This window comes from Azospirillum mesophilum, assembly GCF_053470405.2.
Window position 1 is genome coordinate 57,672 of record NZ_JBPXMQ020000017.1, and the last position, 56,240, is coordinate 113,911.

Genomic DNA, 56,240 nt, shown 5'->3' on the forward strand with positions numbered 1-56,240 from the left:
CCGCACATGCTCTCCTTGCCGCCGTCGGCGAGCAAAGCGGACCACAGGCGGTCGGTCTCGGCCTGATCCTTCGTGAGCACGCTGATCGAGGCGGCGGGCGAATGCTCGAACAGGTCGCCGCCCGTCAGGATCATCATCGGCGCACCGGCCAGGGTGAACTCGACGACCATGGGATCGTCGGGCCGGCCGTGATCGTACACGGCGTCGATCCGGCTGTCCGGCAGAAGGCCCACGTAGAACCGCGCCGCGTCGATTCCACGGCGCGTGAACCAAAAGCAGGTGCGGACTTTCCGATGCCCGGTCACCGGGACACGTCCGCGGTTGCGGCCTTCGCGCCGGCGTGGTTCAGCATCCAGGGCGTGCCGAACCGGTCGGTGAACATGGCGAAGCGCTCGGCCCAGAACGTCTCGCCGGGCGGCATCGCCACGAACCGGGCGTCCTTCGCGAGCGCTTCGAAAATCCGGTCGAACTCGGCGCGCGACGGCGGAGCGATCGTCACCGCGAACCCTTGCGGCGTGCTGTACATGCTGTCCGGCGTGTCGGAGGCCATGACGGTGGTTGCGCCCAGTTTCACCGTCATGTGCATCACGCGATCATCGCCGCCGGGCATGCGGCAGTCCGCGTCCGGCACATCGGCGTTCCGGAGCACATCGACGACCTCACCGCCGAGGGTCTCGGCGTAATGGGTCATGGCTTCGAGGCAATCGCCCTTGAAGAACAGGTAGATGGTCGGTTCCATAGATTTCCCTCCATGCGTTCAGGGCGTTGTGTTCAGAGCGTTTTGGCAAGAGCTTCGAGCTGATCGGTGGCCTTGCCCCACCCCTCGTGAAAGCCCATCCGCTCATGCTCCTCGCGCGCCTCGGCGCTCCAGTGCATGGCGCGCGCGGTGTAGCGGGTCGTGCCGGCGCCCGCGTCGTCAAACAGCACCTCCGCAGCCATGAAGGCGCGACCCGAAGGCCGCCAGCCGGGGCGAAACGCGTCGGTGAACATCAGGCGCTCCTTCTCCACCACGTCGAGGAAGACGCCGGGTTCGCCGAACCGTTCGCCATTCGGGCCGTTCATCAGCGTAAAGAACTCGCCACCGGGACGCAGGTCGATCCGCGCCTCGGAAACAAACCAGGGCTTGGGGCAGAACCACTGCTTCAGGAGCTCGGGTTCGACCCAGCAGCGCCACAGCGTGTCGCGCGGCGCATCGAGGGTGCGGGTCAGAACGAGATCGTTCTCAGCGTCCGTCATGGGAGCTCCCTTTCGGTTGGGGCTGCGAGAAGAGCAGCGTGAGATAGCGCTTCAGGTGATCGACGCTTTCCAGCGCGACGGCGCGCTCGCCCGTTGCCTTCGCGAGGATGAAGGCGCCCTGGAGGACGGCCTGGGTGTGTCTTGCGAGACTCGCCGGGGTCCAGTCGGCCTCGACCCGGCGCGCCTTCATGGCCGCCGCGATGTCCGGTTCGAGAGTCGCGGCGTGGCCGAAGATGCTGGCGGCGCAGGCCTCGCGGATCGCGGGATGCGAGCCGTAGACCTCTTGCGTCATCGTCCCGACGAGGCAAGTGAACTCGGCGGGATCGCCGTCAATGATCGCCTTGCGGAACTCGACATAGCCGAGCAGGCGGTCGAGCGGGTCCTCGAACCGGTGATAGGGCGCCTGCTCGAAAAACGCCGAGGTCGTTTCCGCCCAGTGGGCGGCGGCGGCGACACCGAGCGCTTCCTTGCTCTCGAAATGATGGAAGAACGCCCCCTTCGTGACACCCGCCGCCTTGCAGAGGTCATCGACCGAGGTTGCCGCGAAGCCCTTGGCACGGATGACGTCCCGCGCCGCCTCCAGAAGCCGGGTGCGCGCGTCGCCACGCTCGGGATGATGTTTCGTGGGTCTCGGCATGACGCATCGCATACCATTCAGTCGGTATGTATGTCAACGGTCAGGAGGCCGTGGTCACGGCAGCAGTCGGAGCGCAACCGGCCGCTGGCGCGCCGTGCCGCGACATGGCGGCGGTGGTCAGCGTCCGGAGCGGTTCGTTTTACGCCCACCATGACCGAGAGCGCCGGGGTTCTGCCCGGCTCGTCACCGTGGTCCTCGCGTTTCTCCGACAAGCCAGTCGACGAAGCCGGCAACCAGGTTTCCGGCATCGGCCTGACGTGGAATAAGCGCGACGTAACCCGTCCTCGGAACCCGGATCTCCGGCAGTGGCGTCATCAGCCTTCCGCTGGCAACGTCGATCTCGAGCATCGGCAACGGGCCGATCCCAATGCCAAGCCCATCTTCCACCGCCTGACGCGTCACGTAAAAGTGGTCGAATATCTGGCGGGGACGCCCGGCGAGGTGTTGGAGCCCTGCCGCCTCAAGCCAGTTCGCCCAATCGCCGGCACGGGTTTCGCTTGCCAGCAGCGTATGTCCCTCAATGTCGGCGGGCTTCAGGATCGGCCGCTGCGCGAACAGCGCCGGGCTCATGATCAGCGTGTCCACATCATCCAGCACCGGGACGACGCGATGCTGAGGCCACACATGCTCCCGAGCGACGCCGCGCCGGATCGCCACGTCGACGCCGCCGCGCAACTCCTCAAGCACGGTCGAAACCGTCGTAACCGCGACTTCGACGTGCGGATGGTCGGCGTGGTACCGGTTGAGGCGCGGGATCAGCCAGCGCATCGCGAAGCTGGTCGGGGCGCTGACACGCAAGATGCGGCGCGCGTCGGGCCGGCCGCACGCTTCCGCCGCAACAGCCAGGCGATCGAAGGAAAGACCGACCTCGGCGGCGAAGATTCTCGCCATCGGCGTCGCGACCATGCGGCGCCCGTCCTTCATGAAGAGCCTCTGCCCGAGCCAGCTTTCAAGCGCAGCGATCTGGCGGCTTACCGCGCCATGGGTGAGACCGAGTTCGGCTCCGGCTTCGGCATAGCTGCCGGTCCGAGCCGCGACCTCGAAGATGCGCAGGGCGTTCAAGGGGGGAAGGCGGCGCATGGGAGATCCGTGAGAAAAACGAACGGTATCCGTGATGAAAAGCATACTAGTCGATGAAATATCACACGTATAGCATGCCGTTGGGATCGACCCAGCCGAACAATGCCCGTTGCGTCTCCAAGAAATCCATCGAAGATGAAAACAAGACATTGGCGGGATCAACAAAAGAGAAGCCTGGTGGGTGCGTGCCTCGCCCACGCGCTGCACGACGGGTATACCGACGCTCTGTACGCCTTCCTGCCGGTATGGCAGGCGCAATTCGGCCTTTCCTATGCAGCGCTTGCCATCGTCCGCGCTCTCTACTACGGGACGATGGGAGGACTGCAAATTCCGGCGGACCGGGCGCTGCGCGGCTTGTCGCCGCGAGCGGCGCTGATCCTGTCGACCGTCCTCGCGTCGGCGGGCTTGCTGATCATGGCCTCGCCGTTCGGCTTTGCGGGTCTTTGCGTCGGCCTCGTGGTGGCCGGCATCGGATCGAGCATCCAGCACCCCTGTGGCTCGTTGCTCGTCACCGCCAGTTATGGCTCGGCATCGCGGCATCCACTCGGCATCTACAACTTTTCGGGCGATCTCGGGAAAGCCGCGTTGCCGGCACTGGTCGCGGTGCTGTTGCCGGTTCTCGCCTGGCAGCCGGTGCTGGGCCTGATGGCGGTGCTTGGAATCGCCCTGTCGGTCGCCCTGGTGCCGCTGGCGCCGGCGGCCCCCATCACCAGGACCGCCACGACGGGGGCGGCTTCGGGCCAAGGCCGCGGCGGCTTCGGCATTCTGACGACGATCGGCGCGCTCGATACGGCGACCCGCATGGGCTATCTGCTGTTTCTGCCCTTCCTCATCCATGGACAGGGCGGGGACTCGGCGACGGTCGGACTCGCCCTCGCCCTGCTGTTCATCGGCGGCGCGTTCGGAAAGGCGACGTGCAGCCGGCTTGGGGAGCGGCTGGGTGTCGTCGGCAGCGTCATGGTGACCGAAGCCGCCACGGCCTTGCTGATCGCGGCGACGCTGTTCACGTCACTGACACCGACGCTCATCCTGCTGCCACTGCTCGGCATCGTGCTCAACGGTACCTCTTCGGTGCTCTACGGCACCGTGCCGGAGCTTTCCGACGGCGATACGGGCCGGGCCTTCGCGGTCTTTTACACGAGTGTGATCGGTTCCGGAGGCTTGGCACCGATCCTCTACGGCGCGATTGCCGATCACAGCACCCAGACGATCGGCGTGCTGGCCTCGGCGGCGACCGCCGCCCTGATCGTTCCGCTTGTCCTGACGCTGAGGCCCCATCTGAGCGCCTCCGCTGCGGGACCGCATGGGAAGCCCGGCCTGACGCGCTCCGCATGAAACTCTCGCCACCACAGGAAGGATCGTCCAATGAACACCGTCCCTCAAGCGCCGCTGATTCTGATAACGGGTGGAGGGCGTGGCGTGGGCGCGGCGACCGCAAGGCTTGCCGCCGCACAGGGCTACGATGTCGCGATCAGCTTCGTCGCCAACGAGCCCGCCGCCCGTGCGGTGGCGGCGGATGTGGAAGCTCTGGGGCGCCGGGCTTTGCCCGTGCGCGCCGACAGCGCGGATCCGGCGCAGGTCGCCCAGCTGTTCGCCGCGATCGACCGGGAGTTCGGCCGGATCGACGTCCTGGTCAACAACGCTGCGGTGCTTGCGCGGCAGTCCCGGACCGAGGATCTCGACTTCGAGCGGATGCAGCGCATCTTCGCGGTCAACGCGATCGGCCCGATCCTCTGCGCGCAGCAGGCGGCGAAGCGCATGTCCTATCGCCACAACGGGCGGGGCGGCGTGGTGATCAACATCTCGTCGGCGTCGGCCCGGCTCGGCAGTCCAAACGAATATGTCGACTACGCCGCCTCCAAGGGCGCCCTTGAGACGTTCACCACGGGCTTCGCCAAGGAGGTCGCGCGGGATGGCATCCGCGTCAACTGCATCCGCCCCGGGCACATCTACACGGACATGCATGCGAGCGGTGGAGAGCCGGGACGGGTGGATCGCGTCAAGGACTCGATCCCCATGGGCAGAGGCGGTCAGCCCGAGGAGGTCGCGCGGGCGATCCTATGGCTGGCAAGCGCCGAGGCGTCCTTCATCACCGGCACCTTCCTCGATGTCACTGGCGGCAAGTGAGCAACGGGATCGGCGCCAGCCCCTTCCCTCGATATTGAGATGGTCCCCGTTTCCCGGACAGTCGGATAAGCTTGGTTCGCCCAGGATGAAGGACGGACCCGATGACGGGGAATCGGAAGCGCTATTCGGCGGAGTTCAAGGCGAAGGTGGCGCTGGAGGCACTCAGGGGCGAGCTGACGGTGTCGCAACTGGTCGCCAAGCACGGCGTTCATCAGACACGCCTCGGGCTACAAAGAGAGGGCCGGGGCCGAGGGGGCAATGAGTCGCTGCAAGCGCATCATCGGCGACACCTTGCGCTCGCACAAGAAGCTGGCGCAGCAGGCCGAGACCCGGATCGCCGTCACGGTCCTCAACCGAATGCTCGACCTCGGACGCCCAGAGTCCGTCCGCGCCGCCTGAAGACCAGCAAACCGGAGCAGCGCACCGCCCTTCCGCCGCCTCCATGCACCAGAGCAGCCGGTGCGCCTCGGCCGAGTTGGGCGCAGGGTTTATGAAGTGGGTGGCGCCTCCCGATCCTCTCAAACAACAAGCGAAATCGCGCCGGGACCTTGTTGCATCGAGACGGCTGGTTGCTCGACTTGAGGCGTGACAGTAGAAGGCCAGCCCTTCGCTGCCGTCTCGGTTTGATCATGCCGTTCAAAGCCAACGCGTCCCGCCGCCATCGCATCCCGAAGCGGCGCCATCGGATTCGCAACTGGGCGGAGTATGACGCGGGGCTTCGGGCGCGCGGCAGTCTGACGGTCTGGTTCACGCCGGAGGCCGTCGAGCGCTGGCGGGCGGAAACGCGGGCCACGCCGGGTGGCCAGCGCACCTACTCGGATTTGGCGATCACCGCCGCCCTGACCTTACGCGCCGTGTTCCGGCTGCCGCTGCGCCAAACCGAATGGCTGGTCGGCTCCATCCTTCACCTGCTCGGTGTTGGAACTGGCCGGTCCCGATCATTCGACCCTCAACCGGCGCGCCAAGATTGTGCGATTGCCGGTCGTGCCGGCCGCCTCGGCCGGAGCCATCGACCTTCTGGTCGACAGCACGGGCGTCAAGCTGTGCGGGCCGGGCGAGTGGCTGGTCGAAAAAGCACGGAACCCAGCGCCGACGCGCCTGGAAGAAGCTGCACGTCGGCATGGATGCGGCCGTGGCGGAGCACACACCGGACGCCGCGGTGATCGTACCCCCCCGCTCCACGGCGGTGCCGAGTGCGACCGCTGAAACCAATCCAACACAGCGCGATCAGCACCTGCAGTCCATTGCCGAGCACGGACGCATGGCGTGGCAGAAGTTTCCGCACCGGCGATCGGCGGACCACCGAGATCACCATCGCGGTCCGGATCCTGAACCGCATGCTCGACCTCGGACGTCCGGACTCCGTCCGCGTCGCTTAATCAGGACGCCGGAAAAGGGCTTCTTGCGGCTGAATCCACCTCGCTGCAACAAGGTCGGTGCCCGCCTCGCTGCAACACGCCGTCACCCGCCCCCGAGCAGGCGGTCGGCGTTGGCATTGAGGTCGCGCGTCAGGCCCGCGAGCCCTTCGTTGCGCAGCGACGTCTGGAACTCCGACCGTTGCGCGGCCAACTGGCTGACCGTCCCCTTCGCCAGCACGTCGAGGATTTTCCAACGCCCACCCTCCGGGCGCAGCACATAGGTCAGCCGCACCGGTGCCTTTTCCGGCCTGGCCAGGGTGGTGTCCACCAGCGTGGTGCCGCGTGGGCCTGGCCGCTCGCCGTCGATGGTGATGGTTTGGCCGTCGTAGCGATCGAAGCGGTCCACATATTGCGCGGCGCCCCGCCGGGCGAAGGCGTCGAGCGCCCGGCGCTGCTCGTCCCCGTCGGCGCGCTCGAAATAGGGGGCGGAGGCGATGCGGAGCGCGGCGTCCAGGTCGAAGACGTCCTGCATCACGGGCAGGAATCGCTCAAGCCGCGCGCGCTTCGACTCCCGCGCCCCGCGCTTCATCAGGTCCAGCAGGGCCTCGTTCAGCCGGGCGACCGGCGCCGACGCGCCGGCTTGCACCGCCTCCGGCGCCGATGGGCCGGGTTGAGCCAGCGCCAAGGGTGGGCCGCCGATGGGCAGCGCCGTCATGACGAGGAGGAGCAGGATGGAAAGGCACGGCGTGTTTCGGGTGGATGCGGCCATGGCCTTCTCCGTTGGGACTCCATCGACCATCCGACACAACGGTGCCGCCGGGAGCAGACGGGTTCAACCGTCCGTGCGGGATGCGGCGCGAGGGCATCGTGGTCTATTCTGAAGGAAGCGTGCAGACAAAGGGGAGACTCCGTATGGAGCGCCAATTGACACGCGAAGGGCCGACACGCGAAGAGCCGACACGAAAGGCTCGCTGGAGCCCCGCCGCCGACCATCCGCTCTACGGCTGCGACGCCCTGACCCTGCTGACGGTGGTGCGGCGGAACGGGTTGCCGGGCGCTCGCCACGCGGCGACCCTGGCCGCGGCCGTCGCTTCCGCTCTGCTGCGCGCGCCCTTCTCCCTGGCGGAGCGGGCGTGGGTGTCCTGGAAACGGCGGGGCGGCGAGCCGCTGCCGGCGCCGGTCTTCATCGTCGGCCACTGGCGCAGCGGGACCACGCACCTCTACAACCTGCTGAGCCGCGATCCGCAGTTCGGCTTCATCGCACCCATCGCGGTGGGCCTGCCGTGGGACATGCTGGGGCTCGGCGCGGTCCTGCGTCCGCTGCTGGAACGCGCCCTGCCGGAACGCCGCTACATCGACAACGTGGCGGTCCGCCCGGACTCCCCGCAGGAGGACGAGATCGCGCTGGCCAACATGTCGCCGCTGTCCTTCTATCATGGGCTCTACTTCCCCCGGCACCTGGACGGGAACCTGCGCCGCGGACTCTATTTCGAGGGCTGCAGCCCGGGCGAAATCCGGCGCTGGCAGGACCGCTTCGTCCATTTCCTGGAGAAGGTCGCGCTGTCGCAGGGCGGACGGCGCCTGTTGATCAAGAATCCGGTCTACAGCGCCCGCATCGCCATGCTGAGGGAGATGTGGCCGGACGCGCGCTTCATCCACATCCACCGCGACCCGATGGCGGTGTATGTCTCCACCATCGGCTTTTACCGCACGCTCCTCGACCAGTTGGCGCTGCAGCCGCACGGCGCCATCGACGTGGAGCAGGTCGTGCTCGACCACTACCCGCGGATCATGCAGGCGCTGCTGGACGACACGGCCGGCCTGCCGCCGAACCGCTTCGTCGAACTGGCCTTCGAGGATTTCGAGCGGGCCCCACTGGCCGAGGCCGAACGCATTTACCGGACCATCGAGCTTCCGGGGTTCGAAGCCGCGAAGTCCGGGTTCGAGGCCTATCTGGCCGAGGTGCGCGGCTATTCCAAGAACCGGCACCAGCTGTCCGACGCCGGACGCCGACGGGTGGAACGCCACTGGGCGCCCTTCCTTGCCCGCTGGGGGCAGCCGGCTGCCGCCCCGTGATCCGCACGGCGCTGGTGGCCGGCATCCTGCTGCCGGGCTGGCTGCTGGGTTTGACGGTGCCCGCGCTCGCCCAGTGCCGGACGGTGGACATCACGGCCAACGGGCGCCCGGTGGTCGGGATCGAGGAATTGGCCGTGGATGGCGAATCCGGGCGCGTGCTGCTCTCCGCCTACGACCGGCGGACGGAGCCGGACAAGGCCGGGGGCGGGCTGTTCGCGGTGCCGGTCGACGCCCTTGACGCGGACCATGCGGACGCGGTCGAGCTGACCGCCGCCTTCCGCCCCGCCGGCGGCTTCCGGCCGCACGGCATCGACCTGCGCGTGGAGCCGGACGGCACGCGGTCGGTCCTGGCGGTCAACCGTCGCCTCGACGGAACCACCGCCGTCGAGCGCTTCACGCTGGACGGGGCGGCGCTGCACCACCGGGGATCGGTCGAGGCTCCCCTGCTCTGCCGCGCCAACGATGTGGCCTTCCTGGATGGGGACCGTTTCCTGTTCACCAGCGACCACGGTGGCTGCGGCCGGTGGGCGGTGGCGCTGGAAAACGCGCTGAGCCTCCGCCGCGGCTTCGTCGGACTGGTCGAGAACGGCGCGGCGCGGGTGCTGGCCGACGGCATCGGCTTTGCCAACGGCCTGCTGGCGGAGCCGGACGCCGACCGCCTGTACGTCGCCGCGACGCGGGAGCGGGCGGTGCTGGCCTACCGCCTGTCGGCGCTGCTCGGCGCCGCCGGAACGGCCCCGGTCGCCCGGATCCCCGTGCCGGGCGGCCCCGACAACCTGAGCCGGGGTGCCGGTGGAGGATCTCTGGACGGCCGGGTGCTGGCGGCGGTGCACCCGTCGCTGCCGGCGCTGGCGCTGCACCGCTACGGACTGCCGGGTGGCACCACCGCGCCGGCCCGCGTCGTTGCGCTTGGCCCGGAGGGCTTGGACACGCTGTTCGATGACGACGGAAGCTTCTTTTCGGCCGGGACCGTGGCGGCGGCCTGGGGCGGCCGGCTCATCGCCGGATCGGTGATGTCGGCGCGCCTGCTGCTGTGCGGCGCCGCGACCAGCGGTGCCAGCCGATCATCAGGCTGGGCAGCACGATCAGCGCCGACACGACCGTGAAGGTGATGGCAATGGCCAGAAGCATTCCCATGCTGGCGAGCCCGCGGTGGGAGGAGATGGCCAGCGTCGCGAAGGCCGTGCTGGTGGTCAGCGTGCTGACCAGCACGGCGAGCGGCGTGCTGGTGATCAGCAGGTCCATGCCGTAGTCGGCACCGCCATCATCCGCACCGCTGCTGCCCGCGCGTTCCAGCTCCTGCCCGCGGGCGACCATGTGGATGCTGCTCGACACGCCCAGCGCGAACAGCAGCGGAATGACGATCACGTTGGCGAAATTGAAGGGAATGTCCAGCAGCCCGGCCACCGCCATGGTCCACAGCGCCGCCACCGCGAGCGGCGCCAGGATCAGCACGATGCCCTTCAGGCTGCGCTGCACGGCCAGCAGCAGAAGGGCGATCAGCACCAGGGTCAGCGCCGTCGCCTCGGCAAAGGCGCGCAGCACGATCCGCCCGGCTTGCGTCACGGTCACCGGCGCCCCGGTCGCGTGCGGCGCCATGGCCAGCACCGCGTCCGCAAAGCGCGCCATGTCGCGGCCGTCGGAGATGTCGTGGGTCGGCAGCACCTCCACCCGTGCCCGCCCGTCCGGCGCGATCCAGCGGCGGCGGATGGAGTCCGGCACGTCCGCCACGGTCACCGGCCACTCCACCTCCAGGCCTTCGCGCAGCCGCTGCAGCAGGGGCGGGATGCCGCCGGTCAGCACCCGGTCGAGCGTCGCCAGCGCCGGCCCGTCCTGCAGGGGAATGCGCTCCAGCGCCCCGGCGAAGCGTTGCGCGGCGGCTCGGGCCTCCGGCGTGCCGCCGTCGCCCACGGCGAAGCGGGCCAGCGCCGTGCGCAGCGCGGCCACGGCCTTCGCCCGCTCCGCCGTGGACAGGGGCGCCGCATCGGCCGTGTTGGCGGCTGGGGCGGCGAGGCTCGGCCCCAGCAGCAGGGCCATGTCGCCGATGATCGGCAGCTTGGCTTCCTGGTCCTTGGGAATGAAGCCGGCGAAGGTCCTCACCCCGCCCACCGTCTCGTTCCCGCGAAGCCGGTCGGCCGTGGCCTGCGCCGCGGCGAGGTCCGGCTCCAGGATGTTGATCGAGTAGGGCGAGGTTTGCGGCACCGTCGCCAGCTCGCGGTAGGTGCGCACGGCCTCCGTCCGGCGGTCCTGGAGGTTCAGCGGGTTCACGTCCAGCCGCACCAGCGGCAGCGCCGCCAGCGAGCCCAGCACCGTCAGCGCCGTCAGCACCAGCAGCGCGCTGTTGTGGCGGGTCATCCAAGCGGCGAAGCCGCGGCTTTCCCGCTCCACCGTCACCACGCCGGGGCCGGGCGGCAGCAGGATAAACAGGGCGGGCAGCAGCGTCAGGCTGATGACCAGCGCCACCACCATGCCCAGGCCGGAGATCACGCCGAACTCCGCCAGCCCCAGATAGTCGGTCGGCACGAAGGACAGAAAGCCGATGATCGCGCAGACCGTGCTGAGCGCCAGCGGCGGCCCGACGCCGCGCGCGGCCTCCAGCACCGCGGCGCGCACCGGGCGGCCCCGGCGCCGCTCTTCCTGGTAGCGCAGGCCGAGATGGCTGCCGAAGTCGTCCCCCAGCCCGAAGAATATGACGGCGCAGGTGACGGAGATCAGGTTCAGCCGCCCCACCGTCAGCGCCGCCAGCCCGGCGCTCAGCGTCAGGCCGAGGACCAGCGTGATCATCATGCAGAGGATCATCCGCCAAGACCGCATGCCGGCCGTCAGAACCGCCACGACCAGGACGAAGGACAGCACGGTGGCGAGGCCCGCCGTGTCCTCCACCGTGTCCAGCTCCGTCTGGCGCAGCGCGATGGCGCCGGTGATGTGGGCCTCAACCCCGACGCCCGAAGGCTCCCCCTTGATGGCGGTGACGGCGCTGCGCACCGCTTCCAGCGCCGGGCGCCCGCGCCCGAAGGACGCGTCGCTGAGCACCGGCCGCGCCGTCACGAAGCGTCGGTTGCCGAACCGCTCCTGCTCGTTCAGCTTGACCAGCCCTGTCCAGGACACCGGTTCCGGCGTGCCGGCCGCGACGCTTTCGGTCGAGGCGGCCAGCCGGTTCATCAGGTCGGCCAGCGCGGCCGGCGCGTTCTCGCCCGCATGCTCCAGCACGAGGTCGAACATGCCGGCGAGCCCACGCAGGTTCGGCGCCTCGTTCAGGGCGCCCAGCGCCGCCTGCGCGCCGGCCAGCCGCGTGGCGAGGTCCTGGAGCGCGGCGGTGTCGAGGAACAGCAGTCCATAGCGCCGGAAATACGGGTCGGCGGAGGGCACCTCCACCTCCGCCAGCGCGTCGGGGTGCCCGCGCATCAGCTCCGCCAGCCGCAGGGCGGCCGCGTCGGACTGGTCCGGTGAGGGGGAATCGACCACAACCACGATCTGGTCGTCGGCAAAGGGGAAGGCTTTCCGATAGGCCTCCGCGTCGCGCCGGAAGGGCGTTTCAGGCGCGATCATGTCGGTGGTGCTGGTGTTGATGCGCAACGCCTCCGCCGAGTACCAGCCGGCGAGCACCGACAGCAGCACCGTCACCAGGACCGTTGCGCCGGGCCACCGGCAGGCCGCCACGCTCCAGGAGGCGAGAACGGCGTGCGCGCACCCGGTCAGCCGCTGCAACGCGGAACGGGGCAAGATGGAAGGGGGCACGGGGGTCTCACCTTCTCCTCAATCAGCGGAGCGGCCAGCGGGGCTCGCAGCCGGTTCCGTGATCCAACAGGGCGGGACGGCGTTCGTGTGATCCATCGTCAGCGATCCCCGTGATCAGGGGAACCGCTCGCCGTGGAAGATACGGTACTTCGCGGCTCCCGTGTTACCGTAACGCCCGTTTTCCCGCGTTTCGTCGCCCCGTTCGGCCCGGTGGCATACCCTGGGTGGCATACCGTAGCACGCACACGGCGGGGCGCGGCCTTACGGTAGGATGGCTGGACCGATGCGTGCCGGATTGGGGCACGCTCATCCGAAACCCAGGGCCGAAACCCAGGGCCGAAACCCAGTGCCGAAACCCAGGGCCGCAAGCCGGTGCCACAAGCCGGTGCCCCAAGCTGGTGATCGTCATGGCGCTGTCACTTGTTACGGGCGGTAGCGGCTTCATCGGAAGCCACCTCGTCGCCCATCTGATCGCCCGAGGCGAGTGCGTGCGCGTCCTCGACACCTGCGCTCCGGAATTCTACGCCCCGGAATTCCGGCCGCCGGGCGTGGAGGTGGTGCAGGGTTCCATCCTCGATCCTGCGGCGGTCGACGCCGCCCTGGACGGCGTCCGGGTTCTGTACCACGTCGCCGGGCTGCCGCAACTCTGGCTGTCCGACAAGGAGGCGTTCGACCGCGTCAACCGGCAGGGTACCGAATGCGTCCTGGCCCGAGCGGCCCGTCACCGGCTGGAGCGGATCGTCCACTGTTCGACGGAGTGCGTTCTCGTCGGGCGGCACGGGCCCTGCCAGATCACCGAGGCGACCGAGGTGCCGCTGGAGGACATGGCCGGCCCCTACTGCCGATCGAAACACCGGGCCGAGCGGGCGGCGCTGGCCGCGGCGGCGGCCGGGCAGCCGGTGGTCATCGTCAATCCAACCGCCGTCATCGGCCCTGGCGACCGCGGTTCGACCCCGCCGATGGCGATGCTCCGCCTGTTTCTGCGCGGCGGCCCACGCGTCATTCTCGACTGCATGCTGAACCTGGTTGACGTCCGCGACGTGGCCGCCGGCCTGGCGCTGGCCGCCGAGCATGGAAGCACCGGTGAGCGGTACCTGATCGGCGGGACGAACATCCAGTTGTCGACCCTGGCGCGCCGGCTCGACCTGCTGGCGGGCCGCGAACCATTGCGGCGGTGGGGCATTCCCGCTTGGTGCGCGCTGGCCTTCGCCCATGTCGATGAATGGGTCAGCGACCACGTCACCGGCCGGCCGCCGACCGCGCCGGTAACGGGTGTGCGCCTTGCCCGCGCGTCCGGCCGGTTCGACAGCAGCAAGGCCGCGGCGCAGCTGCGCTATCAGGCGCGGCCCTTTGCCAGAACGCTGGGCGATGCGGTGGCATGGCTCGATCAAGAGGCTGGCCCGCTGACACGCCATCCGGCCCTTCTCCACAATGGCATTCCTGCGGGGTGACGCCACGACTGCAACGCCGGGATGGCGCTCGTGCACGGACGCCTCCGGTTGATGCGAATGCGTACCGCGTTGGCGGCCTAACGGTCCGCTACCCCGTTGGCGAATTGCATGATCGAGCTAGGCGCCAGGGGGCTTCGGCCGGGCGGCGTGGTCGCTTCGCTGGCCCTAACGCGCTGCTCCAGCGGGGCCACTGCCCCACCCGGTTGCGCCCCGGTCGCCAAGCTCAGACCGATTTACGCACCAACATCAACAACCTCGCGGTCCGACCAGGGTCCGCGAGGTTACTGTATCCTGGCGAAGGATACGCGCTGGTTACTTCAGTCGCCTCGCCGGTATTTGGCTCAATGCTGCTGGAACGTCTCGACGGAAGGATACCGCCATGGCCCTGTTGATTCCACGATTGGCCGTTCCGATCGGAACTCTGTTCATGGCCGTGATGGCGGTGATGGTGGCCGGGTGTACGTCGCCCCAGACCGCTGAAAGGCCGGTCGGCCTGCCGGAATCCGCCAGGCTGCGCGAGGACCCAGACCGGCCGGGGGCTTGGGTCTACCGAGTTCCGAACGTCGACTTCCGACGTTACAGCCGATACATCGTTGAGCCGGTCCAGGTGTACCGTGGATCCGAGGCGAGCTTTGCCGACTTGAGCAGCGCGCAGACCGACGAACTCGCGCAGCTGATGACCAGCGAAGCCCGCCGCGCGCTGGGCGACGCCAACCTGCTCGCGTCGCGTTCGGGGCCGAATACGGCGCGCATCGCCATCAAGATCGTACGCGTCGAGCCGACCGTCCCCGGTGCAGCGACGGTGTCGCGGCTTCTCCCCATCGGTGCCGTCGCCAACGCGGTCGAAGGTGCGTCCGGCGGCAGCGGCACCTTCACCGGTGCGGCGGTCCTGTCGGCCGAGTTCTACGACTCCCGGACGTCGAAGCTGCTCGGCGCCGCGGTGCGTCGCTACCACCCGGCGACGTTCAACATGGAAGCGACGCTGTCGACCATGGACACGGCGCGCGCGGCCATGCAACAGGCGGCGCAAGACTTGCTGTCAAGCCTTCAGCGCGCCCAAGCGAGCCGTTGAACGAGCCGCCGAACGAGCCATCGAACATGGGGAGGCGAAACGGTTGGGCGTGAGGCGCCAAAGCATGGATGCAGACCATCAACAGCCACGCTCCGGACGGCAGAGACTGGCCCATGAGCTGGAAGAGTATGCGGTCGTCGCCGCGTATCTCTATGTCTGCTTCGGGGCCATCCTGCTCTACAAGGCCTCGGTGCTGGAGGACCATGGCGTCGCCGTCCCCTACTACGGGGTCGGCCTTGCCAAGGCGTTGATCCTCGGCAAGTTCATGCTCATCGGGCAGGCGTTCCACCTTGGCGAGCGGTACCGGAACCGGCCGCTGATCGTGGTGGTCCTCTTCCAATCGGCCATCTTCCTGGTGGTGCTGGCCGCTTTGACGTACGGGGAGGAGATCCTCGTCGGCGCGATGCGCGGGCGAACGGTGGCGCAATCGGTATCCGACATCGCGGACGGAAAATGGCAGGAGATCGCCGCGACCTGCTTCCTCCTGTGGCTGATCCTGCTGCCGTATTTCGGTGTGCGGCAGATCGGCCGGGCGCTGGGGGACGGTGTCTTGCGTCGCATGCTCTTCGGCAAGCGGTAAGGGCGAACGGGATGCTCCATGGGTGTCGTCATCCCTTCTTGCCCGAAGCCCTTTTTGCCAAGGCATCGCTCCTGAAGGCTTGCGCGGCGGTTCTGCTCGTCCTCGGGGGATTGTGGCTGCCGTGGACGGCGCCCGCCGTGGCCCGCGACGTCAATCCGCTCGAACCGATCGACACCTCCAGCCCGCGGAACACGCTTCAGGGCTTCCTCGACTTCACGAACAAGGCGTCGGAATCCGCGTACGCGCGCCTGACGACCTATCTGGCCTCGTCGACGCTTTTCCTGTCACCCGACGAGGTTTCCGCCATCCGCGGGGCCATCCATTATCTGGAGGCGGCCGAGCGGACCCTCGACGTGAGCGGCCTGCCGCCCGCCACGGAGCGGGAGTCGGCGCGCCGGCTCGTCATCCAGCTCAAGGAGGTGCTCGATCGCATCGACGTGCCGTCCTTGCCGTCCGTTCCGGACGCGGAAGCCATGGCAAAGGCGGAATTCAAGCGATGGACGCTGCCCGGAACCGAGATCCGCATCACCCGGGTCGAGACGGGACCACGGTCCGGGGAATATCTGTTCGACCCGGAGACGGTCGCGCGCCTGCCGGAGTTCTACGCCAAGGTCGCGCACTTGCCCCCCAAGAGCGGGGCGACACCGGGTTGGTACGAGTTTTCCGCCTACATGCCGAGCGGCGTCGCGCTTGCCCTCTATCGCGTCGTGCCGCCGCGCTGGATCCTGGACGTGCCCGGATGGGCTCAGGTGCGGCTGCTCGACCAGCCGATGTGGCGCTGGATCGGCGTCACAGGGCTGCTGGCGCTCGGCCTCGCCGTCGTGCGGCTGTGCGTCCGCCTCAGCCGCTCCTGGGCCAAGCGAAGGCCCTCCGCAGCACGTTGGGCGGACGTGCTGCCGCCCCTCGGCCTCGCCATCGTGGCGCCCATTGGCGCGTCGATCCTGGCCGACGTGCTGCGGGTGTCCGGCGACGTCTACCAGGTGCTGACGCTGTCGATGTGGGCCCTCTATTACGGGGCGCTGACCTGGGCCACATGGGTTGCCGGAGGTGCCCTGGCCGAAAGCCTGATCGTCGTGGACCGGCTGCGCGCGGGCAGCATCGACAGCCAGCTCATCCGCATGGTCCTGCGTCTGCTGACGCTCGTCGTCGCGATCGCCATCCTCGTCGCGGGGGCCGACGAGATCGGGCTGCCCGCCTATTCGGTGGTCGCGGGCCTGGGGATCAGCGGCTTTGCCGTCGCCTTGGGCGCGCAGCAGACGCTCGCCAACCTGATCGGTTCCATCATCATCATGGTCGAGAAGCCCTTCACCATCGGGGATGCGGTCAAGGTCGGGGGGGTGGAAGGGCAGGTGGAAAGCGTCGGCTTCCGCAGCACGCGCATCCGCACCTCCTGCAATTCCCTCGCGACCATTCCCAGCAGCGTGGTGGTGAACAGCACCATCGACAACATGGCGGTGCGCGATTACTGCCAGATCACAGCGACGCTGCGGCTTGCCTGCGACACGCCGGCAGCACTGGTCGAGGATTTCGTTCAGATGATCGGGCAGGTTCTGCGCCGCCACCCGGACGTCTCCCCGGACAGCGTTCAGGTGACCCTGTACGACGTGGGACCGCAAGGCCTGACGGTCACGCTGAACCTCTCCATCAAGGCCTCCGCCGCGACGAGCGAATTGGCCGTGCGGGAGCGGATTCTCCTGGACGTCCTGCGCTTGGCGGAGTCCAAGGGAATACGGTTCCCCATCCCGGCGTGAGCGTCGCGCACGGCGAACTTGCCCGCGGAGCGATCACAACGCCTGCGGGGCGAAAAAGAACATGACTCTCCAATCGCGCTTGACGTCCACGACGGTCCATCGGCCCAACGCCGCGGCCTCCAGCGCCGTGTCGAGGCGGTCGGGTCCGGATTGACGGTCGTAGGCGTATTCGCGTTGCCCGTCGGTGTGATGCACGAGGACGCCGAGGCGGCGCCCACCGGACATCGTCGCCCATTGCAGCGTGTCGAGATCGCCGTCGGAGTTCCCGAACGCCGCGATCGGGCGGTGACCGATCTGCTGATGGATGCCGACCGGCTTGCCGGCCCCGGCGTCGAGGAAGCGCACCTGCGGCAGCCGGAACAAGGTCGGCCGGCCGTCCCGCCGTACGAAGCGCGTCATGACGGTGGATCCGACGATCTGCTCCGGCGGCACGCCAAGCCGCGGCTCGGCCATGGCCCGGACGAACTCGACGTCGCCGCTCGACACGATGACGGTTTTGAACCCATTGCCGCGCAGATAGGCCAGAAGCTCCAGCATCGGCTGGTAGATCAGTTCGTCGTAGCGACGGTTGTAGCGCGGGTGCCTGGCGGTCACGAGCCAGTCCCGGGCCGTCCTCCGGAACTCCTCCGGAGTCATGTCCGCGTGGATCGCCGCGATCAACGCCGTGACGCCCTGCTGGCCGGCGGCGCGAAGCGCCGTCACGTCGCCGCCGAGCGCCGCCTTGAAGGGCTGCTCGTCCCGCCATTCCGGGTGCAGCGGCGCCAATTCCTTCACCCGATCCAGGGCGAAGGCAAGCTGGACATCGACCGGTTGCTCGACCCACAGCGTGCCGTCGTCGTCGAAGGTGGCGATCCGCTCGGATGGCGGAACGAAGTCCGGAGAGCCTTCCCGGGTCACATCCGCAACGAAGGCGATGATCGCCTGTTTCGCCGGGCCGTCGTTCCACGACGGCAAGGGATCGGTCTGCGCAGCGGCCCCCGGAAGCCACGCCGCCATCGCGACAAGCACCAGGGCGCCGATCCGTACCGAGGGAATCGTCATCGATGCCTCCCTTTCCTGCTGACCTTCCGTGTTATGCGGCCCGTGCTAGGCGGCGGCTGGCGAGACGGCTTGCCGGCCGGCCGCGTCCCACATCAGCCGGGGGTCGAAGGTCTCCGCCGCGAACATGGTCAGGATCACCACGCCGCAGAAGGCGACCGCCCCGATGCCGGGCTCGATCGTGACCACCGAGCCGAACTTCACCAGAGCGCCGAGCAGGGCCTCCATGAAGATGTCGATCATCGACCAGCGGCCGATCCAGCGCACGACGTGGTAGAGCCGCGTCCGGTCGCGCAGCCAGCCGGACCGGCCGGTCTGCGTCGAGACCAGCATGACGGACAGCCCAACGAGCTTCAGCATGGGGACGGCGACGCTGGCGAAGAAGACGAGCGCCGCCAGCGGATACATGCGGGACGCGACCAGCTCCTCCACGCCGCCCAGGATCGTGCTGGGCGCCCCGGCGCCGAGTTGCATCACGGTCAGGACCGGGAAGTAGTTGGCCGGGATGTAGAGCGCCGCCGCCGCGATCACCAGGGCCCAGGTGCGGGCCACGCTGTCCGGCTTGCGCGGGTGCAGGGCGGAGCCGCACCGGGGGCAGCGGTGCCGCGCGCCGCCCTCCGCAGGGCCATCCACGCCGCTGACCAGCCCGCAGACCTCGCATCCCGCGTTTTCGACGGTTCGGCGGCCCGGCAGCGCGGAACTCCCTCGGGCGTCGCGGCGCCGGTCCAGCCGATCCCAGATCGCCTCGCGGTCCAGGGCGCTGTCGGCCCAGATGAGAACCACGGTCAGGGCGAGCAGCGCGTACACCCCGACGTCGAGCGTGATCTTCACGAGGTCGCCGAGCTTCACGTAGGCGACAAACACCCCGAAGACGAAGACCTCGATCATCGACCAGGGGCCGAGCCGCTCGACCAGCGCGAAGACGCGGCAGAGATGGCGCGGCGGGGCGGCCTCGCGCAGCCGCAGCAGCACGTAGAGCGTGCCGAGCAGCTTGAACAGCGGGGCCACCACGGTAACGAACAGCACCGCCACCGCGAGTTCGGCCATGTCCCGGCGCACCAGTTCGGCCGGACCGGAGAAGAGGCGTGCGCTGAGCGAAATGCCCGCCTTCTGCACCGTCATCAGCGTCGTGCTGCACATGATGACCAGCAGGACCAGCGCGGTGAGGTTCAGCGCGACGCTGTGATCGATCGGGTGGCGCGTGGCCCGCTCCAGGGTGGTGGAGCAGCGCGGGCACTGGGCGGTCATGCCCGGCGCCAAGACGGGAACCGCCTGGAACAGCCCGCAGCCCGGGCATTCGCGCAGCCGCTCCGCGGTATGGGGCTGGTTCCTCATGGCCTCCCCGCGATCCCGGTGACGGATGCCGCAGCCGGCCCCGAACCGAGCCCCGCGCCCAGCATCGATGCGAGACCATCGGCCAGCTGCCCGACCGCCGTGCTGGTGGCCGCGACCTGGCCGGCAACGCCCGGCTTCGGCGGCGGAACCGCGATCCGGAAGCTGCGCAGGGTGGGCTCCGCCCGCTTCCGGCCGGTCACGCTCGCCTGGGCCTGGAGGACGAGGGTGCCGGACGCGTCCTCGTCGAGGCGCTGGACGTCCACCTCGATGGTCGCGTCGGGATTGGCGGAGACGGTGCCGGCCTCGCTGACGACCACCGATCGGGACAGGCGCTGTCTCAGCTCATCCGCCAGCACGCGGCCCAGCATCTCGCCCAGCGGCTCACCCCACCAGTCGTTCTCCATCACCTCCAGCCGGTAGTTCTCGGACGAGCGAACGATCTGCGGCCGCTCCAGGTAGCGGGCGATCCCCACCTGACGAAGCAGGACGACCTTGGGTCCGGCGGCGCCCGATGCGGAAGCGCCCGAAACGGACGTGTTCGCCACCGGCGGACCGGGCACAGGCGCTCCGGATACGGGCGCTCCAGATACCGGCGCTCCAGATACGGGCGCTATGGTGTACAGGTTGGGCGTCGGGGACGAGCAGGCGGCGAGAAGGACCGCGAAGGCCGCCATGGCCAGCCGGTATAATCGCAACGGGCGGGTCACTCCACACCTCCGGCGGGACGGCCTTTGATCAGGGCTTCGGGGTGGCGCGTCAGCATATCCGAAAGCGTGCGGATGGAGCGCACCGCTTCGTTGAGCTGCGCCAGCAGGCGGTCGAGGTCGCGGTTGAAGCGCGTGTTGTCGCCGTAGCTGTTGTCGAGCGACACGATCAGCCGGTTGGCGTTGCCGAGCGCCTTCTGCAACGCCGCCGAGGTGCCCGACAACTCCTTCAAGGTGGGCGCCACGCCGTTGTCCAGGTGCTCAAGGAGGCTGTTCGCGCTCGCGACGGCGGCCGACAGCTCCGCCACGGTCTGCCGCAACTGGGGATCGCCGGCCAGATCGTTCACCTTTCCCAGGATGCCGTCGAGGTTGTCGCCGATCTGCTTGAAGGGAATGGCGTTCACCTTGTCGAGCAGCGCCGCCGCGGAGGCCTGCAGGTCGCTCAGGTTGCCGCTTTCGGTGGTGGGCAGCACGAAATCGCTTCCCTCCTTGGTGACGGAGACGGGTGGCGCGTCGGCGACGAAGTCGAGCGCCACCATCTGCTGCCCGGTGATCAGGTTCGCGCTCTGCAACGTCGCGCGCAGGCCCCGCCTCACCAGCAGATCCGCCGCTTCCTCCGTCGTGCTGAAGACGGCCTTCCCGCCCACCCCGAGGATGCGCTCGGGTTCGATCTCATAGCGGACCGGCGCCACGACGCTGTCGTTGGCGCGATCGGGCGCGAGCCGGACGTCGGTCACATGACCGACCACGAGGCCGTGCATCGTCACCTCCGATCCCGGGCCGAGGCCGCGGACGGAGCCCGGGAAGTAGGACAGGACGGGAATCTTGCGGCTGTAGGAGGCGGCGTTCGCGGTGTCGCGATCGGGGAACAGCGGAAAGACGTGGTTTTCGGGGCTGACCTCCGCCTGGCGATGCTCGTCGGGGGTGTCGAAGGCGATCCCGCCGAGCAGAAGCGCGCGCACGGACTCCAGTTGCAGATCGACGCCGGCCCCGCCGAGCTTCAGCGACACGCCCGACGCGTTCCAGAAGCGCGTCTCGTCACGGACATAGGCGTCGAAGGGCGTGCGCACGAAGACGCGGATGGTGGCGCTCTCGGCCATCTCCGCAATGTCCCAGCCCAGCACCTCGCCCACCTCCAGATCCCGGAAGAACACCGGCGAGCCCAGCGAAATGGACCCGAGCCGCTTGGCCTTCAGCTGGAAGGTGCGGCCCGGAACGTTCGCTTCGAGGACCGGCGGGTCTTCCTGGCCGACGAACTCCCGCTGCGCCTTGCCTTCGGCCTGGGCCTCGGACTGGGGTGGGCGCATGCCGACGTAGGAGCCGGAGAGCAGCGTCTCCAGACCGGAAACGCTGCCGGCGAACAGCCGCGGCTTGACGACCCAGAACACGGTCTGATCGGTCAGCAGCGGCTCGGCTTCGCGGGTCGTCGCGATGGTGACCAGGACGCGGGCGCGGTCGGGAGTCAGTGTCAGGCCCTGCACCGTTCCGAACACGATGTCCTTGTAGCGAAGCTGCGACTGGCCGGCTTGGAGTCCTTCGGCGCTGGCAAAGGTGATCGTGATGGTAGGGCCCTGCTTCGACAGCGTGTGCCAGACGAGCCAGCCGCCGACGAGGACCGCGGCCAACGGAATCAACCAGATGGCGGAGATCCTCCGCGACCGCCGGGTCACGGCGCGCGCGGTCACCGGCCGCTCGGCGACCTTATCCATGGCTACGTCATCCATGGCACCGCCGCCTTGCCCCCGTGAGGGGCCGTGATACCGTATCGGCCGGACGGAGCGACCCGGAATCGGCCTCGGTGTCGAGGATGATGACGCGGTGCGTATTGGAAGGCCGGCGTGGCGGACGGCTCATGCGAAGGCTCCTCGGGCAACCCGCCCACGCTGGCAAGCCGCTGAAAACAGGCCATCAAGACGGTGCGGGAATCCTCGACGGCATGCCGCGCATGCCGCCGTCGAATGCGGTTTGAATCCTTGTCGTGTCGTCAACGTCGCTCTTATGCAGAATATTCTTGATGCACAAACGGCTGGATTCAAGCGGGATACGGTATGTAACCGTACCACTCTTGACGACGATCCGCTCCTTGCGATGACATGGGGCGATGACATGGTATGTACATCTCAAGAGCGCGGCGCCGCGCAGACACCAACCAAATCTCCCTGGAGCGCCTGAAAGCACCGGATGCCACTTTGCTTCCTTTGGTTTCTCTTGCTTTGTTTATCCTCAATCTGAAGCCGAATAAGAGGAATTCCGATGATCCCGTGCGCGACAAAGCCCGGCATGGCGGAAACCATGGGTATCGGCGGGCATCTGGCGACCGCTGCGGCGCGCATGGGCAAGGACGTGGCAGACGGAATCGCGCGGTATTGCGCGCCGCAACGGTGGAAATGAAACCGGGCTTTCTTGATCCGTCTTGCTCAAACAGGAGGTGGCATGGCTCAATTATTTATGGCCGGCAGGGAGAATTTATACAATTTATCTCTCTGCCGTTTCTTGTTTTCTCTTGGGCTTCTGGTGGCGATGATCGCGCTTCCCGTCCGGTCCTTGCACGCACAGCACACCGACTACATCCTCGGGAGTGCGGGATTGCTGTCTGCGCAGCAGCCACCGCCCGGAATTTATTACCAGAACCAGCCGTCCTATTACTGGGCGAGCAAGTCCGACACGGGCCCGTTCGGCCGCCTGGACACCCAATCGAACCTCGACCTGTTCGTCGATCTGAACACGATCGGCTGGACCACGCCGTGGACGCTGTTCGGCGCCCATTACGGCATGCAGATCACCGTTCCGTTGGTGAACACCAACGGAAGCCTGGACACACGGACGCAGTTCCCGAATCCGGCGGTGCAGCAGAGGCTTGGCGTCAGCCGCAGCGACACCAGCGATCGGTTCGGATTCTCGTCGATCTACGTCGAGCCGATCAACTTCGGTTGGCATGAGCCGCGCTACGACGCGTTCGTCAGCTTCGGCTTTTTTGCGCCCGCCGGAGACTATGACCCGAAACGAGCGGTCAACACCGGCCTCGGCCGGTGGGCCGAAATGTTTTCCGTCGGCGGCATCGCCTATTTCGACGATGAACGGAAATGGTCGCTGTCGACGATGGCCCGCTACCTGATCCACCAGAAGCAGCAGGGCATCGACGCCACGGTCGGGGATGATGTCATCCTGGAATGGGGGCTGGCCCGCAGCTTCCAAACCTCCATCGGGCAGGTCGATGTCGGCGTCGACGGCTACGCCTACTGGCAGGTCACCAACACGACGGGGTCGGCCGTCCCGTCCCGGTTCCAGAGCCGGCGCGGCAGCACCTACGCGCTCGGTCCGGAGATCGCGGCGACCACCAAATTCGGGCGTTACTTCCTGCGCTTCTTTTCCGAATTCGGCGGATCGAACACGCCGCAGGGCAACCAGATCATGCTCGGCGCGTTCCTTCTGTTCTGACCGGAAAAAAGGGCGGGCCGACGCCCCCGCGCCGCCCGCCCTTCCGGCCGTTTCCTTACCCCGTCAAGCCCCATCAGGGCGGAAGGGCGCGCCCGCCCCGGGAGTCGGCGGCGAAACAGGACGGTGAGCCGATCTGGCAAACGACGACATACACCGCCTTCTTGTCGCAGCCGGAAACGCCGACGGTGTATTCCGCGCGCTCCAACCCACGCCACATGGCTGGCTGGAGCAGGTTGCGCGACAAGATGGAGCCGGTCGCCTGCGGGCATCCCATTTCGAATTGCGCCCGTCGCAGCGCCGTCTGCGTGGCCATCGCTTCGTCGTCGTTCAGAACCTCGTTCTGGCTCTGACAACCGGCCGCCACGATGGCCGCCGCGGCGGTGAACACCATGCCCAGTCTGCCCATATCCGTCCTCCCGTCCGTTCGTTCAGGGCCGCTCAATAGGGCGCCGGCACGGCGCGGTAATACAGGCCGTTGGCGCCGTAAAAAGGCATGAACCAGGTGCCGCCGCACTGGTAATAGCTTTGGCCGGCGTTGGTACGGTACGCGCAGCCGCCGGGCAGGCTTGGATAGACGTCGCCGATCACATAGACGGGCGCCGCCGCGCGCGCCGCGTTGGCGGCGGCCATGTTGGCATTGGCTGCGGCGGCATTGGCGGATGCGGCGCTGGCCGTCGCAGCTCCGACGGCCGTGCCCACGGCGAGACCGCCGGCCGCCCCGGCCGCCGCCGCGGCGCCGGTGTTCCAGCCGCCGCAATTGTAGCAGCCGCCGCCGTAATAGCTGTTCACGACGGTTGGCGGGTGATAGGCGCCGTAATAGCCGCCGGCGTAATGGCCGTAACCGCCGTACGCCGTGTTGCCGTAGGCACCGGTCGCGTGCCAGGCTCCTTCACCGCCCGCCGCGGTGCCGCCATGGGCCCCCGTGGCGTGCCAGGAGCCCTCTCCTCCCGACGCCGTCCCGCCATAGGCGCCGGTCGCGTGCCAGGAGCCTTCGCCGCCCGATGCGGTGCCGCCACGGGCGCCGGTGGCGCTCCACGCCCCTTCGCCGCCGGAGGCCTCGCCACCGCGCGCCCCCTCCGCATGCCAACTCCCCCCACCGCCCGAGACGTGTCCGCCCCAGGCGCCGGCGTGCCCCCACGCGGCGGCCGGCTGCGCCGAGCCCATGAGAATCACAAGGCCGGACAGGCTGGTGATGATCCTGTTCATGATGCTTGCCTCCTCCTCAGCGTTGCCCGGCTTGTTGCTCGGGCGCCTTGGCCTCGGGGTGGGAGAACGCGATGCGCGATGCGGTTGCCGCCGTCGCCGAGGTGAAGGCGTCGGCGGGAACGGGGGCGTCGAGACGCCAGTCCGAGAACATGGCGGCGTGCCGGAAACCGCCTGGATCGTTGAAGAAGGTCGCCCGCATCATGCGGGGCAGCTTGTCGTCGGCGCCGATCCAGATCTGCGCCTGCATGGTGTCGCTGGCGATGGCGACGATGTCGGTGGTGGTGTCGCCGACGACACCCGATTGCCCGACCACGAAGGCCAGCTTCAGGTCGCCTTCGACGTCCTTGTATGGGTCCGCCACGATGAAGTCGGTGAAGGGGAAATAGATCCCGGCGCTTTCGTAGGCGGCCCGCAGCATCCCGTCGATTGTCGGCGGAGCCTCGGCCACCGCGGCGAGTTGCTCGTTGGGGGCGTAGGCCGTCATGGTCTTGCCGTCGTAGTAGAACTCCGACGGCGGGCCGTCCCCCGGCGTCACGACCCGCAGCTTGTCCGGGCGCTGCACCGTCACGTCGGACCGCGTCATGTAGAGCAGCGGATGGCCGGTCCGTGCCGGGCTTTCGTAGGCAGCCACCATGGTGAAGGACAGGGTCTTCGCGGCGGCAAGCCGCTCGCTCATCGCCTTCAGCAACTCCACCGCGCGCGGTTCCAGCGTCCGCTGAAGCCCGAGATCGGGCGCCGCGGACCCCGGCCGGCCCTCCGGAGCGGCCGAACCGGGCTGTGCGGTACCGGTCTGTGCGGATGGCGGCTGGGACGGCTGCGCCGGCGCGGCGCGTCCGGCACTCAGGACGAGGAACGCCGAAACCGCCGCGACGATGGCCGCGGAGGCTGCGTTCCGGCAACGTGAGTGATCTGGCGAATGCATGGCCGCTCCATCATCCAAGCGGGTAAGCGGGTTTCCGGTGTCGCGGCTGTCCCGTTCGATCACGGCACCACGGCACACCCGGGTGCGGGTCGATCAGCTCTCCACCCTCGTGACGGGCGGAATGGTCCAGGTGCCGTCGAGGATCGACGGGTCGTGCTCGTTCGGCCAGTAGATCCGCATCATCAGACAGAACTTGCCGGACGGTGCCGGCAGCCAATTCGACTCCATCTCCGGCCCAGGGAAATCCTTCTGGATGTAGAGAACCACCGACCCGTCGGCGTTCCGTTTCAAGTTCTGCCGTTCGCTGATCGAATAGCGGTTGATCGGGTTGGCGACGAAGAAGAAGTCGGCGTCGTACATGGTGAGCGACCAGAAACCCTGCGCTGGGGGCATCTGGCCTGGAGCAAAGCGGATGACATACTTGTTCGCACCGTCATAGTCGTCATCGCTGGCGTCCTTGAGCGACGTCGGGTACACGGCGTCCTGAGGAAGGTTGGCGCCAAGGCCGATGGCCGTGACGAGCGCCCTCATCAGGTAGTCGGTGCCGTAGGTTCCCGTCTTCGTCGTATAGCTCCAGCCATTGATGCGCTTCATCTCATCGTTGATTTTGAACTGGAGCATGATCCGGTCGTACGCGATGGGCGGAATGCGCCCGACGAAGTCGGCGTTGAGCTTGCTGGCATCGAAATCCTGGCCCGGCACCAAGCCGATCCTGGCAAACCGTGCGAGTGCGGGCGCGTCCGCCGGAGCGGGCGGGTTGGTCTTCATCAGCTGCGCGAGTAGCGTGAAGTAGGCGATGGCGTCCAACCGGTTCACCTGGTTGCGCACGGCCGTCTTCATGTCGATGGACGGATCAACCCTGCCCGGTGGCGGCGTGTACGGCTTTCCATAAGCGCTCAAAGGGTACAGCTTGACCTGGTCCTGCAGGGCGTGCACCTCGGCATAGTCCTCGGGCGTGCCGGTGCAATAGATGCGGCCCAGCAGCCAGACCATGTTGGTGGGCGACTTGTACTCCGTGACGCCGGGCGGCAGCGTGCCTTTCCACTCCGGCCCGGTGATCGCGTAGGTCTGCGCGCCGGTTCCCGTCGTGCGCTTGCCCGGAGACTGGAACACGGTGGTCCACCCGTCCAGGAGTGGCATGAGGAAATAGCGGTCCTTCATGTCGGGGATGCTGAGCACCCACGGCTCGCTTCCGACGTCGAAGAACGCGACCGTGTAGAGGGTGTCCGCGTTCGGCGCCGTGACGTCGCGGAACGAGGCATTTGGATACTGGCGCAGCTTGATCAGCTGGCCCATCGGCGCACGGCCGCCTTCCGGAGCCGCGACGTTGGTCACGACCCGGCGGGTCATTTCCATGGTCACCAGCGGGTATCCGAAAATATAGGCGTCCGTGGCAAGCCAGAAGTCTTCCAAGCCCTCGATCGGACTCATCAAGGCTTCGCCGAAATGTGCAAGGGCCGCTGAATTCAAGGACGTCCCGGCCAGCAGGCCCAATCCGCCGACAGTGACGGCACGGCGCGTGATGGTCATGGCTCTGTCTCCCGGGGGGCTGCGTTGGAGGCGGTGTAAGCGGGTCATGCCCGGCGCGCCTTCCTCCAGGCGAAATCGACGTGCTGATGTCTGGGAGGGAGGCGCGCCGGACGAACAGCCTAACCGAACAGGCCCTTCTTCGCGGGCTGGACCGACACGGCGAGCGCTTCGCTGATCACCGCCGTGATCGTGTCGCCGACCTTCAGCATGGGCAGCTTCGCCTGCCGCTCGGGATTGGTCACGTTCATGGTGAAGACTTCCCCACCCTCCGGATTGACGAGGTCCACGCTGTGCGCGCCGAGGTCGATCCCGACCACCAGCCCGCTGACCCGCGTCACCTTCATCGTGATGCCGCCCGGCGCGTCGACCGGCCGCGCCAGCGCCTGCTGGATCTCGTCTTCGGGCGCCGTAGCCCCGGGTTGGGACACCACAAAAGCCACGGAGCGGTAATATTGCGCGTCGACGATGTCCCCGACCTTCAGCATCTCCAGGCGGATGTTCGGCCCGGCGGTCACCGTGACGGGCGCGCCCGACCGGCCGGTGAGCGTCACCTTCCGGGTGGCGGGATCGAGCGCGGTGATTTTGGCGTGGATCGTGACCGCCTCGCTTTCCGGTACGGCGTTGGTCAGGACGGGCCTGCCTTGCGCCGCCGCCTGCGGCACGACCGCCGGCAACAGGAGCACACCGCCGATCAGCGCAACCGCTGCAGCGGTAGCCTTCGGGGAGACAGCCGGGAAGACGGCGCGACGGGTCATGATTTCCTCCTGATTTGTCCTGGGCTGACTTGTCCTGGGGGGCTGATTTGTCCTGGGGCAATCCCGCCGTACGGACGATGCCGTACGGACAAGAACGCAGGATGACGTCTCCGCGCGGCGGCTGTCGGACCACGGACGGCAACCGCCGCCCGACAAGTTTGCGGAAAGAAAACGTGAGAGAAGCGGCGTCTGCGGAGGGTTTCCGTTTAGTCCGGGCAGGCCGTGCCGGAAAGGACTCTACGGTAACATCCCGTCCCCCGGCGCCCACGATCTGCTGCGGGGCAAGCGCTCAAAAAGCTGATTTTTAGAAGTGATGCTGCATGATTAAGGCGTTGTGTTGATTTGCAAAACTCGAAAATGCAATGTTCTTTGCGCCAATCGTCATTGCGCTGATAGGCGCAATATCGGTTATACGAAGTCATGAGGCAATTAATTACTTCAGTGTTCCCTCAAAACTTTGCGCCTATACTGCATATTTTTGACGACTGCACTTCTGAAATTCTGGATACGGTAACAAGATACGGTAACAGCGCCGGAACACGCGCCGCAGTGCGGTGGACAGCGCAGCGCAGCGTGAAGCGTGCGAACGAGGCGACGAGCGGGGCGAAGACAACGCCCAGGTTACCGTACCAACCTTAACCGGAATATGTCTCTGCGGTAGAACCCAAGGCAAACCGTGGTCACCAGTGCAGCAGACGCAGCACGGCAGACAACACAACGGCCAGATAGACACCGTACAGAAGAGACACACCACCCTGGGCAATCCTGGGAAGGCCCTTCAGCACTCGTTCCAAATCTCTTTCTGGATAGATCACTATCCGTACGTTCAAAGAATATTGCTCTGAAAAGCGGGTATTCGTCTGAAGAAATCCCGCATCGCGTGCGTGCCGCGCCATGACGAAATCGACAGCAACGAAGCACGGTGCCGACATGAGCATTCCAGGGTCAGCCGACCGGAACGGCGTTCCGATTCGACACAGCGGGCGGCAGCAAACCTCTCGATCGCTTTTGGTCCTGTTCGGTGCCGTCGCCACCGGCGTGATCCTGGCGGGCGTGCTCGCGCTTCAGCACGCACCGGCAGACGCTTCGTCGCCGCCGTCGTCAGCGCCTCCCGGCATGATCTGGGTTCCGGCCGGCACCTTCACCATGGGAAGCGACGACCCCAAGGGACGCGACGACGAGAGCCCGGCGCACCGCGTTCGCGTGAACGGCTTCTGGATGGACGCGACCACCGTCACCAACGCCCAGTTCCGCCGCTTCGTCGAGGCGACGGGCTACGTCACCATCGCCGAGCGGAAGCCCGATTGGGAGGACCTCAAGGCGCAGCTTCCTCCGGGAACGCCGAAGCCGCCGGACGATGTGCTGGTGCCGGGGTCGGCGGTGTTCCAGCCGACCGAAGGCCCGGTGCCGCTCAGCGACTGGAGCCGCTGGTGGGCGTGGCAGCCGGGCGCCGATTGGCGCCACCCGGAGGGACCCGGCAGTTCGATCGCGGGCAAGGACGACCATCCCGTCGTGCAGGTGGCCTGGGAGGATGCCGTCGCCTACGCGCGCTGGACCGGTAAGCGGCTGCCGACCGAAGCCGAATGGGAGTACGCCGCGCGCGGCGGCCTGGACGGCACGCGCTTTATCTGGGGCAACGAGGAACGGCCGGACGGCGCCCTCATGGCCAACGTCTGGCAGGGCACCTTTCCCGCGGCGGACACCGGCGAGGACGGCTTCAAGGGCACGGCGCCGGTCGCCTCCTTCCCGCCCAACGGCTTCGGCCTGTACGACATGGCCGGCAACGTCTGGCAGTTCACCGCGGACTGGTACCGGCCCGACTCCTACCGCCGCCAAGCCAAGCAGGGTGCGGTGGCCGACAACCCGACCGGTCCGTCCGACAGCTTCGACCCGGACGAACCCTTCGCGCCCAAGCGCGTGATCCGCGGCGGGTCCTTCCTGTGCACGGAGGCCTTCTGCTTCAGCCATCGCGCGGCCGCGCGGATGAAGGTTTCTCCGGACAGCGGCCTGCCCAACGTGGGCATCCGGCTCGTCGCCACGCCCGACATGGTGGGGCCGCAGATGGTCTGGCCGCACCGGGCCGGCCCCTGAACCCCGCCACGCGCCATCAACGACGTCAGACACGATGAGGCCACCGATGAAGCTTCCAACGCCGAACCGCCGTGCCGTTGCCGTGTTGGGGTGTCTGTTCGCCGCCTCCCTGCTTGTCCCCGTGACGGTGGCGGGTGCCGTCGCGCAGCAGGCGAGCGGTGCGCCGGGTGCGCCGGACGCCACGATCACCCTCGACGGCCGCTACCTTCCCAACCCGCCGGTGCCGTTCGGGGGCGAGATCAACTTCAACGCCGCCCAGTCCAAGCCCTACTGGCCGCCCCGCGTGGTGCCGCCGAAGGGCGCGCCGAACATCCTGCTCATCATGACGGACGACGTCGGGTTCGGGGCGCCCAGCACCTTCGGCGGCGTCATCCCGACACCGGCGCTCGACCGCATCGCCAGGAACGGCTTGCGCTACACGCAGTTCCATTCCACGGCCCTGTGCTCGCCGACGCGCGCCGCGCTCATCACCGGGCGCAACCATCACTCGGCTGGCTTCGGCCAGATCACCGAAACGTCCACCGGCTATCCCGGCTACGACAGCATCATCAAGCGGAACACGGCGACCATCGGACGCATCCTGAAAGACAACGGTTATGCGACCTCCTGGTTCGGCAAAGACCACAACACGCCGGCCTTCCAGGCGAGCCAGGCCGGCCCCTTCGACCAGTGGCCGATCGGGATGGGCTTCGAGTATTTCTACGGTTTCATTGGCGGCGACACCAGCCAGTGGCAGCCCAACCTGTTCCGCCAGACCACTCCGATCCAACCCTACGTCGGCAATCCGGGCTGGAACCTGACCACGGCGATGGCCGACGACGCCATCGCCCACATCCGCATGCTGAACGAGGTCGATCCCGCCAAGCCGTTCTTCGTCCATTACGTCCCCGGCGGGACCCACGCGCCGCACCATCCCACGCCGGAATGGATCAAGACGATCAGCGACATGCATCTGTTCGACAAGGGGTGGAACGCGCTCCGCGAGCAGATCTTCGAGAACCAGAAGCGCCTGGGGGTGATCCCGCAGGACGCGAAGCTCACGCCATGGCCTGACGACCTGCTGAAGAACTGGGACACGCTGTCGGCGGACGAGAAGAAGCTCTTCATCCGCCAGGCCGACGTCTACGCCGCCTATCTCGCCTACACCGACCACGAGATCGGCCGCGTCATCCAGGCGGTCGAGGACATGGGCAAGCTCGACAACACGCTGGTCATCTACATCAGCGGCGACAACGGCTCCAGCGCCGAGGGCACGCCCAACGGGACACCGAACGAGATCGCCCAGTTCAACGGCGCCGAGGTTTCGGTGGCCGACCAGCTGAAGTATTTCTACGACGCCTGGGGCTCGGACAAGACCTACAACCACATGGCCGTCGGTTGGACCTGGGCCTTCGACACGCCCTACAAATGGACGAAGCAGATCGCCTCGCATTTCGGCGGCACGCGGCAGGGCATGGCCATCGCATGGCCGGGCCACATCGCCGACCCCGGCGGCATCCGCAACCAGTTCCACCATGTCATCGACATCGTGCCGACGATCCTGGACGCCGTCGGCATCCCGGCCCCGGTGATGGTCGACGGCATCGCCCAGAAGCCGATCGAGGGCGTCAGCATGGCCTACACCTTCGACAAGGCGAACGCCGGCGCGCCCACACGGCACCAGACCCAGTATTTCGAGATCTTCGGCAATCGCGGCATCTACCATGACGGCTGGTACGCCAACACGCTGCCGATCAATCCCCCCTGGAAGCTGACCGCCATCCTCGATCCCGACGTGATGAACAGCTACCGGTGGGAACTCTACGACCTGACGAAGGACTGGACGCAAAACGACGACGTTGCAGCCTCCAACCCGGACAAGTTGAAGGAATTGCAGGCGCTGTTCGTGGCGGAAGCCACGAAGAACCAAGTGTTTCCGCTCGACAACACCGTCGCGACGCGGGCGGTGATGCCGCGGCCGAGCGTGACGGCGGGCCGGAGCGAATTCACCTACACCGGTGAACTCACGGGCATTCCGATGGGCGATGCGCCACAACTCCTCGGCACGTCCTACACCATGACGGCCGACGTGGAGGTGCCGGAGGGCGGCGGCAACGGCATGCTGGCGACGCAGGGTGGCCGGTTCGGCGGCTGGGGCTTTTACCTCCTGAAGGGCAAGCCCGTGTATGTCTGGAACCTGGTCGACCTTGCCCGGGTCCGCTGGGAAGGTGCCGAGCCGCTGTCGCCCGGCAAGCACACCGTCACGTTCGACTTCACGTACGACGGGCTCGGCTTCGCGACGCTGGCGTTCAACGACAGCAGCGGCCTCGGCCGCAGCGGCACCGGCGTGCTGTCCGTGGACGGCCGCCCCGTCGCCACACAAAGGATGGAACGGACGATTCCGGTTCTCCTGCAATGGGACGAATCCTTCGACATCGGATCCGACACCGGAACCCCGGTGGACGATCGGGATTACCAGGTGCCGTTCCGGTTCGACGGTCGGATCGACAAGCTGACGCTCAAACTCGACCGGCCGAAGCTGACGCGCGAGGACGAACAGCGTCTGATGGAGGCGCAGCGCAACAACCGGATGAGCGAATGATGGCGGACGAGGAACACCGAGGCGCGCCGGGAAGGGAGGCGACGATATGAGCCATGGACGTTTTGGACCGGTGCTTCCGGCATTGGCCATGCTCTTGACCGCCTGCACCAACATGGCCACCGGCTTCGAACAGCCCCGTCAGGCCCCTCCCGAACCGGGAGCGGTCGCAACTCTGGACCGGCTGTCCGCCAGCCAATGCAATCCGCAGGTCGCCTCGTCGCTGGCCGGCGCCCGCATTCCCATGGCCGACGTCCAGGGCCTCACCTATGGCCTCTACCGCGACGCCCGTCGGGGCGACGTCGTCGGTTACGACGCCTGGGTGAAGCTGAGGGATCAGCCGGGGGCCATCGTGGTGCAGTTGAACGCGGACTGCTCCCCCCGGCAAATGTACGCGAGGGACGGTGCCCACATGCCCGAACCGTCCGGTTGATCGGCGCTTCCACGGCGCCAAACGGTGGAGCGTAAGGCGACACGGTCAGTTCAAGTGCACGTTGGCGGATAACAGACTTACGGGGCATGCCCCCGCGTACGGGTGGCCCCGCATGACCCCCCGGAAAGGAGACCTCGGAAAGGAGACGACGATGCAACGATCAATGATCGCCGGCGCCTCGATGCTGGTGCTGGGAGGCTTGGCGGGGTGCTCGGACACGAACTCCTGGTTCGATTCCAGCCCGGACGCAACGACCGGCAAAACAGGGACGGTTCCGTCCGGAACAAGCGGCACGTCAACGGAGGACACCGGCGCCAACGCGTCCGGAACGAGCGCGGCGCCACCGACCACCGGCCCTACCCAGACACAGAGGGCGCGGCGCGGAGCGGGGGACGACGGAGTGCGCGTCTTTCCGGGCACGATAACGACGCCATGAGTTCGATGTGGCCCAATCATGCTGGGCGGCAGACCGCGTGGACAATGAAAGTACCATCAAGTTTCTCACCTGACGAAACCACGAACGAAAGGCCCGCAAGATGCTGAAGATCTCGCTGCGTCCCCGGTTGATGGCCGGGCTGGTGCTGTCGCCTCTGGTGCTGAGCGGATGCGTGTCCCAAAGCGCCTATGACCAGCTGCAAGCTCAGAACCAACAACTGCAATCGCAGAACCAGCAACTCCGACAGCAGGCTGCCGCTCGTCAGGAACAGGTCTCCCGGCTGCAGGGGGCCATCGCCTACACGGTGAACTCCGACCTGCTCTTCAAACCCGGCAGTTGGCAGATGACCAAGAGGGGCGAGAATATCATTGCTGACTTTGCCAAGAAACTGGCGGCGGAGCAGCAAAGCAAGCTGGTGGTGAACGGCTACACCGACAACAAGCCGATTGGTGCGGAACTCAAGCGTCAGGGCGTTGCCAGCAACCAGGAACTGTCGCAAAAGCGCGCCGAAGCGGTGATGCGATACATGATCTCGCAGGGCGTGAATCCGGATATGATTCAGGCGCGGGGATACGGCGATGGCAACCCGATCGCGCCGAACGACACGCCGGAAGGTCGGGCGAAGAACCGCCGTGTGGAGGTGACGACCGCCAGTTGAACACTGTTCCGCCGAACTTGACGACCCGGAGCCGACAAGACCAAATCCGCCCGCCTGTCATACCGACGGCACCAGAAGGCTTCTGTTGTTGGCATTTGGGGGGGCAGGCGAACGCCGGCCACCAATGGAACAGGGTGCGGCCGCGGATGGTGTCTGGATCGTCGGGGAGAACATTGCATCGGTCGCCGAGGACTTGGCCGAGAACTTGGCCGAGAACTTGATCGAGAACGTCAAGGCTCTCGATGTGGTCGTCGGCGACCGCCTCCCGGAGTAGGGGGCACTGTTCGAGCACGCTCTCGGGGGCGCCACGCGGTACATGTTGACCCACGCCGACATGCCGATGCTGATGGGGCATTGATCCGTGAACGAGCGGCAGTCCAGCGAGGCAAAGTCGGAGGAGGCCGGCATGCCGCTGACGGCGAAGGTCGCTTTCCTGCGGAATCCCGATGCCTGCCCGAAACGCCCGCGTCGGGTGCAGGCCGTGGAGACGCGCCTGTCCTGGGTCTTCCTGACCGACCGGCACGCCTACAAGCTGAAGAAGCCGAAGCGGCTGTCCTACCTGAACTTTTCGACACTCGCCGCCCGCCGGGCGAATTGCCTGACGGAGGTCGCGCTGAACCGTCGGCTCGCCCCCCGCGTCTATCTGGGGGTCGTCGGCCTGTTCGCCGGGCCGGACGGGCGGCCAGAGGATGCGGTCGATTGGCTGGTGTGGATGGTGCGCCTGCCGGCCGAACACCGCCTGGACGAGCGCATCCGGGCCGACGCGCTGACGCACGCCGACGTGACGCTGCTCGGCAACGCCCTGTCGGAGTTCTACCGCGACAGTCCCGAGGGACGGCCGTCATGTCCCCTTCCGCCGCCTGCTCGCCAACGACGGCCGCTGCCGTCCGGTGGCCCTGGCCCCGCGCGGCGACGCGGCGGTGCTGCCCTTCTTCCACGTGTTCGGCATGACCGGGGTGATGAACTTCGGCCTCGCGCTGGGGGCGGAACTGATCCTGCTGCCGCGCGTGGACGTGGGCGAGATTCTGAGAACCATCCAGCGCAAGCGGCCGACCATCCTGAGCGGCGTGCCACGCCTGTTCCAGGCGATTGCGGCCTTTCCCCGCCTGGATCGCTACGACCTTTCGTCGCTGCGGCTCTGCGTGTCCGGCGGCGACAGCCTGCCGCCCTTGTGGCTGGAGCGTTTCCAGCAAATCACCGGCGCCTATCTGGCCGAAGGCTACGGCCTGACGGAGGCGTCCCCGGTGGTCACCTGCAACCCGTTCCGGGGCCTGAACAAGCCGGGCGCGGCGGGACTGCCCCTGCCCGGCACGGTGGTGGAGATCGTCTCGCTGGAGGACCGCCACACACCGCAACCGCTCGGCCGGATCGGGGAGATCTGCGTGACCGGGCCGCAGTTCATGGCCGGCTACTGGAACGACGCCACGGCCACGGCGGAGGCGATGGCCGGCGGACACCTGCACACGGGCGACATCGGCTTCCTGGACGAGGACGGCTATCTGCACATCGTGGACCGGCTGAAGGACCTGATCGTCACCGGCGGGCAGCACGTCTATCCCCGCGCCGTCGAGGCGGCGATCCGCCAGCACCCGATGGTCACGGACGCCACGGTGATCGGGGAGCCGCACCCGGTGCGCGGCCAGGTGGTCACGGCCTTCGTTGTCCGGACGCCCGACGCCACGCTCTCGGTGGACGATCTGCGCGCCTTCCTGGCGGACCGGCTGTCCCGCTTCGAACAGCCGCAGCGGATCGAGTTCCGCGGCACGCTGCCGACCTCCGCGATCGGCAAGATCCTGAAGCGCCGCCTGATCCCCGACCCGACCACCCCCCAAACGGACCACGAGCGTTGCGGCTGAACACCGGCATTCCGCGATCAGGCCAATTCCGGACGAAACCCCAATTCCGGACGAAACCATCGTCGGCCACACGATGGTGGACGCGGACGTCATCGAATACCACGACGACCTTGAGATCAGCCTGGAACTGCCTGGCCTCGGCGCCGGAGACGTGTCGGTGCACTTGTCCGATGGCGGCATCACCCGTGCGGGCGGTGCAGCCGGACCCGTCCCTGTCCAGCTGCACCGTCGAGATGTCGATCCCTGCATCCCGGCAGCGCTCAATCGGCGAGCAGCTCGCTGATGGAGCCGCCCGCGTGAATGCGGGCAATGGCTTCCCCCAACAGGGGCGCAATGCCCAGCACGGTCACGCGGCGGGATAGCAGTTCATCGGGAAGACGGAACGGCGGCAGTGTGTCGGTGACGATGATCCGGTCGAACAGCGGGGATGCGACGACATCGGCGGCGCCGACGAACACCCCGTGCGTGGCGGCGGCGAAGACCGGACCGCACCCCGCCGCACGGCAGGCCGACGCGGCGCGCATCATCGTGGTGCCGGTGCTGATCAGGTCGTCCAGGATCACCACCGCCCGGCCCTTGACGTCGCCGACCAGCGTGTCGCCACGGACCACGCCGCTGCTGCGCGTCTTTTCCATGAAGGCCAGCCCGACGTCGCGCTTCAGGGCGTGCGCCAGGGACTCGCGCAGCCGTTCGGCCCGCTTGACCCCGCCCACGTCCGGCGAGACGATCGACAGGTCGTCGTGGTCGACCAGCGGCATCAGATGCTCGACGAACAGCGGGCGCGCTTCCAGGTGCTCCGTCCGGCACCGGAAGGCGTTCTCGAAGGCGGCGAGGTTGTGGACGTCCACCGTGACGATGCGGTCCAGGCCGACCGCCTCCAGCATGCTCGCCAGATAGCGTACGGTCACGGGATCACGTGGCTTGGTGCGCCGGTCCTTGCGCGCGTAGGCGAGATAGGGCGTGACGGCGGTGACCCGCGCGGCGGACGCGTCCCTGACTGCCCCGATGAAGAACAGCAGCCGGCACAGCTTGTCGTGCACGCTGCGCGCGGCATCGCCTTGCAGCGACTGCACCACATAGACGTCCTTGTTGCGCACCCCGACCAGCGGGCGGATCTTGAACTCACCGTCCTCGAAGGGCCGTTCCTCATGGGGGCACACCGGCACTTCCAGGTATTCCGCGACCATCCGCCCGTGCCCCCAGCCCGGGTCCAGGTCGAACAGCGCAATATCGTCGCTACCCATGGCGAACCTCCCCGTCCCGTCAATGGGCCGGCAGCACCGCGCAATCGACCGGGGTGTTGATCATGTGCCGGGTCGCCCCACCCAGGACCACCTCGCGCAGGCGGCTGTGCCCGTAGCCGCCCATGACCAGCAGCCCGGCGTTCAGCTCCGTCGCCGTGGCGGCCAGCGCCGCGCCGACCGGCCCTTGCTCCCTTGGTATCCGGCGAAGGCGTGCAGCACCTCGACATGCGCGGAAAGCGGGCGTCTTTGCAGTTAGGCTCTTTGCAGTTAGGCTGGGACAACCCTGCGCCCCGGACGCGGCGCCGGCCTTAAACCAAGTTAAGAGCCCCGCCTTTTCGCGGCCTCCAGGGCGCCCAGCGTCCGCCGGGGCCGCCCGGCCACCCGCCGCACCCGCTTGAGCAGCCCGTCGGCCAGGACCATGCCGATCACCGCCGGCAACCCCGGCAGCCAGGCCCATCCGGGCAATGGCATGGTGCCGAACAGCCGGTTGCCGATCCCGGTGTAGACGACCAGAAGGATCAGCCCGGCCTCCGCCGCCACGCCCCACCACAGGAAGCGGTTGCGCGGCACGCTTCGGTCGAACAGGGACTCCCGCTCGCTGCGGCACAGGAAGACGTTGACGACCTGCGCCACCACGATGGCGGCCAGACAGGCGGTCGTCGCCTGCCGGTACAGCGGGTCGATGGCGTCGAGCCTCTGCCCCAACGACCAGCCCCCGGCATGAAGCACCGCAAAATAGGCCGACAGGGCGGCTGCCGCCTCGAACAGGCCGAGCAGCAGATAGGCCCGCACCAGCAGCCCCGCCGTCAGCAGACTCTGCCGGCGGGATCGCGGCGGCTGTGTCATGGCGGCCCGGTGCGGCGGCTCCGCCCCCAGCGCCAAGGCCGGCATCATGTCGGTGCCCAGGTCCACCGCCAGGATCTGGATGACGGTCAGCGGCAACGGCACGCCGAACAGGCCGAAGGCAAGGTAGGGAACCAGCTCGGGAACGTTGGAGGCCAGGATGTAGGTCATGAACTTGCGGATGTTGGCGAAGACCGCCCGCCCCTCCTCCACCGCGCGGACGATGCTGGCGAAGTTGTCGTCCAGCAGCACCATGTCGGCGGCCTCCCGCGCCACGTCGGTGCCGGCCCGCCCCATGGCGATGCCGATTTCCGCCTGCTTCAGGGCCGGCGCGTCGTTCACCCCGTCGCCGGTCACCGCGACGATCTCGCCTCGCCGCTGCAGGGCCTGGACGACCCGCAGCTTCTGGTCGGCGCCGATGCGGGCGAACAGGATGTCGTCGGCGTCGAGCGCCAGCATCAGGTGGGTGTCGGACATGGCCCGCAGCCGGTCGCCGGTCACGATCTCCACCTCCGGGCCCCGCACCAGCCCGATTTCCCGCGCGATGGCCAGCGCTGTGTGCGGATGGTCGCCGGTGATCATGATGACGCGGATGCCGGCCGCGCGCGCCTTGGCGATGGCGTCCGGCACCTCTGGACGGGGCGGGTCCTCCAGGCCGACAAGACCGGCCAGGATCAGGGCGCGTTCCGGGGCGGCGGGATCGGGCCCGTCACGCCACGCCAACGCCAGCACGCGCAGGCCCCGGCGCGCCATGTCCTCCTGCAGCCGCAGCAGGTCGGCCCGCCGCCCGTCGTCCAGCGGCACCACCCCCGAGCCGTCGGCAAGGTGGCTGCACAGCGGCAGCACCGTCTCCACCGCCCCCTTGGTGTGGACGACGCGGCCCTTCGGTGCATCGTGCAGGGTGGACAGCCGCTTGCGCTCGCTGTCGAAGGGAATCTCTCCGACCAGCGGGTGCCGCGTGCCCGGCCCGGCGTGCTCGACGAGCGCGACCTCCATCGGGTCACCGAGCCAGCCGCCGTCGGAGCGTTTCAGCGTGTGGCAGTGGCGCTCCACGGCGGCCAGCGCCTCCGGAACGCCATGCGTCGCCTTCACCGCCATGCGGTTCTGCGTCAGCGTGCCGGTCTTGTCGGTGCAGATGACCGTGGCGGAGCCCAGCGTCTCCACCGCGGGCAGATGGCGGATCAGCACGTTGCGCTTCGCCATGCGCCGGGCACCCATGGCCAGCGCCAGGGTCACCGTGGGCAGCAGCCCTTCCGGCACGTTCGCCACGATGACGCCGATGCCGAACACGAAGGCCGACCACAGCGGCAGTCCGGCCTGCATCCCGATCAGGGCCAGCGCGACGCCGGCCACCGTCGCCAGGATGCCGATGATCCGGCTGACCCGCGCGATCTCCGCCAGCAGGGGCGAGCGCTCGCGTTCCTCGCCCTGGGTCAGGCGGGCGATGCGGCCGAACTCCGTGTGCGCCCCGGTCGCGAACACGACCGCCCGCCCCTCCCCCGCCACCACGGTGGTGCCGCCCAGCACGAGGTTGTGCGCCAGGAGGTGGTCGCGCTCCTCGGTCGGCTCGGCGTCGCGGGACACCGGGTTGGCTTCGCCCGTCAGCGTGGAGGTGTTGACCCGCAGGCCCTGCGCGTCGATCACGCGCGCGTCGGCGGGCACGCGGTCGCCCTCGGCCAACAGGATCAGGTCGCCCGGCACCAGATCGGCCGCCTCGCGGACGGCGACGGCCCCGTCGCGCACCGCCTTGACCCGTTGCGGCAGCAGCTTCGCAAGCGACGCCAGTTCCCGCTCCGCCTTGTGGTCTTGCCAGAAGCTGAACAGCCCGTTGATGACGATGACCGCGATGATGGCCGCGGCCAGCACGCCCATGCCCCCGCCCGGGTGGTGGATCTCGGCGATCAGGGCGAGTCCCGCGGCAATCCACAGCAGCACCGCGAAAAAATGCGTGAAGCTGCGCAGAAAGCGTTCGCTCAAGGAGCGCCGCCGGACCGATTTGACGACGTTGGGCCCAAACCGGCCATGACGCCGGAGGGCTTCCGCGTCGGTGAGCCCGGCCGACCCGCTGCGCAGGCTCGATAACGCCTGCTGCACCGAAAGCGTCTGTATCCGCATGACTCCTCCGGCGCGGCGCGCGGTTGGTCACTGGATGGAGGGACGCCGAGCAATCCGTTTCAGGCTGCCGTCGGTGCGGCGGGCGAACACCTGCACCTGATGGCCGAGGTCGCACACGCGCTCTGCGTCGTGCAGGGCCGCTTGCAGCGCCTCACGCCGGGAGCGAAAGGCCCCGCCGCAATCGCCGCCCTGCATCCGCACGGTCCACGCCTCCCGCTGTGGTTCCACGATGTAGTTCAAGTGCAGGCAAGACCCCATGACACCACCCGCCAATTCGAAACACACCGATGCGCCGATCCGGCCGGAATCTTGCGGCAAGGCCCGGCGATGCGCCTTAATCTCGGTTAAGGACCCGTGAGGCGATCCGCCTCCTGGGCGAGGCGATCCAGAATCGGGGCGATCTCAACCGTCAGCGGGGCGCAGCCCGCCAAGCCGCGCAACGGATCGGGCAATGTGGCCAGTTCCGCCGCCGCATAGGTCCGGATCACATCGAGGCCCGGCAAAGGGGCCACACGGCGGCCAGCCCGCATCACCGGCACCAGCAGAGGCCGGCCCGGTTCGCCGCTGCCCGTGACGGACAGCCGGTCGGCTTCGATCCGTCCGTCGGGATCATAGCGCCGGAAGACCTGCTTGCGCCCCGGCCATGTCGCCTTGCCCGTCGACCGCTTGCGCCGGGGAAGGCCGGCGTACTCGACGAGCTTGTAGGCACAGTCGAGCGCCGGCGCGTCGCTGGAGGTCGTCAGGCTGGTTCCGACGCCGAAGCTGTCGATGGGCGCCCCGCCATCGACCAGGGCGGCGACGGTTGCCTCGTCCAGGGCACCGCTGGCAATGATCTTGGTGCCGGTCAGGCCGCCGTCGTCGAGGATGGCCCGCACCCGGCGGGAAAGCGCGGCCAGATCGCCGCTGTCGAGCCGCACGCCGTCGAGCCGGATGCCCTCGGCAGCCAGGCTCCCGGCCAAGGCGACGGCCTTTCGCGCGGCGGCCTTGGTGTCGTAGGTGTCCAGGAGCAGAACGAGGTTGCGCGGACGGGAGCGGGCGAAGTTGCGGAACGCCTCCATCTCGCTGCCGTGTGCCTGGATGAAGGAGTGCGCCATCGTTCCCACGACCGGGATGCCGAAGCGCATGGCCGCCGACACGGTCGCCGTTCCAGCAAACCCGGCGAGATAGCTCGCCCGCGCCGCCAGCAGCGCGGCTTCGGCGCCGTGGACGCGCCGTAGCCCGAAATCGACGAGGGGGTGGGCACGGGCCGCCAGCGCCAGCCGCGCCGCCTTCGACGCGATCACCGTCTGCAGGTGGATCAGGTTGATGAGGCGGCTTTCGACGAGCTGCGCCTGAGGCAGGGGCGCCGTCACCCGCAGAATGGGTTCGCTGGCGAAGAAGACCGTCCCCTCGGGAAGCGCGTCCACATCCCCGGTGAAGCGGAACACGGCAAGCTCCGCAACCGCCGCTTCGGAAAGGCCCCCGTGATCGCGGAGCCACGCAAGCTCCTCCGCCTCGAAGCGGGCGCCTTCCAGGAATGCGACCGCCTGTTCGAGGCCGGCGGCGACCAGGAAGTTTCGCCCGGCCGGCAGCGTGCGCACGAACAGCTCGAACGAGGCCGGCTCGGTCAGGCCATGCTCGGCGTAGGCCTGGAACATCGCCAGCTGGTAATAGTCGGTCAGCAGAAGGCTGTCGTCGTGTGGCATCGTTCCGGCGCGGTTAGAACGAAATGCTCCAAAGGTCGCGCACGTCGCGCGGCAGAGACCGCGCCACCTTCTCAACCTCCTCGACCGAAATGTGGGCGGCCGGAAGGTCGAACACAGCGGCGCTGAGACGCGCCGGGTCCGGCTCCGGGTAGCCGTGCATCTCGCTGAGGATCACGTCGTAGAAATGCTCCAGCTTGCGGTCGTCCTTGTGGAGCCGCTCCATCAACTCCTTCAACCGGCTGTTCGTCAGATGGAGGGTTTCATCGAAGATGGGCAGGCAGGCCGTGCTCATGGAAGACTCCCTTCGGCGGATGGGGCCAGCGGATGGCACGCCGTTCAGTCGCGCCGCCAGGAGATACGGGCGGCATACTCGCCCTCGTCGTAATGGAGATCGAGGTCGCCACCGTAGGCGCTGTGCAGGGCCTCGCCGATGCGGCGGGGCAGATGGATGTCCGTGGTGGTGACCGTGATGTCCTCGTCGCGCCCCTTGATGTCCATGATCCGGTGCAGGGGATGCTCGGCCTTTTCCAGGGACTCCTGGTGCCGGACGGCGGCCAGGATTTCGTCCTGATGCGCCGCGATGAACCCGCCGGTCAGCGACAGGGTCGCGGCGGGATAGCGGTCGTTGATGCGATGGCAGGCCGGGCACAGCGCCTCGACGGCCTCGATCGGGCGAAGCCCCCACGTCCAGCGTCCATCACGATAGACCGCGCCGCATTGCGGACAGACGCCGGGGTCGGATGTCTTGCCCGCCTGCCTGTACGGATCGTGCATGTGTTCCTGGAGCAGCCGGTCGCGCCGGACCGGGTGCGGATGGTGGTCCCTGGATTGCTCGCGCATGGTAACCTCACCCATGAAGGCGGGACGTGCCGGAGAAGCCCGGCACTCCCCGGCCCAGTGACCCTCAGCGGCCGGCGATTTCGATCTTCCGCTTGCCGGGCTGGCTCGGCCCGGTCTTGGGCAGCGTGACCATGAGGACGCCGTTCTTCATGGACGCGGTGATGCGGTCGCGGTCCACGTTGGCGGGCAGGCGGAACGACCGCGCGCACAGGCCGTAGCGCCGCTCCGAGAAATAGCGGTTGGTGCCCTTCTCCTCCTTTTCCTCGTTCTTTTCGGCCCGGATGGAGAGGACATCGTCCTGAATACCGACCTCGACAGACGTCTCGTCCATGCCGGGCATTTCCATGGTCACCCGATATTCGCCCTCGCGCTCATCGACCTCGGCCGGCGGCGCGAAGGCCATGGCTTCCATGTCGGTGCGCAGCAACGGTTCCAGGTCGAACGGCGAGCGCCGGCTCCAGGGGAAGCGGAGCATTGATGAGGCTTCGTCGAACAGCCGGTCGACCTCGTCGCGCAGAGCCAAAAGAGGATGCCGGTTGCGTTCGGCAATCTCCTTGGCGGCCGCGCCGGTGGAGGCGACCTCCTGCTTGACCTCCTGCTTGGGCTTTTCCGTCACGTTCGTTTCGGCCATGGATGCCTCCTGTTCCTTGAGAGCGGGCGTGACGGCTTCTGTATCGCCCCGATACCCCGTGCCCACGTTAACCTGGATCAAGCAGCCCCAAGCCGCGGCCGAACGATGAGGAGGTAACGTCACCTCCTGTTCCCGGAGGCCGTCTTAACCTGTGTGAAGAGAGCCCACCGGAAGCGCGCGTAAACAGGTCACGCTGTGGCACGCAAGGCCAGACCAAGCACCGGGAAGCATGAGGTATGAGGTGGTTTCCGACCAGGAAGGGAGCACGTCACGATGCCCGGATCAAAAGCCATCGGCGGCCCAAGCTCGGCGGCCCAAGCCTGCCGTTCCGGTTCCGTGATCGGACCGACGCTGGCCGGCGCCTTGCCGCGCGGCGGTGTCGCGGTGGGGTTGGAGGTGGCGCGGGCGCTCAACGCGCCGCTCGATGTCGTGCTCGTGCGCAAGATCGGTGCGCCGCGCGAACCCGAAGCGATTGGTGCAGGCGGTGCCGGTGGCGCCACTGGACACCTTGTCCGAGTTGCAGGCCGAAGCCGATGAGGTCGTCTGCCTACAGGTGCCGTCCCCATTCGGCGCCATCGGCGCCTTCTACGAGGACTTCCGCCAGCTCGACGACGACGACGTCCGCCTGCTGGACGAGGCCGCGAAGGAACATGCCGCCCGGCCAGCGGCCAGCCAGCCGTAAGGAGACTGCCCATGGCATCGCCTCGCTTCATCAGCATCTCCGTCGCCGTTCTCCTGTCCGCCGGCCCCTTCGCCTGCCAGACGCCGTCGCACGCCGCCTGCGAGACCGGAACCCCGGCACCGGCTGGAACGGCCGCCCGCGCGGAGGCGCCCGGTGCCCAGCCGACCGCCCCCGTCTCCCAGGCGTTCGCCGCCCTGGATCGGGATCACGACGGAACGCTCACCGCCAACGAGCTGACCGCCGGCCAGGATCAGGTTCTCCGCCTGTTCGACACCGACGGGGACGGCAAGGTCTCGCTTCAGGAGTTCATCAGCGCGCCGCTCGGCCCCGTGGGCAACCGGCCCGGCGCGCCGCAACGCATCGCCCAGGTCCGCACGGCCCGTTTCCAACAGCTCGACCGCAACGGCGACGGCGTGCTGACCACCGACGAGTTCGCCCGCGTCACCGTCGCGACCGTCATGGAACTGCGCGACATCAATTGCGACGGCCACCTCTCCTTGGGAGAGCTGGCCGCCCCGTTGCCGCAAGCTCCACGCTGACCTGAGCCATGGTGGCGGCGGCACCCATCAAGACTGCGCTCGGCTTCGGCGGACGGTTCCTTGGCCTTGCCGGAGGCTACTGGTCCGGACCGGGGGCGTGGCCCGCCCGCCTCCTCACCGCCGCTCTACTGATTCTGACCATGGCGCAGGTGCTGGTTCCCGTGCTGATCAATCTGTGGAGCCTGCGCATGTTCGACGCGCTGGAGCAGCGCTTCATGGACCGCCTCCTGGCCGTGGGCGCGGCGGCCATGGGCATCATCGCCTTCAGCATCGCCGTGACGGTGGCGCATCTCCGGGTCAAACGGCGGCTGCAGATTGACTGGCGGGCCTGGCTGACGCAGGCGCTTCTGGACTCCTGGCTGGCGGACGGGCGGGAGCATCGGCTTGCCGGGATGGCTGGGGATCTCGACAACCCGGACGGCCGCATCGCCGAGGACATCCGCATCGTCACCGAACTCGCCATCGACCTCGGCCATTCGCTGACCTACTGCATCCTCCTGCTGATCAGTTTCGCCAACATCCTCTGGATGCTGTCGGGCACGGCGGAGGTTACGGTGGCCGACGTCACGGTCGTCATTCCCGGCCATCTCCTCTATGCAGCCCTGCTCTTCGCCGCCGCCGGGACCACCGTCGCCATGATCATCGGCCGCCCCCTGGTGCGCGCGGTCGAGTTGCGTCAGGCCCGCGAGGCCGATTTCCGCTTCGGCCTGGCGCGAACGCGGGAGAGCGCGCGGAACATCGCCCTGCTGCACGGCGAACCCGGCGAACGCGACCGCCTGTCCGGCCTGTTCGGTGGCGTGCGCGGCGGCTGGGACAAGCAGACCTACGCGCTGGTCACGGTGATGACCTTCAGCGCCTCCTACACCGTGCTGTCCGCCGCCTTCCCGATCCTGGTGGCGGCGCCGCGCTACATCGCCGGGACGATCACGCTGGGCGTGCTGATGCAGACCGTGCAGGCGTTCCAGCAGACCGTGGCCGCGCTGTCCTGGCCCATCGACAATCTGGCGACCGTCGCCCAATGGAAGGCCTCGGTCGAACGCGTGCTCGGCCTGCGGGACGCGCTTCGCCAGCTTGAGGGCTGCGTGGACGACACCGCCCGCCGCGCCTGAAAGGCGCTGTTGCCGCCGCGCCTGAAAGGCGCTGTTGCCGATGCGCCTGAAAGGTGCCGTTGCGCTCAGAAATGGTCGCACACGGCCTTGCGGACGCGGCGGATGTCGTCGTCGATTTGCTCCGGCGTGGTGTGCGGCCCCAGATCGTCGAAATGCAGGTGCTCGACCACCGCGATGCCGCACAGGCCCATGATCGCGGCGTCTTGCGTGACCGTGAAGGCCCGCATCTCCCCCGTCGCCTCCAGATAGGCCATGGGGGCCGCGGAGCTGGTGACGATCAGCCCCTTGCGCCCGCGCAGCTTGCCCTCGATCTCCTCCTCCTTTCTCACCTCCCAGGCAAAGCCGTAGGTGAAGACCCGGTCCACATAGCCCTTGAGCATGGCCGGCATGCCGGCCCACCAGATCGGGAACAGGAAGGTGATCGCCTGGGAAGCGGTGATGAGGTCCTGCTCGGTCCGGATGTCCTCGGGCACGGGAGCCGTGCCGGCCAGCTCCTCCTCCGACAGCACCGGGTTGAAGCCCATGGTGTAGAGGTCGCGCACCATCACCTCGTGCCCGCATTGCTCCAGCTCGTCCACATAGGCTCCCGCCGCTTGCCGGATGAAGCTGCCGGAACGCGGGTGCGCGAAAACGACGACGTGCTTCATGGCGTTCCTCCCCGTTCACTGCCTTTGTTCAGGCGACTTCCCGCGGTGCGCGGCCGAGCCCCTGTTCCAGGTCCACCACGGCGCGCAGGGTCTTCAGCACGCTGTCGGGCGTCAGGCTGATGGAATCGATGCCCAGGCGCACCAGGAACTCGGCGATCTCCGGATAGTCGGAAGGCGCCTGCCCGCAGATGCCGCAGGGCCGCCCGTTGCGCCGCGCGCCCTCGACCGCCTGGCGCAGGAAAGCGAGCACGCCCGGATCGCGCTCGTCGAAGTCGAAGGCGACCAGCGGGCTGTCCCGATCCACGCCCAGCGTCAGCTGGGTCAGGTCGTTGGAGCCGATGGAGAAGCCGTCGAACAGCTTGGCGAACTCGTCCACCAGCAGCACGTTGTTCGGAATCTCGCACATCACGTAGATCTCCAATCCGTCGCGCCCGCGCTCCAGCCCGTGGCGGGCCATGGCGGCGATGACGCGCTCCGCCTCCTCCAGGCGGCGGCAGAAGGGCACCATGACCTTCACGTTGGTCAGCCCCATGGCCCCGCGCACGCGGGCCAGCGCGCGGCATTCCAGCGCGAAGCCCTCCTCGTAGGCCGGGTGGGCGTAGCGCGAGGCTCCCCGGAAGCCCAGCATGGGGTTCTCCTCGACCGGCTCGAACGACCGCCCGCCGATCAGGGAGGCGTATTCGTTGGTCTTGAAGTCGGACAGCCGGACGATGACCGGACGCGGATAGAAGGCGGCGGCGATGGTGCCGATCCCTTCCGACAGCCGCTCGACGAAGTAGGCGCCGCCGTCGGGATGGTTGCGGATCAGGCGGACGATGCGCGCCCGGTCATCCACGTCCGCCACGCGCTCCGGATGGACCAGCGCCATCGGGTGCGCCTTGATGGACTCGTTGACGATGAACTCCATGCGCGCCAGCCCCACGCCGTCCACGGGAAGCTGGCCGGTCTGGAACGCCTGATCCGGGTTGCCGAGGTTCACCATGATGCGGGTCCGTGGGCGCGGCAGGCGGCCGAGATGGATGTGTTCCACGCGGAACGGCACGGCGCCGTCATAGACCTTGCCCGTGTCGCCCTCGGCGCAGGACACGGTCACCGTCTGTCCGTCGCGCATCGCCTCGGTCGCGTGATCGGCCCCGACCACGGCGGGGATGCCCAGCTCGCGGGCGACGATGGCGGCGTGGCAGGTGCGCCCGCCCCGGTTGGTGACAATGGCGGCGGCCGTCTTCATCACCGGCTCCCAGTCGGGCGTCGTGGTGTCGGCGACCAGCACCTCACCGGGGCGGAAGGCCGAGAGCGTGTGCGCGTCGCTCACCACCCGCGCAGGGCCGGTCGCGATCCGCCCGCCCACCGCCCGGCCGGTGACGAGCACCGTTCCCTTCGCCTCTGGCACGAAGCTCTCCAATTCCAGCGCCGCGCGGCGGGAGGCGACCGTCTCCGGCCGCGCCTGGACGATGTAGAGGCCGCCGTCCAGCCCGTCCTTGGCCCACTCGATGTCCATGGGCTGGCCGTAGTGGTCTTCGATCCGGATGGCGTCTTCGGCCAGCCGCAGCACCTCCTCGTCGGTCAGGCAGAACCGCTCCCGGTCGGCATCGGGCGTCGGAACGGTGCAGGTCGCCTCACGCGTGCGGCCGGGCCGGTAGATCATCCGCACCTGCTTCTCGCCCAGACGCCGCCGCAGCACCGCCCGGTGCCCCTGCCGAAAGGTCGGCTTGTGCACGTAGAACTCGTCGGGATCGACGGCACCCTGGACGACCGTTTCCCCCAGCCCGTAGGCGCCGGTGATGAACACCGCGTCGCGGAAGCCGGACTCGGTGTCCAGCGTGAACATCACCCCGGCCGAGGCCAGATCGGAGCGCACCATCTTCTGCACGCCGACCGAGAGCGCGACCTTGAAATGGTCGAAACCCTGGTCGATCCGGTAGGAGATGGCGCGGTCGGTGAACAGAGAGGCGTGGCAGCGGCGCACCGCGTCGAGCAGCATCGCCTCCCCCGTCACGTTCAGGTAGGTCTCGTGCTGGCCGGCGAAGCTGGCGGTCGGCAGATCCTCGGCCGTGGCGGAACTGCGGACCGCCACGGTAAGGCCGTCTCCATACTCACCCAGCAGATGGCGATAGGCCGTGCGGAGTTGAGCTTCCATGGGCGCGGTCAGTCCGGCGGCATAGACGATTTCGCGGGCGCGGGCTCCGGCGCGGGCGAGGCGGGCAACGTCGCTCTTGTCCAATCCGTCGAGCAGCGCGTGGAGTTCCTGCCATGCCCCCGCCTCGGTCAGCGCGTCGCGGAAGGCGACGGCGGTCAGGGCGAAGCCTTCCGGCACCGCGACCCCCAGGGGCTTCAAATGGCGGTACAGCTCACCCAGCGAGGCGTTCTTGCCGCCGACCAACGCAACGTCGTCGCGGTCAAGTTCGGAGAACCAACGGATGTAGGTCTCGTCCGACATGCCCGTCTCCTGTTTGTGCATTCCGCACACTGTGGCCGGGCAAAGGGAACGGCGCCTTAATCCAGTTTAACGCGGAGGGCGCTTCCGGCCCGCAAAATGGCCCCAACAGGACCGGAGAGAGGCCATCCATGATCGGCACGTTCGCGCAGCGGAGCCGGATCGCCTACTTCTCGCCTACTTCTCGATGAAAGCCGCATGCGCACCGCGCGAACCAGTGTCTCGGCGCGGGCGTCGGAGGCCCAGCGATACGGCGACACCACCCAGGACCAGTCGAAAACACCCCCCTCATGAAGGGTCTGGACGATCAGGCGGCCGCGCCCCGGCACCGGGATGTCGGCACCGGAATGTCGCTCGACACGCGTCCATAGCGGATGACGTGAAAGCGATCCGCCGCATCGCCTTCGCGGGCGATGTGCTGACCGGCTTCGGCATCACCCGCATCACAACACGGGGCTCCAATTCACCCGCCGACTGCCCGCGAACCGTCAACGGCGCGTGGATCGCGCCGTCACCGGGCGTACACACCCATGAGTTCGGCTTCGGCCACGGCGTGCTGGCGGGCAAGACGCTCGACATCCCGGCAGCCGGTCTTTCCGCCGAGACCGAGGGTCGGAACATCCAGGGCATAGAGCCGAAAGCGGTAATGGTGGAGCCCATGCCCGCGCGGTGGGCAGGGCCCGCGCCAGCCGGGTTTGCCGAAGTCGTTCACCGCCTCCCGCAGGCCCATATGGGCGCGGTCCGGCGCCTGTTCCGGCAGTTGGCGGGCGTCGGCGGGAAGGTCGTAAACGGCCCAGTGGTAGAAGGTTCCCGACGGCGCGTCAGGGTCGGTGCAGACGAGCGCCAGACTGCGGGCGTTCGGCGGTACGTCCGCCCATTCCAGTGGCGGCACCGCGTCACCGCCGTCACAGGTGTAGCGGTTCGGAATGCGGTCGTTGCTCCCGAAGGCGCGGCTGGACAGTTGCATGGCGTCCCTCCTTCAGCTTTTCAGCCCCCGGCCTCGGGCCATTCCAGCTGCTGGGCGGAATGGCCCAGGTAAGTGCGGGCGATGGCATCGGCGGTGGTGGCAAGCAGGGCTTCGCGTTCGCCGTGCCGTTCCTGGCAGCCCTTGCGGTGCATCACCAGCACGAGTTCCCGCACCCATTCGCGGGTCTGCTCGCCGTCGCCGAACAGGCTGCGGAACAGGCGGACCGAAGCCAGGGCGTCGGCGACCAGCTGGTGGTCGGCGCGCTCGCGCTGCAGTTCCTCGTTGGTCAGGATCATTTCAGCCTTCCTTGCCGATCACGGCTTTCGTCAGAATTCCATGCCGCCCATGCCGGGCGACGGCGGTGCGGATTTCTTCTCGGGGATTTCGGCGACCATCGCCTCGGTGGTGATCAGCAGCCCGGCGATCGACGCCGCGTCCTGGAGCGCGATGCGCACCACCTTGGTCGGGTCGATGATCCCGGCCTGCACGAGGTCGCCGTATTCGTTGGTCTGGGCGTCGTAGCCGAGGTTGGTGTCGGCCTGCCCCATCAGCTTGCCGACGACGACGGACGCGTCCACCCCGGCGTTGGCGGCGATCTGCCGGGCCGGCGTCTCCAGGGCGCGGCGCACGATGTCGATGCCGACGCGCTGGTCGTCGTTGGCCGGCTTCACCCCCTTGAGGGCGCGTTCGGCGTAGAGCAGGGCCACCCCGCCGCCGGCCACCACGCCTTCCTCGACCGCCGCGCGGGTGGCGTGCAGCGCGTCGTCCACGCGGTCCTTGCGCTCCTTCACCTCGGTCTCCGTCGCCCCACCGACGCGGATAACGGCGACGCCGCCAGCCAGCTTCGCCAGCCTCTCCTGCAGCTTCTCCCGGTCGTAGTCGGAGGTGGCCTCCTCGATCAGGTGCCGGATCTGGGTGCAGCGGGCCTTGATGACCTTGCGCGCGCCGGCACCGTCGATGATGGTGGTGGTTTCCTTCTCCACCCGGACGCGCTTGGCTTGGCCCAGCATGTCGATCGTGATGGAATCGAGCTTGATGCCGAGTTCTTCGGAAATCAGCTGCCCGCCGGTGAGGATCGCGATGTCCTCCAGCATCGCCTTGCGGCGGTCGCCGAAGCCGGGCGCCTTCACCGCGCAGACCTTCAGCCCGCCGCGCAGCTTGTTGACGACCAGGGTCGCCAGCGCTTCCCCCTCCACGTCCTCGGCAACGATCAGCAGCGGCCTGCCCGACTGCACGACCTGCTCCAGAACCGGCAGAAGCTGCTGCAGGCCGGACAGCTTCGTCTCGTGCAGCAGGATGTAGGGGTCCTCCAGCTCCGCGATCATCTTGTCGGCGTTGGTCACGAAGTAGGGCGAGAGATAGCCGCGGTCGAACTGCATGCCCTCGACCACGTCGAGGTCGGTCGCCGTGCCCTTGGCCTCCTCCACGGTGATGACGCCCTCGTTGCCGACCCGCTCCATGGCGCGGGCGAGGATGTCACCGATCTCGCGCTCGCCGTTGGCGGAGATGGTGCCGACCTGGGCGATTTCCTCCATCGTGGAGATTTTCTTGGACCGCGCCTGGATGTCCGCGATGGCCGCCTCGACGGCTAGGTCGATACCGCGCTTCAGGTCCATCGGGTTCATGCCGGCGGCCACGGCCTTGACGCCCTCGCGCACGATGGCCTGGGCCAGCACGGTGGCGGTCGTCGTGCCGTCGCCGGCTTCGGTGCTGGTCCGGCTGGCGACCTCGCGCACCATTTGGGCGCCCATGTTTTCGAAGTAGTCGGGAAGCTCCACCTCCTTGGCCACCGTCACACCATCCTTGGAGATGCGCGGGGCGCCGTACGGCCGCTCGATCAGCACGTTGCGCCCCTTCGGGCCGAGCGTCACCTTCACCGCGTCGGCCAGGATGTCGACCCCGTGGAGCATCCGCTCGCGCGCTTGCGTGGAAAACCTGATGTCCTTCGAGGCCATGGTCCTCTCCTGTCGCTGCGTCGGACGGTGACTTGCCCGGTCACCGTGTTTCGTCCGGAATACCCACGAGGCCGAATTCCCTCATGATCGGACATTCCGCGTCGTTGATCCCGACCTCGGTTCCCGGCCGGCGCCGGACCCGGGGTGCACGGCCGTCTTGGCGAGAAGGTAGGCGACCGCACCGTTGAGCGTGGTCAGCTTGGGGTAGTCCACCTCCGGGATGGCGATCTGCAGCCTTCGGCACAGGGCGGTCATGACGTTCAGATGGTCCATGGAGTCGATGTCGAGCGCCTCGCGCAGGTCCGCGTCGGGGTCCAGGCGGGAGAGATCGGCGTCCGGGGCGACGTCGCTCAGTTCCTCGGCTACGATCACGCGCAAATCGTTGGGGGTCATAGCGCTTCAGGCTCCTGCAGGAGGCGGTCGATGTCCGCCAGGAAAAGGCTGCCGCGGTGGCCGTCGCTGACCCGATGATCGGCCGCGAGCGTCAGGGTGACCAGCGGACGGACGGCAAGCCGCCCGTCCACGACCCAGGGCCGCTCGGCCGGCCGGCCGAAGCCGACGATGGCCACTTGGGGCGGGTAGATCACGCCGAACACGCCGTCGACCCCGCGGTCGCCAAGGCTGGTGACGGTTATGGTCGGGTCGCCCAGCTCGGAGCTGCGCAGATGCCCGGCCCGGGTGCGGGCCACCAGATCGCGGAACCGCTCCATCAGTTCGTCGAGGCCGAGACGGTCGGTGTCGTGAATCGCCGGAGCGGCGAGGCCACCGCCGCGGATCGCCACGGCGGCGCCGACGTGGATGCCCTGGCCCGGCTGGAAGGCGCCGTCCCGGTGATGGCCGTTGAATTCCGGCAGACGGCGCAAAGCGAGCGCCACGGCCTTGAGCTCCAGCGCGGCCAACAGCAGGCGCCGTTCCGGCGGCCGGTCGGCGTTGACGGTGGCGAGCCAGCTCTGCGCCTTGGACAGATCGACGGTGGTGCTCAGGTAGTAATGGGGAATCTCGCGCTTCGACCGGGCCATGGCCGCGGCGATGGCTTGGCGCATCTCCGCCAGGTTCAGCCCGGCGGGGCGGCGTGCCGGCGCCGCGACGGCGCGTTCCACGTCGGCCAGCAGGATGGCGCCGCCCGGTCCGTGGCCGCGGAGGCCCGACAGAGCGATGCCATGCCGGGCGGCCAGACGCCGGGCGACCGGAGACACCGGCCGGCGCCCCTGCCCCACCCCGTCCGGCAGCGGCGCCGAAGCCGGCTCCGACCGCGCGGGAACCGACGGCACAGGAACCGACGGCACAGGGGACGGGGCAGCCGCCCGCTCGACGGCTTCGGCGGCCGGCTCTCCCCCGGTGCCCGCGATGGTGGCGAGCGGCGTTCCCACCGGGAGGGTGGCCCCGGGCTCGGCCAGGATTTGCTGGACGACGCCGTCCTCGAACACCTCGACCTCGATGGCGCCCTTCTGCGTCTCGACCACGGCGATGATGTCGCCGCGCCGAACCGGATCGCCGGGCTTCTTGAGCCATTCGACCAGCGTGCCGGCCGCCATGTCGGCTCCAAGCGAGGGCATGCGGAAGGTTGCCATCGCCCAATCCCCTCACGACGCCGCCAGGGTGGCCTTCACCGCGGCCACGACGGCGTCGGGCTGGGGCAAGGCCGCCTGTTCGAGATGGCGGGGATAGGGGATCGGCACCTCCGCGGAGCAGACGCGGGCGACCGGGGCGTCCAGGCTCCAGAAAGCGCCCTCCATGATGCGCGCGCTCACCTCCGCCGCGAGGCTGCCGGAGCGCCAGCCCTCGTCCACGATCACCGCGCGGTGCGTGCGGGCCACGGAGGCGAGGATGGTGTCGGCGTCGAGGGGCCGCAGCGTGCGCAGGTCGATCACCTCCGCCGAAACGCCCTCCCCCGCCAGCGCCTCGGCCGCGGCCAGCGCCTTGTGCAGCGTGCCGCCATAGGCGATCAGCGTGACGTCGCGCCCCGGCCGCCGCACCGCCGCGCGGTCGATGTCCACCGGCCCGGCGTCGGCGCGCAGGGTTCCCTCCATCCCGTAGAGCATGACGTGCTCGAAGATGATGACGGGGTCGGGGTCCTGAAGCGCCGTCCACAGCATGCCGCGCGCGTCCTCCAGCGTCGCCGGCGCCACCACGCGCAGGCCGGGGACATGGGCGTACCAGCCCTCCAGGCTGTGCGAATGCTGGGCGGCGAGCTGGCGGCCAGCACCGGTCGGAATGCGGATGACCAGGGGAACGCTGCACTGGCCGCCGGACATGTGACGCAGCGTGGCGGCGTTGTTGACGATCTGGTCCAGCGCCAGAAGGCTGAAATTGACCGTCATGATCTCCACGATCGGCCGCATGCCGCCCAGCGCCGCCCCGATGCCCGCCCCCACGAAGGTCGATTCCGACAGCGGCGTGTCGCGGATGCGCTCCGGCCCGAACTCGTCGTAAAGCCCCTTGCTGACCGCGTAGCAGCCGCCGTAGCGCCCGACATCCTCGCCCATGAGGAAGACGCGGCGGTCGCGGTTCAGCGCGTCGCGGATCGCGTCGCGCACGGCGTCGCGGTAGGTGGTGGTGCGGACGGAACCGTCCACGGGGGCGGCGGTCAGCGTGACCTCGGTCATGGCACAACCTCGCGGGTGTAGACGTCGCGCGTCAGATCCCCGGCCGGTTCCCAGCGTCCGGCCTCGGCGAACGCAATGGACGCCGCGACCTCGGCGGCGACGTCCCGTTCGATGGCCGCGCGATCGCCGTCGTGGAGAATGCCGGTCTGCCGCATCCAGTCGGCCAGCCGGTCGATGGGATCGTGGCGCTTCCACTCCTCGATCTCCGCCTTGTCGCGGTAGAGCTGCGGGTCGAACATCGAATGGGCGCGGAACCGGTAGGTGCGGCATTCCAGGAACTGCGGCCCCGCGCCGTCGCGGATCGCCGCCACCATGCGGCGCGCCGCCGCCTCCACCGCGACCACGTCCATGCCGTCCACCGCGTCGGAGGCCACCCGGTAGGCCGCTGCCTTGCGGTGCAGGTCGGGTTCCGACTGCGCCCGCTCCAGCCGGGTGCCCATGGCGTACAGGTTGTTTTCGCAGACGAACAGCACCGGCAGGTTCCACAAGGCGGCAAGGTTCAGGCTTTCGTGGAATTCGCCCTCCGCCACCGCCCCGTCGCCGAAGAAGCAGGCGGTGACGGCCGGCCGTCCCTGCATCCGGTCCGCCAGCGCCAGCCCGACCGCCAGCGGCAGCCCGCCGGCGACGATGGCGTTGCCGCCGTAGAAGCGGGCCGCGGCGTCGAACAGGTGCATGGAGCCGCCGCGTCCGCGACTGCAGCCCTCGGCCTTGCCGTACATCTCCGCCATCACCGCGTTCATCGAGACGCCGCGTAGCACGGCGTGCCCGTGCTCGCGGTAGGTGGCGACAACCGCGTCCTCCGCCGTCAGGCAGGGCATCACGCCGGCCGCCACCGCCTCCTCCCCGATGTAGAGGTGGAGGAAGCCGCGGATTTTCTCCTGCTGGTACAGCTCGCCGCAGGCTTCCTCGAAACGGCGGACCCGCAGCATCTGCCGCAGCAAATCCAGCAGATGCTCGCGGGTCAGGTGCGGCTTGGTGCCGGCATGGGCATCAGCATGGGCATCACTGGCATGGCCGTCACCGCTGTGGGATTCCACGACGTCGCTCATCGGTCGTCCGCCTCCAACGTCGAAAGGTCGCCTTCGGGCAGGCCAAGCTCGCGCGCTTTGAGCAGCCGCCGCATGATCTTCCCGCTGCGCGTCCGCGGCAGCCCCGCGCGGAACTCCAGCGCCTTGGGCGCCACCGCCGGGCCAAGCCGCTGGCGCGCGTGCCCGAGCAGTTCCTTGCGCAGCGCAACGGATTCGGTCCATCCCGGCTTCAGCGCGACGAAGGCCTTGACCGCCTCCCCGGCCACCGGGTCCGGCAGGCCGATCACGCCGGCTTCGGCCACGGCGGGATGCTCCAGCAGCGCGCTCTCCACCTCGAACGGGCCGATGAGGTGGCCGGCCGACTTGATCACGTCGTCGGCGCGCCCGACGAACCAGACGTAGCCGTCGGCATCCCGCATCGCGAGATCGCCGGTGAGGTACCAGCCCCCGACGAAGCAGCGGCGGTAGCGCTCCTCCTCCCCCAGATAGCCGCGGAACATGGATGGCCACCCCGGGCGCAGCGCCAGTTCGCCGACCGTCATCGGCGCGTCAGCCACCCGCACATCCCCGTCCGGCGTGCGCGCGACGATCGCGGCCTCGATCCCCGGCAGGGGGCGGCCCATCGACCCGGGCTTCACGTCGGCAGAGGCAAAGTTGGCGATCATGATGCCGCCGGTCTCGGTCTGCCACCAGTTGTCATGGAACGGGCGCCCGAAGGTCTGCTGACTCCACACCACGGCTTCCGGATTCAGCGGTTCGCCGACGCTCGCCATGAACCGCACCGAGGCGAGGTCGAAGCGCTGCGCCAACTCGGCCCCGACCTTCATCA

53 protein-coding genes and 2 pseudogenes (2 of these 55 cut by a window edge) are annotated in these 56,240 nt (G+C 68.2%); 21 read left to right on the forward strand and 34 right to left on the reverse strand.

What is annotated here, in order from left to right:
* The 5 genes from ACSVC7_RS17700 to ACSVC7_RS17720 all read right to left on the reverse strand — a co-directional run.
* Positions 1 to 305: the 5' portion of a VOC family protein gene (locus ACSVC7_RS17700; RefSeq protein WP_448205634.1), read on the reverse strand. 166 nt of this gene lie to the left of the window's left edge; 305 of the gene's 471 nt are visible here — the first part of the coding sequence; the start codon lies at positions 303 to 305; its stop codon lies beyond the left edge, outside the window.
* Positions 302 to 739, reverse strand: coding sequence for a VOC family protein (locus ACSVC7_RS17705; protein ID WP_448205635.1), 438 nt, complete (start codon positions 737 to 739; stop codon positions 302 to 304). The genes ACSVC7_RS17700 and ACSVC7_RS17705 overlap by 4 nt, the downstream gene beginning before the upstream one ends.
* Before the next feature lie 32 nt (positions 740 to 771).
* Positions 772 to 1,236 (reverse strand): SRPBCC family protein, encoded by a 465-nt coding sequence (locus ACSVC7_RS17710; protein WP_448205636.1) that lies wholly within the window; start codon positions 1,234 to 1,236, stop codon positions 772 to 774.
* Positions 1,223 to 1,873 (reverse strand): TetR/AcrR family transcriptional regulator, encoded by a 651-nt coding sequence (locus tag ACSVC7_RS17715; protein WP_448205637.1) that lies wholly within the window; start codon positions 1,871 to 1,873, stop codon positions 1,223 to 1,225. Before ACSVC7_RS17715 ends, ACSVC7_RS17710 begins: the two co-directional genes overlap by 14 nt.
* Positions 1,874 to 2,056: 183 nt before the next feature.
* The gene (locus tag ACSVC7_RS17720) at positions 2,057 to 2,953 is read right to left on the reverse strand and encodes a LysR substrate-binding domain-containing protein (RefSeq protein WP_448205638.1); all 897 of its coding nucleotides are present in this window, start codon (positions 2,951 to 2,953) and stop codon (positions 2,057 to 2,059) included.
* Between the two features lie 177 nt (positions 2,954 to 3,130).
* Here ACSVC7_RS17720 and ACSVC7_RS17725 point away from each other — a divergent pair, with 177 nt between their 5' ends.
* The 5 genes and pseudogenes from ACSVC7_RS17725 (at position 3,131) to ACSVC7_RS17745 (ending at position 6,459) form a co-directional block, all read left to right on the forward strand.
* The gene (locus ACSVC7_RS17725) at positions 3,131 to 4,288 is read left to right on the forward strand and encodes an MFS transporter (protein ID WP_448205639.1); all 1,158 of its coding nucleotides are present in this window, start codon (positions 3,131 to 3,133) and stop codon (positions 4,286 to 4,288) included.
* A 30-nt stretch (positions 4,289 to 4,318) separates the two neighbouring features.
* Positions 4,319 to 5,080, forward strand: a complete 762-nt coding sequence (locus tag ACSVC7_RS17730; protein WP_448205640.1) for an SDR family oxidoreductase — start codon at positions 4,319 to 4,321, stop codon at positions 5,078 to 5,080.
* Positions 5,081 to 5,181: 101 nt separating this feature from the next.
* Positions 5,182 to 5,298, forward strand: a pseudogene (locus tag ACSVC7_RS17735) (transposase); the annotation flags it as partial.
* Positions 5,299 to 5,338: 40 nt separating this feature from the next.
* Positions 5,339 to 5,479, forward strand: a complete 141-nt coding sequence (locus ACSVC7_RS17740; RefSeq protein ID WP_448205703.1) for a hypothetical protein — start codon at positions 5,339 to 5,341, stop codon at positions 5,477 to 5,479.
* A gap of 230 nt (positions 5,480 to 5,709) precedes the next feature.
* Positions 5,710 to 6,459, forward strand: a pseudogene (locus ACSVC7_RS17745) (IS5 family transposase).
* A gap of 82 nt (positions 6,460 to 6,541) precedes the next feature.
* Here ACSVC7_RS17745 and ACSVC7_RS17750 read toward each other — a convergent pair.
* Positions 6,542 to 7,207, reverse strand: a complete 666-nt coding sequence (locus ACSVC7_RS17750; RefSeq protein WP_448205641.1) for an ABC transporter substrate-binding protein — start codon at positions 7,205 to 7,207, stop codon at positions 6,542 to 6,544.
* Between the two features lie 143 nt (positions 7,208 to 7,350).
* On the opposite strand from ACSVC7_RS17750, the gene ACSVC7_RS17755 reads away from it, so the two are divergent.
* Together ACSVC7_RS17755 and ACSVC7_RS17760 are read left to right on the forward strand one after the other, a co-directional pair.
* Positions 7,351 to 8,514, forward strand: a complete 1,164-nt coding sequence (locus ACSVC7_RS17755) for a sulfotransferase family protein (RefSeq protein ID WP_448205642.1) — start codon at positions 7,351 to 7,353, stop codon at positions 8,512 to 8,514.
* Positions 8,511 to 9,620, forward strand: coding sequence for an SMP-30/gluconolactonase/LRE family protein (locus ACSVC7_RS17760; protein WP_448205643.1), 1,110 nt, complete (start codon positions 8,511 to 8,513; stop codon positions 9,618 to 9,620). The genes ACSVC7_RS17755 and ACSVC7_RS17760 overlap by 4 nt, the downstream gene beginning before the upstream one ends.
* Here the strand turns inward: ACSVC7_RS17760 and ACSVC7_RS17765 are convergent.
* A complete protein-coding gene (locus ACSVC7_RS17765; protein ID WP_448205644.1) occupies positions 9,511 to 12,252 on the reverse strand; it encodes an MMPL family transporter in 2,742 nt (913 codons plus the stop codon). The genes ACSVC7_RS17760 and ACSVC7_RS17765 overlap by 110 nt on opposite strands.
* A 407-nt stretch (positions 12,253 to 12,659) precedes the next feature.
* Here ACSVC7_RS17765 and ACSVC7_RS17770 point away from each other — a divergent pair, with 407 nt between their 5' ends.
* The 4 genes from ACSVC7_RS17770 (at position 12,660) to ACSVC7_RS17785 (ending at position 17,106) form a co-directional block, all read left to right on the forward strand.
* A complete protein-coding gene (locus ACSVC7_RS17770) occupies positions 12,660 to 13,703 on the forward strand; it encodes an NAD-dependent epimerase/dehydratase family protein (protein ID WP_448205645.1) in 1,044 nt (347 codons plus the stop codon).
* Between the two features lie 379 nt (positions 13,704 to 14,082).
* Positions 14,083 to 14,775 (forward strand): DUF3313 domain-containing protein, encoded by a 693-nt coding sequence (locus ACSVC7_RS17775; protein ID WP_448205646.1) that lies wholly within the window; start codon positions 14,083 to 14,085, stop codon positions 14,773 to 14,775.
* Between the two features lie 64 nt (positions 14,776 to 14,839).
* A complete protein-coding gene (locus ACSVC7_RS17780; protein ID WP_448205647.1) occupies positions 14,840 to 15,355 on the forward strand; it encodes a hypothetical protein in 516 nt (171 codons plus the stop codon).
* 137 nt (positions 15,356 to 15,492) lie between these two features.
* Positions 15,493 to 17,106, forward strand: coding sequence for a mechanosensitive ion channel family protein (locus ACSVC7_RS17785; RefSeq protein ID WP_448205648.1), 1,614 nt, complete (start codon positions 15,493 to 15,495; stop codon positions 17,104 to 17,106).
* A gap of 33 nt (positions 17,107 to 17,139) precedes the next feature.
* Here the strand turns inward: ACSVC7_RS17785 and ACSVC7_RS17790 are convergent, their stop codons facing one another.
* From ACSVC7_RS17790 to ACSVC7_RS17805, 4 genes are all read right to left on the reverse strand, one after another.
* Positions 17,140 to 18,147: an HAD family hydrolase gene (locus ACSVC7_RS17790; protein ID WP_448205649.1), complete on the reverse strand. Its 1,008-nt coding sequence runs from the start codon at positions 18,145 to 18,147 to the stop codon at positions 17,140 to 17,142.
* A 45-nt stretch (positions 18,148 to 18,192) separates the two neighbouring features.
* Positions 18,193 to 19,479 carry a paraquat-inducible protein A gene (locus tag ACSVC7_RS17795; RefSeq protein ID WP_448205650.1) on the reverse strand — a complete coding sequence of 429 codons (1,287 nt, stop codon included), beginning with the start codon at positions 19,477 to 19,479 and terminating at the stop codon, positions 18,193 to 18,195.
* Positions 19,476 to 20,039 carry a PqiC family protein gene (locus ACSVC7_RS17800; protein ID WP_448205651.1) on the reverse strand — a complete coding sequence of 188 codons (564 nt, stop codon included), beginning with the start codon at positions 20,037 to 20,039 and terminating at the stop codon, positions 19,476 to 19,478. Before ACSVC7_RS17800 ends, ACSVC7_RS17795 begins: the two co-directional genes overlap by 4 nt.
* Positions 20,040 to 20,182: 143 nt before the next feature.
* Complete coding sequence (locus ACSVC7_RS17805) at positions 20,183 to 21,892, reverse strand: PqiB family protein (protein ID WP_448205652.1); 1,710 nt, start codon at positions 21,890 to 21,892, stop codon at positions 20,183 to 20,185.
* Positions 21,893 to 22,616: 724 nt separating this feature from the next.
* Between ACSVC7_RS17805 and ACSVC7_RS17810 the strand changes: the two genes are divergently transcribed.
* Entirely contained in the window at positions 22,617 to 23,621 is a 1,005-nt protein-coding gene (locus ACSVC7_RS17810; protein WP_448205653.1) for a SphA family protein, read from the forward strand.
* A 73-nt stretch (positions 23,622 to 23,694) separates the two neighbouring features.
* Here ACSVC7_RS17810 and ACSVC7_RS17815 read toward each other — a convergent pair whose 3' ends face one another.
* The 6 genes from ACSVC7_RS17815 to ACSVC7_RS17840 all read right to left on the reverse strand — a co-directional run bounded on the left by ACSVC7_RS17815 (position 23,695) and on the right by ACSVC7_RS17840 (position 28,972).
* Positions 23,695 to 24,027: a hypothetical protein gene (locus ACSVC7_RS17815; protein WP_483508480.1), complete on the reverse strand. Its 333-nt coding sequence runs from the start codon at positions 24,025 to 24,027 to the stop codon at positions 23,695 to 23,697.
* A 32-nt stretch (positions 24,028 to 24,059) separates the two neighbouring features.
* The gene (locus ACSVC7_RS17820; protein ID WP_448205655.1) at positions 24,060 to 24,827 is read right to left on the reverse strand and encodes a hypothetical protein; all 768 of its coding nucleotides are present in this window, start codon (positions 24,825 to 24,827) and stop codon (positions 24,060 to 24,062) included.
* A gap of 16 nt (positions 24,828 to 24,843) precedes the next feature.
* Positions 24,844 to 25,749, reverse strand: coding sequence for a DUF2092 domain-containing protein (locus ACSVC7_RS17825; protein WP_448205656.1), 906 nt, complete (start codon positions 25,747 to 25,749; stop codon positions 24,844 to 24,846).
* 93 nt (positions 25,750 to 25,842) lie between these two features.
* Complete coding sequence (locus tag ACSVC7_RS17830; protein WP_448205657.1) at positions 25,843 to 27,279, reverse strand: DUF1254 domain-containing protein; 1,437 nt, start codon at positions 27,277 to 27,279, stop codon at positions 25,843 to 25,845.
* A gap of 119 nt (positions 27,280 to 27,398) precedes the next feature.
* Positions 27,399 to 28,034, reverse strand: a complete 636-nt coding sequence (locus ACSVC7_RS17835; protein ID WP_448205658.1) for a hypothetical protein — start codon at positions 28,032 to 28,034, stop codon at positions 27,399 to 27,401.
* Between the two features lie 680 nt (positions 28,035 to 28,714).
* The gene (locus tag ACSVC7_RS17840; protein WP_448205659.1) at positions 28,715 to 28,972 is read right to left on the reverse strand and encodes a hypothetical protein; all 258 of its coding nucleotides are present in this window, start codon (positions 28,970 to 28,972) and stop codon (positions 28,715 to 28,717) included.
* Between the two features lie 70 nt (positions 28,973 to 29,042).
* Here ACSVC7_RS17840 and ACSVC7_RS17845 point away from each other — a divergent pair, with 70 nt between their 5' ends.
* The 6 genes from ACSVC7_RS17845 to ACSVC7_RS17870 all read left to right on the forward strand — a co-directional run bounded on the left by ACSVC7_RS17845 (position 29,043) and on the right by ACSVC7_RS17870 (position 36,086).
* Positions 29,043 to 30,125, forward strand: coding sequence for a formylglycine-generating enzyme family protein (locus ACSVC7_RS17845; protein WP_483508482.1), 1,083 nt, complete (start codon positions 29,043 to 29,045; stop codon positions 30,123 to 30,125).
* Positions 30,126 to 30,171: 46 nt separating this feature from the next.
* Complete coding sequence (locus tag ACSVC7_RS17850) at positions 30,172 to 32,706, forward strand: arylsulfatase (protein WP_448205661.1); 2,535 nt, start codon at positions 30,172 to 30,174, stop codon at positions 32,704 to 32,706.
* 88 nt (positions 32,707 to 32,794) lie between these two features.
* Positions 32,795 to 33,136 carry a hypothetical protein gene (locus ACSVC7_RS17855; protein ID WP_448205662.1) on the forward strand — a complete coding sequence of 114 codons (342 nt, stop codon included), beginning with the start codon at positions 32,795 to 32,797 and terminating at the stop codon, positions 33,134 to 33,136.
* Between the two features lie 536 nt (positions 33,137 to 33,672).
* Complete coding sequence (locus ACSVC7_RS17860; RefSeq protein WP_448205663.1) at positions 33,673 to 34,230, forward strand: OmpA family protein; 558 nt, start codon at positions 33,673 to 33,675, stop codon at positions 34,228 to 34,230.
* A 124-nt stretch (positions 34,231 to 34,354) separates the two neighbouring features.
* A complete protein-coding gene (locus tag ACSVC7_RS17865; RefSeq protein WP_448205664.1) occupies positions 34,355 to 34,504 on the forward strand; it encodes a hypothetical protein in 150 nt (49 codons plus the stop codon).
* A gap of 616 nt (positions 34,505 to 35,120) precedes the next feature.
* Positions 35,121 to 36,086: an AMP-binding protein gene (locus ACSVC7_RS17870; protein ID WP_448205665.1), complete on the forward strand. Its 966-nt coding sequence runs from the start codon at positions 35,121 to 35,123 to the stop codon at positions 36,084 to 36,086.
* 260 nt (positions 36,087 to 36,346) lie between these two features.
* Here the strand turns inward: ACSVC7_RS17870 and ACSVC7_RS17875 are convergent, their stop codons facing one another.
* From ACSVC7_RS17875 to ACSVC7_RS17905, 7 genes are all read right to left on the reverse strand, one after another.
* A complete protein-coding gene (locus ACSVC7_RS17875; RefSeq protein WP_448205666.1) occupies positions 36,347 to 37,330 on the reverse strand; it encodes a ribose-phosphate diphosphokinase in 984 nt (327 codons plus the stop codon).
* 318 nt (positions 37,331 to 37,648) lie between these two features.
* Positions 37,649 to 40,288, reverse strand: a complete 2,640-nt coding sequence (locus tag ACSVC7_RS17880; RefSeq protein ID WP_448205667.1) for a cation-translocating P-type ATPase — start codon at positions 40,286 to 40,288, stop codon at positions 37,649 to 37,651.
* 27 nt (positions 40,289 to 40,315) lie between these two features.
* Positions 40,316 to 40,528, reverse strand: a complete 213-nt coding sequence (locus tag ACSVC7_RS17885) for a hypothetical protein (protein WP_448205668.1) — start codon at positions 40,526 to 40,528, stop codon at positions 40,316 to 40,318.
* A gap of 104 nt (positions 40,529 to 40,632) precedes the next feature.
* A complete protein-coding gene (locus ACSVC7_RS17890; RefSeq protein WP_448205669.1) occupies positions 40,633 to 41,973 on the reverse strand; it encodes a nicotinate phosphoribosyltransferase in 1,341 nt (446 codons plus the stop codon).
* Between the two features lie 13 nt (positions 41,974 to 41,986).
* On the reverse strand, positions 41,987 to 42,265 hold the full coding sequence (locus ACSVC7_RS17895) for a DUF2267 domain-containing protein (protein WP_448205670.1): 279 nt from the start codon (positions 42,263 to 42,265) through the stop codon (positions 41,987 to 41,989).
* Between the two features lie 44 nt (positions 42,266 to 42,309).
* Entirely contained in the window at positions 42,310 to 42,813 is a 504-nt protein-coding gene (locus ACSVC7_RS17900; RefSeq protein WP_448205671.1) for a BCAM0308 family protein, read from the reverse strand.
* Positions 42,814 to 42,877: 64 nt separating this feature from the next.
* Complete coding sequence (locus ACSVC7_RS17905; protein WP_448205672.1) at positions 42,878 to 43,444, reverse strand: Hsp20/alpha crystallin family protein; 567 nt, start codon at positions 43,442 to 43,444, stop codon at positions 42,878 to 42,880.
* A 490-nt stretch (positions 43,445 to 43,934) separates the two neighbouring features.
* Between ACSVC7_RS17905 and ACSVC7_RS17910 the strand changes: the two genes are divergently transcribed.
* The 3 genes from ACSVC7_RS17910 to ACSVC7_RS17920 are packed head-to-tail and all read left to right on the forward strand — an operon-like array spanning position 43,935 to position 45,774.
* A complete protein-coding gene (locus ACSVC7_RS17910) occupies positions 43,935 to 44,126 on the forward strand; it encodes a hypothetical protein (RefSeq protein ID WP_448205673.1) in 192 nt (63 codons plus the stop codon).
* Between the two features lie 11 nt (positions 44,127 to 44,137).
* Positions 44,138 to 44,665 (forward strand): EF-hand domain-containing protein, encoded by a 528-nt coding sequence (locus ACSVC7_RS17915; RefSeq protein WP_448205674.1) that lies wholly within the window; start codon positions 44,138 to 44,140, stop codon positions 44,663 to 44,665.
* Positions 44,666 to 44,673: 8 nt separating this feature from the next.
* Positions 44,674 to 45,774 (forward strand): SbmA/BacA-like family transporter, encoded by a 1,101-nt coding sequence (locus ACSVC7_RS17920; RefSeq protein WP_448205675.1) that lies wholly within the window; start codon positions 44,674 to 44,676, stop codon positions 45,772 to 45,774.
* Between the two features lie 65 nt (positions 45,775 to 45,839).
* On the opposite strand, the gene ACSVC7_RS17925 is transcribed toward ACSVC7_RS17920, so the two are convergent.
* The 10 genes from ACSVC7_RS17925 to acsA all read right to left on the reverse strand — a co-directional run.
* Entirely contained in the window at positions 45,840 to 46,421 is a 582-nt protein-coding gene (locus tag ACSVC7_RS17925) for an NAD(P)H-dependent oxidoreductase (RefSeq protein ID WP_448205676.1), read from the reverse strand.
* A 28-nt stretch (positions 46,422 to 46,449) separates the two neighbouring features.
* On the reverse strand, positions 46,450 to 48,858 hold the full coding sequence (ppsA, locus tag ACSVC7_RS17930; RefSeq protein WP_448205677.1) for a phosphoenolpyruvate synthase: 2,409 nt from the start codon (positions 48,856 to 48,858) through the stop codon (positions 46,450 to 46,452).
* 508 nt (positions 48,859 to 49,366) lie between these two features.
* Positions 49,367 to 49,822, reverse strand: a complete 456-nt coding sequence (locus ACSVC7_RS17935; protein ID WP_448205678.1) for a YbhB/YbcL family Raf kinase inhibitor-like protein — start codon at positions 49,820 to 49,822, stop codon at positions 49,367 to 49,369.
* A 20-nt stretch (positions 49,823 to 49,842) separates the two neighbouring features.
* Positions 49,843 to 50,118 carry a hypothetical protein gene (locus tag ACSVC7_RS17940; RefSeq protein WP_448205679.1) on the reverse strand — a complete coding sequence of 92 codons (276 nt, stop codon included), beginning with the start codon at positions 50,116 to 50,118 and terminating at the stop codon, positions 49,843 to 49,845.
* 30 nt (positions 50,119 to 50,148) lie between these two features.
* Positions 50,149 to 51,777: a chaperonin GroEL gene (groL, locus tag ACSVC7_RS17945; protein WP_448205680.1), complete on the reverse strand. Its 1,629-nt coding sequence runs from the start codon at positions 51,775 to 51,777 to the stop codon at positions 50,149 to 50,151.
* Positions 51,778 to 51,858: 81 nt separating this feature from the next.
* Positions 51,859 to 52,170, reverse strand: coding sequence for an acyl carrier protein (locus tag ACSVC7_RS17950; RefSeq protein ID WP_448205681.1), 312 nt, complete (start codon positions 52,168 to 52,170; stop codon positions 51,859 to 51,861).
* Positions 52,167 to 53,348 carry a dihydrolipoamide acetyltransferase family protein gene (locus ACSVC7_RS17955; protein WP_448205682.1) on the reverse strand — a complete coding sequence of 394 codons (1,182 nt, stop codon included), beginning with the start codon at positions 53,346 to 53,348 and terminating at the stop codon, positions 52,167 to 52,169. Before ACSVC7_RS17955 ends, ACSVC7_RS17950 begins: the two co-directional genes overlap by 4 nt.
* Positions 53,349 to 53,360: 12 nt before the next feature.
* A complete protein-coding gene (locus tag ACSVC7_RS17960; RefSeq protein WP_448205683.1) occupies positions 53,361 to 54,383 on the reverse strand; it encodes an alpha-ketoacid dehydrogenase subunit beta in 1,023 nt (340 codons plus the stop codon).
* Positions 54,380 to 55,432 carry a pyruvate dehydrogenase (acetyl-transferring) E1 component subunit alpha gene (pdhA, locus tag ACSVC7_RS17965; RefSeq protein ID WP_448205684.1) on the reverse strand — a complete coding sequence of 351 codons (1,053 nt, stop codon included), beginning with the start codon at positions 55,430 to 55,432 and terminating at the stop codon, positions 54,380 to 54,382. Before pdhA ends, ACSVC7_RS17960 begins: the two co-directional genes overlap by 4 nt.
* Positions 55,429 to 56,240, reverse strand: partial view of an acetate--CoA ligase gene (acsA, locus tag ACSVC7_RS17970; RefSeq protein WP_483508486.1) — the 3' portion only. The gene runs 946 nt beyond the window's last position; 812 of the gene's 1,758 nt are visible here — the last part of the coding sequence; the start codon falls outside the window, past its right edge — the gene reads right to left on this strand; its stop codon occupies positions 55,429 to 55,431. Before acsA ends, pdhA begins: the two co-directional genes overlap by 4 nt.

Bases quoted from the DNA above. Each gene is read 5' to 3' on its own strand.
- ACSVC7_RS17750 (WP_448205641.1), bottom strand. From the start codon at position 7,207: ATGGCCGCATCCACCCGAAACACGCCGTGCCTTTCCATCCTGCTCCTC.
- ACSVC7_RS17775 (WP_448205646.1), top strand. From the start codon at position 14,083: ATGGCCCTGTTGATTCCACGATTGGCCGTTCCGATCGGAACTCTGTTC.
- ACSVC7_RS17875 (WP_448205666.1), bottom strand. From the start codon at position 37,330: ATGGGTAGCGACGATATTGCGCTGTTCGACCTGGACCCGGGCTGGGGG.
- ACSVC7_RS17950 (WP_448205681.1), bottom strand. From the start codon at position 52,170: ATGACCCCCAACGATTTGCGCGTGATCGTAGCCGAGGAACTGAGCGAC.
- ACSVC7_RS17835 (WP_448205658.1), bottom strand. From the start codon at position 28,034: ATGACCCGTCGCGCCGTCTTCCCGGCTGTCTCCCCGAAGGCTACCGCT.
- ACSVC7_RS17860 (WP_448205663.1), top strand. From the start codon at position 33,673: ATGCTGAAGATCTCGCTGCGTCCCCGGTTGATGGCCGGGCTGGTGCTG.
- ACSVC7_RS17795 (WP_448205650.1), bottom strand. From the start codon at position 19,479: ATGAGGAACCAGCCCCATACCGCGGAGCGGCTGCGCGAATGCCCGGGC.
- ACSVC7_RS17720 (WP_448205638.1), bottom strand. From the start codon at position 2,953: ATGCGCCGCCTTCCCCCCTTGAACGCCCTGCGCATCTTCGAGGTCGCG.
- ACSVC7_RS17810 (WP_448205653.1), top strand. From the start codon at position 22,617: ATGGCTCAATTATTTATGGCCGGCAGGGAGAATTTATACAATTTATCT.
- ACSVC7_RS17740 (WP_448205703.1), top strand. From the start codon at position 5,339: ATGAGTCGCTGCAAGCGCATCATCGGCGACACCTTGCGCTCGCACAAG.
- ACSVC7_RS17955 (WP_448205682.1), bottom strand. From the start codon at position 53,348: ATGGCAACCTTCCGCATGCCCTCGCTTGGAGCCGACATGGCGGCCGGC.
- ACSVC7_RS17855 (WP_448205662.1), top strand. From the start codon at position 32,795: ATGCTCTTGACCGCCTGCACCAACATGGCCACCGGCTTCGAACAGCCC.
- ACSVC7_RS17920 (WP_448205675.1), top strand. From the start codon at position 44,674: ATGGTGGCGGCGGCACCCATCAAGACTGCGCTCGGCTTCGGCGGACGG.
- ACSVC7_RS17710 (WP_448205636.1), bottom strand. From the start codon at position 1,236: ATGACGGACGCTGAGAACGATCTCGTTCTGACCCGCACCCTCGATGCG.
- ACSVC7_RS17790 (WP_448205649.1), bottom strand. From the start codon at position 18,147: ATGACGATTCCCTCGGTACGGATCGGCGCCCTGGTGCTTGTCGCGATG.
- ACSVC7_RS17880 (WP_448205667.1), bottom strand. From the start codon at position 40,288: ATGCGGATACAGACGCTTTCGGTGCAGCAGGCGTTATCGAGCCTGCGC.
- ACSVC7_RS17770 (WP_448205645.1), top strand. From the start codon at position 12,660: ATGGCGCTGTCACTTGTTACGGGCGGTAGCGGCTTCATCGGAAGCCAC.
- ACSVC7_RS17715 (WP_448205637.1), bottom strand. From the start codon at position 1,873: ATGCCGAGACCCACGAAACATCATCCCGAGCGTGGCGACGCGCGCACC.
- ACSVC7_RS17830 (WP_448205657.1), bottom strand. From the start codon at position 27,279: ATGACCATCACGCGCCGTGCCGTCACTGTCGGCGGATTGGGCCTGCTG.
- ACSVC7_RS17960 (WP_448205683.1), bottom strand. From the start codon at position 54,383: ATGACCGAGGTCACGCTGACCGCCGCCCCCGTGGACGGTTCCGTCCGC.
- ACSVC7_RS17840 (WP_448205659.1), bottom strand. From the start codon at position 28,972: ATGCTCATGTCGGCACCGTGCTTCGTTGCTGTCGATTTCGTCATGGCG.
- groL (WP_448205680.1), bottom strand. From the start codon at position 51,777: ATGGCCTCGAAGGACATCAGGTTTTCCACGCAAGCGCGCGAGCGGATG.
- ACSVC7_RS17805 (WP_448205652.1), bottom strand. From the start codon at position 21,892: ATGGATAAGGTCGCCGAGCGGCCGGTGACCGCGCGCGCCGTGACCCGG.
- ACSVC7_RS17815 (WP_483508480.1), bottom strand. From the start codon at position 24,027: ATGGGCAGACTGGGCATGGTGTTCACCGCCGCGGCGGCCATCGTGGCG.
- ACSVC7_RS17900 (WP_448205671.1), bottom strand. From the start codon at position 42,813: ATGCGCGAGCAATCCAGGGACCACCATCCGCACCCGGTCCGGCGCGAC.
- ACSVC7_RS17865 (WP_448205664.1), top strand. From the start codon at position 34,355: ATGGAACAGGGTGCGGCCGCGGATGGTGTCTGGATCGTCGGGGAGAAC.
- ACSVC7_RS17925 (WP_448205676.1), bottom strand. From the start codon at position 46,421: ATGAAGCACGTCGTCGTTTTCGCGCACCCGCGTTCCGGCAGCTTCATC.
- pdhA (WP_448205684.1), bottom strand. From the start codon at position 55,432: ATGAGCGACGTCGTGGAATCCCACAGCGGTGACGGCCATGCCAGTGAT.
- ACSVC7_RS17905 (WP_448205672.1), bottom strand. From the start codon at position 43,444: ATGGCCGAAACGAACGTGACGGAAAAGCCCAAGCAGGAGGTCAAGCAG.
- ACSVC7_RS17850 (WP_448205661.1), top strand. From the start codon at position 30,172: ATGAAGCTTCCAACGCCGAACCGCCGTGCCGTTGCCGTGTTGGGGTGT.
- ACSVC7_RS17755 (WP_448205642.1), top strand. From the start codon at position 7,351: ATGGAGCGCCAATTGACACGCGAAGGGCCGACACGCGAAGAGCCGACA.
- ppsA (WP_448205677.1), bottom strand. From the start codon at position 48,858: ATGTCGGACGAGACCTACATCCGTTGGTTCTCCGAACTTGACCGCGAC.
- ACSVC7_RS17825 (WP_448205656.1), bottom strand. From the start codon at position 25,749: ATGCATTCGCCAGATCACTCACGTTGCCGGAACGCAGCCTCCGCGGCC.
- ACSVC7_RS17935 (WP_448205678.1), bottom strand. From the start codon at position 49,822: ATGCAACTGTCCAGCCGCGCCTTCGGGAGCAACGACCGCATTCCGAAC.
- ACSVC7_RS17780 (WP_448205647.1), top strand. From the start codon at position 14,840: ATGGATGCAGACCATCAACAGCCACGCTCCGGACGGCAGAGACTGGCC.
- ACSVC7_RS17940 (WP_448205679.1), bottom strand. From the start codon at position 50,118: ATGATCCTGACCAACGAGGAACTGCAGCGCGAGCGCGCCGACCACCAG.
- ACSVC7_RS17730 (WP_448205640.1), top strand. From the start codon at position 4,319: ATGAACACCGTCCCTCAAGCGCCGCTGATTCTGATAACGGGTGGAGGG.
- ACSVC7_RS17705 (WP_448205635.1), bottom strand. From the start codon at position 739: ATGGAACCGACCATCTACCTGTTCTTCAAGGGCGATTGCCTCGAAGCC.
- ACSVC7_RS17890 (WP_448205669.1), bottom strand. From the start codon at position 41,973: ATGCCACACGACGACAGCCTTCTGCTGACCGACTATTACCAGCTGGCG.
- ACSVC7_RS17915 (WP_448205674.1), top strand. From the start codon at position 44,138: ATGGCATCGCCTCGCTTCATCAGCATCTCCGTCGCCGTTCTCCTGTCC.
- ACSVC7_RS17820 (WP_448205655.1), bottom strand. From the start codon at position 24,827: ATGAACAGGATCATCACCAGCCTGTCCGGCCTTGTGATTCTCATGGGC.
- ACSVC7_RS17895 (WP_448205670.1), bottom strand. From the start codon at position 42,265: ATGAGCACGGCCTGCCTGCCCATCTTCGATGAAACCCTCCATCTGACG.